Consider the following 56399-nt stretch of genomic DNA (forward strand, 5'->3'; position numbering starts at 1 on the left):
ATAGCCCGCGACCACGCGCGGCCCCGCGCTCGCGACCGCGAACTTGCCCGCGCATTTCTGCGTCGAGAATTTGGCGAGCGTCTCGACCGTGTCGGCCGACATGCCGATCACCGTCGCCCCGGCCGCGGTGAAATCGTCGACCCGCTCTGCAAAGGCATGTGCCTCCGCGTTGCAGCCCGACGTGAACGCAGCGGGAAAGAAATAGAGCACGACCGGCCCCTTCTTGAGCTGATCGGCAAGGTGAATCGTGACGACCTTGCCCGCGATCGCACCGCGCGTCGTGAAATCGGGCGCGTGTGCGCCCGTATCGAGCGCGGCATCCGCAGGAACGGCGAGCATGAAGGCGGCCAGCGCCGCAATGGCAATACGCATCGGTTCTCCTCCCCAGCGAGCCCCTGCTTCAGGTTACTCCGTGGCCGCGTCTTGTTCAATCACCTCCCGAAGCGATTGGATAAAAACGACGTCATGACGGCTGGCCCGTGCGCGGTGGATGGACAGGCGGCACCATTCGGCCACCGCCATTGCCGTTTGGAGGCGCGGACCTTAGGGCGATCCGATGCGTGTTGCCGACGACGATATCGCCTTCGCCCACCGCCTCGCCGACGCGGCGGGCCTGGCGATCCGCCCCTATTTCCGCGCGCCGCACGGGCTCGAGATCAAATCCGACGAATCGCCGGTGACGCTCGCCGATCGCGCCGCCGAGCAGGCGATGCGCGCGTTGATCGAGGCCGAGCGCCCCGAAGACGGCATCGTCGGCGAGGAATTCGGCGTGCGTGCGGGCACGAACGGGCGGCAATGGGTGCTCGATCCGATCGACGGCACCCGTGCCTTCATCTCGGGGCGGCCGATCTTCGGCACGCTGATCGCACTGGTCGTCGAGCGCTGGCCGATGATCGGGGTGATCGACCAGCCGATCGCGCGCGAGCGCTGGACCGGCGCCGTCGGGCGCGCGACCACCTTCAACGGCGCGCCGGCAACGACGCGAGCGTGCGCGACGCTTGGCGATGCGCTGCTCGCCACCACCTCACCGGCGTTGTTCGACGATGGCCAACTCCACGCTTTCGAGCATCTCGACGCGGCCGCCCGCAGCACCGTGCTGGGCGGCGATTGCTACAATTACGCCTGCGTCGCCAGCGGCTGGCTCGATGTCGTGGTCGAGGCCGGGCTCAAGCTCCACGATTTCGCGGCGCTGGCCCCGATCGTCGAGGGCGCGGGCGGGCGGATGTGCGACTGGCAGGGCGATCCGCTGACCGCCGACAGCCCGGGCGAGGTGATCGCCGCGGGCGATCCGGCGCGGGTCGACGAGATCATCGAGCTGCTCGCCTGTCGCGGCCACAGCCACGGCTGACGTCTCCATCCGCCCCGTCGCCTGCGAAAAGGCCCGCCACCGCTTTCGGGACGGGCCTTGCCGTTATCGTCGATAGCACGCGCGTCAGCTTACGCGCGTGCCCGTCATCGGAAAGCTGCCGAACGCGCCCGCGCCGACCGTGCCGGTGAGCGTGTCGCCGTCGATCGTCGCTTCGCAGTCGAGCGTCATCGGCATCGGCACCGTCATGTTCATTTTCCAGGCGAGCTTGTTGCCGTCGACCGTTCCGTCGGTGATATCGGCCGATCCGAGGCTGCCCGTATTGGTGCCGGTGAAGGTGGTGCCGTCGCTCTTGACGGTGAGCGTCGATTTCTGGTCGCCCAGCGGCGATTTGGTGACGCAATCCCAGGTGCCGTCGACTTCCGCCATTGAAGGTCTCTCCTGCTTTTACTGGCCGCCCGGCGCGACCGGTGCCTTGACGACCTCGACCGGCAGACCGAGGCTGTCAAGCTGGGGTTTCACCTTGGCGGCGTCGCCGACCACGACCCACACGAGCTTGTCGGGGTCGAGAACCTTGCGTGCCGCAGCGTCGAGCTGCCCGATCGTGAGCCCACGGAAGCGCCCGGCAAGCGTCGCATAATAATCGTCCGGACGGTCGTACAACTCGATATTCTGCATCGCGCCGAGCACGTCGCTCGAGGTTTCGAAGCTGCCGGCAAGCTCGCGAATCGTTCCCGTCACGGTGCGATCGAACTCGGTCTGTGTAATTCCCTGATCGGTGAGGAAGCTTTTCAGATCGTGCCGGAGCGCGGTGATCGCGGGGCCGGTCTTGTCCGCCTGGACGGGCGCGTTGATGATATAGGGCGCGGCGTATTCCAACGTCTGGAAGCGGCCGCTCGCGCCGTACGACCAGCCTTTCGCCTCACGCAGATCCATGTTGATCCGCGACAGGAAATTGCCGCCCAGCGTGTCGTTGGCGGCATTATAGGCGAGCATGTCGTCGGTGCCCTTGAGCCCCGTCAGCGCGCCGGCGCGGATCAGCGATTGCGGCGAATCAGGCCGGTCGATCAGCACGATCCTGGGTGCCGATTGCGTCGCGGGGGCCGCGAAATCCTTTTTACCGGGTGTGCCGGGCATCGTCCACGCGCCAAAACGCTGGTCGAGCGCGGCCTTGACCGTCGCCAGCGGTTCGGAGCTGACGACGAAGATCGTCGCCTTGTCGGGGCGCAGCCACGCCTGTTGGAACGCGATCAGATCATCGCGTGTCAGCTTGGCGACCGCCGCCGGATCGCCCGCGCCCTGCTGCTTGGCATACGGGCTCGTGGCGCCGAAGACGAGCGGCGGTAGCGCGCGCGCGGCCAACCCCTGCGGGCTGGTCATCTCCTGCGCGATGCCGGCGAGCTGCTGGCCCTTGACGCGCTCGACCTCGGCGGGGGCAAAGGCGGGGTTCTTGACCACGTCGGCGAGCAGATCGAGCGACGGCGCCAGATTCGCGCTTGGCGTATAGATGCCGACATAAGTGCGATCCGCATCCGCGCCGGTCGAAATGTCGGCACCGAGCCGCTCCTGCGCTTCGGCGAGCCGGGTGGCATCCAGCGCCTTGGTGCCCTCGTCCATCATGCCGAGCGTCAGCGCCTGCGTGCCGAGCGCGGTCGCGGGATCGGCCGCGGCGCCGGCGTCGAAGCTGATCGTCGCCAGCGTGATCGGCACCGCGTCGCGATGCGCGTAGACCAGGCCGATTCCGTTCGCGAGCCTGGCATGCTCGATCGTGGGGAAGACCAGATCGGCGACCTTGCCGACCGCCGGCAGCGGGCCGCGGTTGCCCTTGACGGTCTCCGTATCGGCATCGGCCTTCGCGGCGGTTTCGGCTGGGATCTTCGCGGTCGGCGTCGCCTCTTGATAGGCGTCGCGCGCGCCGGGCGCGATCGTCAGCGCATAGGTCGGGCGTGACAGCCATTTATCGGCGACCGCCTTCACATTGGCAGGCGTCTGCGCGGCGAGATTCTCCAGATCCTTCTTGTAGGCGCCGGGATCGTCCGAATAGAGTTCACCCTGCGCCAGCGCGACCGCCTTGCCGCCGAAGCCGCCGACCGATTCGAGCCCCGAGATCGTTTCCGACACCTGCTTGGTGACGACGCGCCTGACTTCATCCTCGGTCGGGCCGGTCTTCAGGAAATCGGCGATGATCTGATCGATGCGCTTGCCCACCACATCGGCATCGGCGCCGGGGCGCACGATCACCTGGATCACGAAGATGCCGAGCTGCGCGAGCGACTGGTTGTAGGCGCTGACCTGGACTGCGAGCTTTTCCTTGCGCACGAGCTGATCGGTGAGGCGCGACGAATCGAGCCCGCCGAGCACGCCGGCCGCGACATCGAGCGCCGCCATGTCCTTGCTGTTAACGCCGGGCACCGCCCACATGCGGGTGAGCATCGTCGCGGCGACGCGATCCTTCATCACCTCGTCCTTGCGCGCGGGCAGCGTCGGGATCGGGGCGTCGGGCAGCACGTTCTGCGGCCCGCGCGGAATATCGCCGAAATATTTCTGGACCTTGGCCTTGGCGGTCGCGAGATCGATATCGCCCGCAAGCACGAGCACCGCGTTGTTCGGCCCGTAATGATCGTGGAACCATTGCTTGACGTCGGCGAGGCTCGCCGCGTCGAGATCGGCCATCGAGCCGATCGTGGTGTGGCCGTAGGGATGCGTCGCGGGAAACAGCCCCTCGACCTGCTTGTAGCGGAACAGGCCGTAGGGCTGGTTGTCGCCCTGCCGCTTCTCGTTCTGGACGACGCCGCGCTGCTCGTCGAGCACTGCCTGGGTGATCGCGCCGGTGAGGTGGCCCATCCGGTCGCTTTCGAGGAACAGCGCGCGATCGAGCGCGGGGGTGGGCACCGTCTCGAAATAATTGGTGCGGTCGAAGCTGGTCGTGCCGTTGTAATCGGTCGCGCCGACTTCCTTCAAAGGCTTGAAGAAATCGCCCGGCGCATTCTCCGATCCGTTGAACATCAGATGCTCGAACAGGTGCGCGAAGCCGGTCTTGCCCTTGGGCTCCTCCTTCGAGCCGACATCGTACCACACCGACACCGCGACGATCGGCGCCTTGCGATCGGTGTGGACGATGACGCGCAGGCCGTTGGCGAGCGTGAACTGCTCGTAGGGAATATCGACTTCCGCAACGAGTTCGGAGACGGGGGCGGCGGCATCGGCGGTCGCGGCGGCCTGCGCGGCGGCGACCGGCGCGGCAACGGCGGGTAGCGAGAGCGCGCACAGCGCCGCGCCGCACAGGAAGAGCTTGGTTTTCATGAAAAGATATCCCCGGCGAACTGTGATGTAGTGAGGTGTAGCACCTGACCGACGCCGCGCAACCGCCCATCGCGACGGGGCCACGGCTCGACTGCCCTTGCGCTGTATGACGTGACCGTTACACCCGCTGGCAGCACCACAATATCGCCAAGGATCATCATGAAACGTCTCACCGCCCTGCTGCTCGCGTGCACCGCCGCGTCCGCGTTCGCGCAAACCCCGGACGCGCCCGCCTTCACCGCCGAGGGCGTGCGCGCGCATGTCGAATTCCTCGCCGACGACCTGCTCGAAGGCCGCGACATCGGCAGCCGCGGGCATGAGATCGCGGCACGCTATGTCGCCAGCGAGTTCGACGCGCTTGGGCTGAAGCCCGCGGGCGACGACGGCACCTGGTATCAGCGGATCACCTTCCAGAAGACCAGCCCGGGCGAGACGCCCGCCACGCTCACGGTCACCGGTCCCGGTGGGGCGCACGATTTCGCGCAAGGGGAGGATGTGATCATCAGCCCCAATGCGCTCGAGCGGGCGGTGGATCTGACGGCGCCGCTGGTCTTCGTCGGCTACGGCATCGACGACGACACCGTCGGGATCGACGATTACAAGGGCCTCGACGTCAGCGGGAAGATCGTCGTCGCGCTGGCGGGCTATCCCGACGGCATCGCCAGCGAGGTGGGCGCACACCTCAACTCGACCAAGACCGAGACCGCACAAGCGCACGGCGCGATCGGGTTCCTGACGCTGCCAACGATCGCGCGGATGAAGATCCGGCCGTGGGACATGATGCGCCATTATGCCGACGGCGCGCGCTACACCTGGGTCTCGCCCGACGGCACGCCCTTCGTCGAGGCGCCGAAGATCCGCGGCCAGGGCACGCTCAACACGCCCGCTGCGCAAGCGATCTTCGCCGGCGCGAAGCGCTCGCTCGACGCGGTGCTCGCCGAGGCGGACAAGAAGGGCGCCCGGCCCAAGGGCTTCGCGCTCAAGACCACGGCCCATATCCGATCGAGCAGTACCGCCGAGACGATCACCAGCCCCAATGTCGCGGCGATCCTGCCGGGCAGCGATCCCAGCCTGAAGAACCAGTATGTCGTGCTGTCCGCGCATCTCGACCATATCGGGATCGCCGACCCCAAGCCCGGCGATGCACCCGACAAGGACCGGATCAACAACGGCGCGCTCGATAATGCCGCGGGCATCTCGACGATGCTCGAGGTTGCGCGCGCCTTCGCCGAATCGAACGACAAACCGCGCCGCTCGATCGTCTTCCTCGCCTCGACCGGGGAGGAGAAGGGGCTGCTCGGCGCTGATTATTATGCCCAGAACCCGACAGTGCCGGCGGACGCGATCGTCGGCAATGTCGATCTCGACATGCCGCTGCTGCTCTACCCGTTCACCGACGTGATCGCGTTCGGCGCCGATCATTCGACGTTGGGGCCGCTGGTCGCCAAGGCGGTACAGCCGATGGGGGTGACGCTGATCCCCGATCCGATGCCCGAACAGGGGATTTTCGTCCGCTCGGATCACTATATGTTCGTCAAGCAGGGCGTGCCCGCGGTATTCCTCGCCACCGGCTACGGCAATGGCGGTGAAGAGGCGTGGAAGACTTTCCTATCGGGCAACTACCACCATCCCGGCGACGACATGCACCAGAAGATCGATTGGCAGGCCGGCGCGCGCTTTGCCGAGGCCAATTACCGCATCACCCGCGCGATGGCCGACGGCGACACCCCGCCGCTTTGGTACAAGGGCGATTATTTCGGGAACCTGTTCGCGCCGGATGCGATGAAGGCGGGGAAGTAGGCGGTCGATTACCCGAACCGTCACCCCGGACTTGTTCCGGGGTCCAACGCGCCTCAAGCGGGGACGCTCGTGGAGGGTTGGATGCCGGAATAAATCCGGCATGACGGAACGGGTTCGTGGCTTGTGTTGCATAATCGCAACACTATCTGAGCGGTGACAACCAACAGGGGACAGCATGAACCTCGAAAAATTCACCGATCGCGCCAAGGGCTTCCTGCAATCGGCGCAAACCGTCGCGATTCGGCTGAATCATCAGCAGATCGCGGCGGAACATCTGCTCAAGGCGTTGCTCGAGGATGAGCAGGGCATGGCCGCCGGGCTGATCAAGGCGGCGGGCGGCGACGCGCGCAAGGCGGCGAGCGAGACCGATCTCGCGCTCTCCAAAATCCCGGCGGTGTCGGGATCGGGGGCGCAGCAATCGCCGGGGCTCAACAACGATGCGGTGCGCGTGCTCGATTCCGCTGAGCAGATCGCGCAGAAAGCGGGCGACAGCTACGTCACCGTCGAGCGGCTGCTGGTCGCGCTGGCGCTGTCGCTCAACACCCCTGCGGGCAAGGCACTCAAGGCCGCGGGCGCGACCCCGGAGGCCCTCAACGCCGCGATCAACGACCTGCGCGGCGGCCGCACCGCCGACACCGCGTCGGCCGAGGATCGCTACGACGCGCTCAAGAAGTTCGCGCGCGATCTGACCGAGGATGCACGCAGCGGCAAGCTCGACCCCGTCATCGGCCGCGACGAAGAAATCCGCCGCACGATCCAGATCCTCGCGCGGCGCACCAAGAACAATCCCGTCCTGATCGGCGAGCCCGGCGTCGGCAAGACCGCGATCGCCGAGGGGCTGGCGCTGCGCATCGCCAATGGCGACGTGCCCGATACGCTGAAGGATCGCCAATTGATGGCGCTCGACATGGGATCGCTGATCGCGGGCGCCAAATACCGCGGCGAGTTCGAGGAGCGGCTCAAGGGCGTGCTCGACGAGGTCAAGGCCGGCGACGGCAGCATCATCCTGTTCATCGACGAGATGCACACGCTGATCGGCGCGGGCAAAGGCGAAGGCGCGATGGATGCGTCGAACCTCCTCAAGCCGGCGCTCGCGCGCGGCGAACTGCACTGCGTCGGCGCGACCACGCTCGACGAATATCGCAAGCATGTCGAGAAGGATCCGGCGTTGCAGCGGCGTTTCCAGCCGGTGTTCGTCGGTGAGCCGACGGTTGAGGATACGATCTCGATCCTGCGCGGGCTGAAGGAGAAATACGAGTTGCACCACGGCGTGCGGATCACCGACGGCGCGCTCGTCAGCGCGGCGACGCTCTCCAACCGCTACATCACCGATCGCTTCCTGCCCGACAAGGCGATCGACCTGATGGACGAGGCCGCGAGCCGCATCCGCATGGAGGTGGAGAGCAAGCCCGAGGAGATCGAAACCCTCGACCGCCGGATCATCCAATTGAAGATCGAGCGCGAGGCGTTGAAGCGCGAAAGCGATCAGGCGTCGCAAGACCGGCTCGAACGCCTCGAGGCCGACCTCGCCAATCTCGAACAGCAATCGACCGAACTGACGACGCGCTGGCAGGCCGAGAAGGACAAGATCGCGGGCGCGGCCAAGCTCAAGGAGCGGCTCGACGCGGCCCGGCTCGAACTCGATCAGGCGCAGCGCGGCGGCGATCTCGCACGCGCGGGCGAGCTTTCCTACGGCACCATCCCCCAGCTCCAGAAGCAGCTCGCCGAGGCCGAGGGCGCGACCAAGGGCGCAATGCTGCGCGAGGAAGTGACCGACGACGACATCGCCGCGGTGGTCAGCCGCTGGACGGGAATCCCCGTCGATCGGATGCTAAAGGGCGAGCGCGAGAAATTGCTCGCGATGGAGGAAGCACTCGGCAAGCGCGTGATCGGCCAGGCCGATGCGGTGCGCGCGGTCTCGACCGCGGTGCGGCGCGCACGCGCGGGGTTGCAAGATCCCAACCGGCCGCTGGGCTCGTTCCTGTTCCTCGGGCCGACCGGCGTCGGCAAGACCGAGCTGACCAAGGCGCTCGCGCGGTTCCTGTTCGACGACGACAACGCGATGGTCCGCATCGACATGAGCGAGTTCATGGAGAAGCACGCCGTCGCGCGGCTGATCGGCGCGCCGCCGGGCTATGTCGGCTATGAGGAAGGCGGCGTGCTGACCGAGGCGGTGCGCCGGCGGCCGTATCAGGTGGTGCTGTTCGACGAGGTCGAAAAGGCGCATGGCGACGTGTTCAACGTGCTCCTCCAGGTGCTCGATGACGGTCGGCTGACCGACGGCCAGGGCCGGACGGTCGATTTCTCGAACACGCTCATCATCCTGACCTCGAATCTCGGCAGCCAGTATCTGGCGACGATGAGTGACGACCAGCCGGTCGCGGATGTGGAACCGCAAGTGATGGAGGTGGTGCGCAGCCATTTCCGCCCCGAATTCCTCAACCGGCTCGACGAGATCATCCTGTTCCATCGGCTGGGGCAGGATCATATGGGGCCGATCGTCGACATCCAGGTGGGCCGCGTCGGCAAGCTGCTTGCCGACCGCAAGATCGCAATCGACCTGACCGACGCCGCGCGAGCGTGGCTGGGGCGGGTCGGCTATGATCCCGTCTATGGCGCGCGGCCGCTGAAACGCGCGGTCCAGCGCTACCTACAGGATCCGCTCGCCGACCTGATCCTGCGCGGCGAGGTCAAGGATGGCGCGACCGTCAAGGTCGACGAGGGCGATGGGAAGCTGGAGTTGAGCGTCGCTTAGAATACGATGACCTTTACGTTGATCCGTTCGCCCCTGGATCACGTCCGGGGATGAACGGGTTTGGCGAGTGGTTCGACGTAAAGTCATCAGACTCCAAGGTCGGGAGCGCTCAGGTTCGGGCGCAACCGCCGGTCTCGGCTCGTTGGCGGATCGGTCGCTGGCCGGCGGAACCGGTCGGCGCAATTCCGGCCGATCGAATTGATCGCTACGTGCGCTCACGCCGCGGGGGTAACAAAAAAGGGGCCGGCGATGCCGGCCCCTTTCCGTTGTGCGATGGTCGATCGGATGATCAGAAGCCAACCGCGAGTTCGATACGCACCGAACGCGGCGCCTGGAACCCTGTGACCCGGCCATAATCGGCACGCGGGGCGCCCGAAGAGGCCGTACCCACCTCGGCGAAGTCGAGCTTCGCATCCTGATTGAAGACGTTGAACACCGAGATGTTCAGCGTGCCGTCGAACGTGTCGGTCGGCAGGCGGAACCCGACGCTGAGATCGAGCTGGGTCAGCCAGTCGCTCTCGAACGCGGTACCGCGGCGAACGAGCGAACGGTCCCCGCCGACCGTCGGATCGGTCACGACACTGCCGTCGCTGTCGAGCACGCAGAAGTGCCCGGCCGCGCCATAGGCATAGCCGTAATCGAAGCTCGCGCCCGAACGGATGAGCGCCGGGCTCGACACCGACGAGGCAACCGTGCCGAGGCAGCCGAACTTGCGCGGCGCGATCGCGATGACCGTCGCGCCGAGCTGCATCCAGTCGAACACCTTGTACGATCCGAACGCCTTGAACTGATGGCGGCGATCGTTGGGCAGATAGCCGTAGCTGCCGAGCATCAGGCTGGGGAAGTCGAAATCGGTGCTCAGGCCCGAGTCGGTCTGGCCGTTGTCCGATTTCACGCCACCTTCGATGTTACCGAGGTTCTTGGAATAGGTGTACGACCCCTTGAGGCCCCACACGCCATCGAACTCACGCTCGAAGTCGATCGTCACCGCCTCGTATTTGCGCTTGGCGGACGGGTAGCCGAGCTGATCCGCGGTCAGCGAGATCGGATCGAAACTGCCGTCGAGGGCGAAGGTCGGCGTGATCGTGATGCCCTTGCCCGGATTGAGGAGCGCATATTGCGCGGCACCGAAATAATTGCCGCCACCGCAATCGACGACACCGTTCGCCGCGCAATAGGTCAGGATGCCCTGATCGATCGCGGCATCCTCCAGCGACGCATTGAGCTTGCGATAGGTGCCGTAGACGCCGATCTTCCAGTGATCGCCGAAGCGCTGCTCGGCACCAAGGATATATTCATCGACCGACTGGTTTTCGAGATTGGCGGCGACGACGCTGTCGAGCGGCGCGATCGAGCCGTCGTTGCGCAGCACGCAGTTGTTGCCCCCGCCTTCCGGGCAGGTCGCGTTCGCGATCGGCGCGCCGAGCATCGGCGTATTGTCCGAGTTGAGACCGTTCAGGACATAGAGCCGATCGTAATCCATCTCCGACCCGCCGAGGCGAATGTTGGTGTTGGTCGCGATCGGCAGGTAATAGCGGCCGAACGAGCCGTAGACCTTGGTGCGCCCGTCGCCGAACGGATCGAGCGTGACGCCGATGCGCGGCTGCCAATTGTCGCCCGAATCGTAATAGACCTGGCCCGCGACATTCTTGTTCTCGAACCGATCGTTGCGCGCCCCGATCTTGAGCGAGAGCCGATCGTTGAACAGCGACCAGCTATCCTCGATGTAATAGGCCTCGTTCTTGCTCTTGAAGATGCCGCCATTGCGATAGGTGCGGGCGCTCACATAATCGGTACCCGCCGGCACACCAAAAGTATCCGAATCGCTACCCGCGATATAGGTGTAGGCAACACCACCGGTATAGGTCACCGTGTTGTTGCTGATCAGATTCTCGCGATCGAAACCAGCCTTGACGTGGTGGCGGCCGAACAGATTGAAATACAGATCGACGTCAGCACGATAGAATTCGCGCTCATCTTCCTGGAACTGGATTGCATTGACCGGATTGCCGATCGAGCGAGACGTGCCGCTGCGCTGATCCAGAATGAGCGGATAGGAGTTATTCGACGAGACGGCGTTGTCGCGATTCTTGTTCTTGCCGTAGGCTGCCGAGATAGTCAGCCAGTCGGTGAACTGGCCGGTATAGCGGCCAACAAAGTTCTCGCCGCCATATTCGAACACCTGCGTGCTGGAATACGGTCCGGACATATTCGTATCCGGATTGTAGGCATTGTAGATGTTACGAGTCGTAGAACCCGACGTGTTGAAATAGGTGAACTCAAGACGCTGGCCGTCGACGATCACCGCATCGATCTTGCCCGCGTAGAAGGGCGACGACGTGCGATCGGCGTAGCTGAACGTCCCCCGGACATCCTGAAGCTCGCCCGTCGGGCCGAAGACCGGGCTCGTCGAGCCGAACTTCGAGGTGACGTTGCGGGTATTGTACAGGCCGTAGAAGAACAGGTGATCCTTGATGATCGGGCCCGACAATTGGGCGACCATCTCGCGACGCTCGTCCTGATCGTAATCATTGTCCGAGAACAGCGTGTTGGGCGCGTTCGAGTTGAGGTCGTCCGGCTCCCAGGTGAACTTGACGCTGCCGTGGAATTCGTTCGAGCCCGACTTGGTGGTCGCGTTGACGAACGCGCCGGTCGCGCGACCGAATTCGGCCGGGTAGCCGCCGTTCTTGATGTCGACCGTCTCATAGAAATCGAACGGCACCGTGACCGAGCCGAGGCCCTGGCGGAAATCGGTGATGTTGAGGCCGTTGATGTAGAAGACGTTCTCCGACACCGACGAACCGACCGCGGAAGCGAGATTGCCGAAAGCGCTGTCGCCCTGGGCGGTGCCCGGCGCAAGCAGGATCACCGAGGTGAGATTGCGGCCGATCGGAACGCGCTCCGAAAGCTCGGCGACGTTGATGACCGCGCCCGTCGTGGTCTGATCGAAGTCGGCGACCTCGATGCGGCCCGCGGTGACGACGATGTCGCCGCTCGATTCAGCCGCTTCGGACACCAGCGCGAACTGGTTCGCAGCGCCCGACTGGTTCAGCAGGACGCCGGCTTCGGTGTAGGTCTGGAAGCCGGGCGCGGACACCGCAAAGGTATACGAGCCGGGCGGGATCTGCGCGATACGATACGCACCCGAGCTGTTGGTCGTCACCGTGCGGGTGAAACCCTGATCGTCCGAGGTGACCGCGACCGTCGCACCAGCAACCGGACCGCCGTTGACCGACACGACGCGACCCGAGGCGGTAACGTTGGTATAATCCTGCGCGGAAGCCGGCGCGGCCAGGGCGGCGCTGATCGTGAAGCCGGCACCCAGCAGCGCGAGCGCATGCAGGGCCGAGCCGACGCGGAGCTTTTTCCGCGTGAAATGCGTGGTGGTGGTCACAGATAAATCCCTCGCTTGACCGGGATGCCCGCGCCAATCAGCGAAGAGCCCCCCGGTATGTGCCAAGCCCCCTTATCCGCATATTTGCGGTTCCCAGAGACATGGCTGCGATGGATGGAGTGGTTCCGCCTTGCTGTAAAGGCGGCATTCAGCTTTCCAGCCGGACTTTGCGCACTGCTGTAGCGAAAAAGTCACAGTCGTGTTAGGCGAGACCAGAAGCACCGGCCTCGTGCGCAATTTTATTACTTTGCCGGGGTCCGGGGGCGGCCTCGGCGGCGCCCCCGGGCAGCCGTTTCAGAAGCTGAACTTCGCGCCGGCCTTGATGTAGCGGCCGAGGATTCCGGTGCCTCCCTGAACCGGATTGTAGAGATGGGCGCCGTAGGTGACCGGATCGAGCGGCGGCAGATCATCGAACACGTTGAGCACCGTCGTGTAGAAGGTGAACTTGTCGGTGACCGGGATCTGCGCGGTGAGATCGAAGGTCACGTAATCGTCGACACGGCACGGCACGCTGCCGTCGCTGAGGCCGCAATCCTTGTACGCCCCGCCCTGATCCATCGCCGACAGATCATAGCCGCCCATGTAATTGACCGTGCCGCTGAGCCGGAAGTCGTCAAAATCGAGCGTCGTCAACCAGTAGCCGCGCCATTTGGGCGTGCCCGAGCCCGCGGTCAGGTTGAAGTTGCCGAGCGTCCCGTCATAGCGTTCGACCGTCCCGTCGGGGAAGGTGGTCGAAAGCTTGAGGATGTAGCTCGCCTCCGCCTGGCTGCTGATCCGGAAACCGTTGGTGATCGGCAGATCGACGCTGGCCGAGAAATCGAGGCCTTCGGACTTGATCGTATTGGCGTTGATGAAGGCCGCCTGCACGAACGCGATCCGCGGCAGCGCGCCCGGCGTGCCGGTATCCGCCGCGTCGGGGATCACCGTATAGCCGTCGGGGATCGGCTGGCCGGTGTAATAGGCCGCGATCGCCGGCGCGAAGTTCGGCGCGCTGATCGCGCCGGTCTTCTTGATGTTGTAATAATCCGCGGTGAACGACACGCCGGGGATCGGCTCGATCAAGGCGCCGACCGTCCAGCTCCGTGATTTCTCGGGCTTGAGGTCGGGATTGCCGAGCGTGGTCAGCCCGTAGCTCGCGTTGCGGATGTAGGTCGGGCAGTTGGTGTTGTAATCGTTGGGCTCGCTCGTGCAGCCATATTGCGCGAGATACGAATCGGGGTAGATGCCGCGCGACGCGGTGACATAGCCCGTTGTCGGGAAGGTCGCATCGGCCTCGCCGAAGCTCGGCACGCGGAAGCCGCGCGAATAGGTGCCACGCAGCACGACCTGCTGGATCGGCGTGAACTTGACGCCGACCTTCGGCGAGAAATTGTCGAGCCCGCCCGAATAGCGATCGTAGCGGCCCGAGAGGTTGACCGAGACTGGGTCGAGGATCGGTGCGTTCAGCTCGGCAAACGCCGAATAGACGGTGCGATGGCCCTTGGTGGCAAAGCCGTTGAGGCGGTAATAGCGCTCGGTGCCGCCGTTGATATCCGAATTGATGCTCGGCGAATCGACCGCCTCGTAGCGCACCGAAACGCCCGCGCCGAACTGAAGCGGGCCGCCCGGCAGCTCGAACAGGTCACCCGTCACCGTGCCTTCGGCCTGGACAAGATCCGACGTCGAGGTCGCCTGCGCGGTCGGCGCGAGATAATCGAGCACGTCCTGGCTGTTCGCGGAAGGATCGAGGAAATTGTAGCTGCCGTCGGCGACCACATCGAGCAGATGCTGGATGTAGACATAGCCGGTGTTCTTACGCCGCAAATCCATGTGCATCGCGGTGGCGTTGAAATTGTAGCTCCACCGATCCGACAGATCGCCCTTGATGCCCGCTGCAAAACGATAGGCCCGGGTGCGCGATTCGTTATGCTCGGTGAGGTTGGGCAAGCGGCCGATGACCGCCGCCGTTTGGCCTTGATCGGCATAAGGGTTGTTGGGATTGATCGTACCGTTGGCGGCGGTGCAGGCGCCTTGCGTCTCACGCGGGCAGACATAGACCGGAAGCTGCAGGATCGTGTTGTTGCCATAATAAGCGATGTTCGACGAGGTGCTGTAGCGCGGGAAGTAGAACGGCGCCGGCGCGTTGCCGCGGATCGTCGACGGCAGGCCGTCGTACGAAACCTCGGTCTGGAGGAAGTTCAACTCGCCATAGGCTTCGCTGCTGTCGCCGACCTTCGCGGTGACCCGGCCCGAAAAGCCGAACCGTTCGATCTCGGGGGTAATCACGCCGTAATTCTGGGTAAGGTCTTCCTGACAGACGGTGGTCGGTGCCAGCGGATTGTCGGCGAGATCGCCGGCCGACAGATCGTACGCTGTCCCACGCGGACACCCGACCCCCGGATTGAGCATCTGGTATCGGCCCGCCGCGACCCCTGCCGCCGAATCGAACGGCGCTACATAGAGCGTGCTGCCGAGATTGGTCGTGTTGGCGCTGAAGCCAGGATAATTGCCATCGCCATCGAGCCCGTCGATGACGTTGTTGGGGCCGCAGGTGCCGTCGTTACAGACGTTGCGCAGATCATCCGAATTGTACGGATACGGCCGCTGGCGATTGAACAGTTGCTCGCTGCGATAATAGAAGCCGCTGAGATAGGCGTTGTAGCCCTGCTCGTCGATGTCGCCGACGCCGCCGGTGAGGCTGAGGCGATACTGGCTGGCGTCGCCGCGCTCCGAAATGCCGCCCTCGACGCGGCCGGTGAGCCCCTTGAACTGGCGCTTGGTGATGATGTTGACCACGCCCGCGATCGCATCCGCACCGTAGGTCGACGAGGCGCCGTCGCGCACCACCTGAACCTGATCGATGATGTCGTCGGGGATCGTGTTGAGGTCGACGAAGTTGCGCGTGCCGTCATCGGCCAACGGATAATATGCCGCGCGCATGCCATCGAACAACACCAGCGTCGAGTTGGTGCTGAGGCCGCGCAGCGATACCGCCGAGGCACCGCCGGCGAACGCGCCGTTGGCCGAGAACGAATTGGTCAGCGCCGGGCCGTTGTTCGCCGACAGCGACTGGATCGCATCCTGCGTCGTGCTGATGCCACGCTGATCGAGATTCTCGACCGTGATGGTGGTGACGGGCGAGGGGGTCGCCGTATCGGTCTTGAGGATCGAGCCGGTGACAACGATGTCCTGGACCGGCGCTTCCTCGGTATCCTGCGCGCTCGTATCGGCAGCGGGCGGGGTAGCGGTTTGAGTGTCCTGGGCGGAAGCCGGGCTCGCGAGCGAAGCGAGCACCAGCCCGATCGGCGCGACGCCACAATAAAGGAACGACGCGCGATGGCGGGTAAAGCGAAGCACTGGGGGTCTCCCTGTCATCAAAGTGTTTTCGTGCACCCCCAGGTTGCCCCACCGTTGACCAGCGAGGCGGCACGTTGCGCGTGGACTGCGCTTGCCCGCCTCGCGTGTAAATACGGCGTCGCGACCCCGTTTTCAGTTCGCTTTACGAGTGTCACCGGTATGCAACACTAATACGGTTTCGGAAGCGTAATATCTTGTATTAAAACCGATTCGGCGCAGCGGTTGGAACTTAATCATCACCGGCAGCGCGCCGGGCGAGGCACGCCCGTCGGCCGCCGGTCAAATACGCTCAGCGCCCCGGCATCGGCCCCGCCATCAGCCGCGGATCGATCCGCGCGTCGCGCCATTTGAGACCCCAGTGGAGATGCGGCCCGGTTGCGCGACCGCTGGCGCCCGAGCGCGCGATCGCCTGGCCCTGGCGAACGCGATCGCCGACCTTCACGTCGATCTCGGACAGATGCAGGAACGCGCTGTTGAGGCCCATGCCGTGATCGATCATCAGCAGATTGCCTTCGAGCGTGAAGGGGTGGTCTGCCGCGAGGATGACGACGCCGTCGGCGGGCGCGACCACGAGCGTGCCAGTGGGCACCGCGACGTCGGTGCCCGAATGGTACGCGCCCTTCTCACCGCCCTTGTAGATGCGCTGCGACCCGAAATTGGTCGAAATGCGCCCCGTTGCCGGCCAGATGAAGCGCTGGCGCCAGCCGTCGCTGTCATGATCGGTCGCGCGCGCGGCCTTGATCTGCGCGAGTTCGGGCGGGCGCAGCCGCTGGAAGGTGGCGCTGGGCACGGGATATTTGGGCAGGCTGCCGAGCCGCGAAATGTCCCAGCCGCGCGGCGCGACGGCGAGGCTTCTGGTGACGCGGCGGCCGTCGGCAAGCGTCGCTTCGAGCAGAGCATTGGGGCCGTGATCGCGATCGAAGGCGATCAGGAACCGGCCGTCGGCTGCGATCGGGATCGCCGCGCCGTCGAAGCGGAGGCCGACGGTGCCGGCGGGTGCCGTGCCGATCACCGCCCCGCCCTGTTCGATCTCGCCGGCAAGATCGAAGGTCGCCGGCGGCAGCGGTGCGGGCGTCGGGCTGGGCACGGGTTGCGGCACGGGGGTCGGCATTGGTGCGGGCGGCCGATTGTCGGGCGGGCCGACGCAGCTCGCCAGCGTCGCGAGCGCGACCATCCCGACCAGCCCCGCTCCACCCCGCCAATACGCGCGGCTCATGCTGCGATGGCGGCCTGGGTGGCGATCTCGGCGCTGGCGTAGGGTTCCTGTTTGGCGACGCTCCAGTACCGCAGGTCGTCGAGCGGGATCGCCGCACCGGACACCGCACAGACGACATGATCGCCCGGGCTCAGCACACGGAAGCCGTTGGCCATATAGTGGAGCCGGGCGGCGCGGGCGGTGTTCGACATCAGCATAGACAATCCTTGGCTTGGAAGCGCCCGCAACGTCATAACAACGACGGTTGGTCGGGCTTTTTGCCAGCATAGGATTTGGCGCCGCCGCGCTCAACCCGAGCGTCGACCGTGCCGTCGGCGAAGTGCAACGTCACGGCGCCCGCCGTACGCGCCGCCGCGGCCGAGCCGACGACGGCATCGTTCAGGCGTGCCGACACGCGCGCATAGCCGCGCTTGAGCGGGGCATCGGGATCGAGCGATTCGAGCAACCGTCCCGTACGGTCGAGCCGGTCCCGCGCGCTCGCCAGCCGCTGGTCGAGCATCGCCGGCCGCAGCGCGCCGGTGGTGCGATCGAGCTGGCCGCGCGCGCGCGTCAGCCGGTGTTCGAGCCCGCGCGCCAGCCTGCCGGTCGCGTCGTCGAGCCGCTGACGCTGCGGCCCGAGCAACGCGTCGCGTTTGGGCAGCAGCCGCACCAGCGCGCCCAGCCGCTCGCGCCCGCGCTCGGCATAGCGACGCGCGCAGCGTTCGGCGCGCAGCCCCAAGGTGGTGAGCGTTGCCGCCAGATCGGCGCGTACCGGCACCGCAAGCTCCGCGGCCGCCGTCGGGGTGGGCGCGCGCAGGTCGGCGGCGTAATCCGACAGCCCGGTGTCGGTTTCGTGCCCCACCGCCGAGATGATCGGGATGCTGCACGCCGCAATCGCGCGCACCACGGCTTCCTCGTTGAACGCCCACAGATCCTCGATCGAGCCGCCGCCGCGCCCGACGATGAGCAGATCGGGGCGCGGCACCGCCCCGCCCGCCTCCAGCGCATCGAACCCGCGGATCGCGCCGGCAATCTGCGCCGCCGCGCCCGGCCCCTGCACCTGCACCGGCCACAGCACGACGTGGGTCGGACAGCGATCCTCGAGCCGGTGGAGGATGTCGCGGATCACCGCCCCGGTGGGTGAGGTGACGACGCCGATCACCCTGGGCAGGAAGGGCAACGGCCGGCGCGCGCGCGATTTGGCGAACAGTCCTTCGGCGTCGAGCTGCGCCTTCAGTTTCTCGAACAGCGCCATCAGCGCGCCTTCGCCCGCCAGCTCCATCGCCTCGATGACGATCTGGTATTTAGAGCGGCCGGGATAGGTGGTGACCCGGCCGGTCGCGATCACCTCGATGCCGTCCTGGGGCGCGAAGGCGAGCCGCGCGGCCTGCCCCTTCCACATCACCCCGTCGATCACCGCGCTCTCATCCTTGAGGCTGAGATAGGCATGACCCGAGGCCGCGCGCTTGTAGCCCGAAATCTCGCCGCGCAGGCGGACATGGCTGAATTCGCCCTCGACCAACCGTTTGAGCGCGCCCGACAGCGCGCCCACGCTCATCGGCGCGGCGTTGTCGCCGGGGCGCTCGTCGGCTACGAGCCGGGAAGAAGCTTCGTCTCGGGGAAAATCGCTCATGAATGTCCTGTTGCTCGGCGCCGGCGGCCGCGAACATGCGCTTGCCTGGCGGCTGGCGCAATCGCCGGGGCTCGACAAGCTCTATGCCGCACCCGGCAATCCGGGAATAGCACAGCACGCGGAACTGGCGCCGATCGATCCCGCGGATCATCGCGGGGTGATCGATTTCTGCCTGCGTCATTCGATTGGACTCGTCGTGATCGGCCCCGAGGCGCCGCTGGTCGACGGCCTTGCCGACAATATCCGCACGATGGGGATTCCGGTATTCGGCCCTGGGCGTGAGGCCGCGCGGCTCGAAGGATCGAAGGGCTTCACCAAGGAACTGTGCGCGCGTGAAGGCATCCCCACCGCGCGGTTCGAACGCGTCTATTCGCGTGACGGCGCGCGCGCCGCGCTCGACGATTTCGCGCTGCCGGTGGTGATCAAGGCCGATGGCCTCGCCGCGGGCAAGGGCGTGACGATCGCCGAGACGCGCGAGGAAGCCGAGGCCGCGATCGATGCGCTGATCGCCGCCGGCCGCGCGGGCGGCGAGGCTGTGATCGAGGAATTCCTCGAGGGCGAGGAAGCCAGCCTGTTCATCCTCACCGACGGCACCAGCGTGATGCCGTTCGGCTCGGCGCAGGACCATAAGCGCGTCGGCGAGGGCGATACCGGCCCCAATACCGGCGGCATGGGCGCGTACAGCCCCGCGCCGGTGCTCACCCCCGAGCTGGAGGCGCGCGCCATCGAGGAGATCGTGCGTCCGACGCTCGCCGGGATGGCACGCCAGGGCTGCCCGTTCACCGGCATGCTCTATGCCGGGCTGATGCTGACGGCGGACGGGCCCAAGCTGATCGAATACAATGTTCGCTTCGGTGATCCCGAATGCCAGGTGCTGATGATGCGGCTCGACGACGATCTGCTCGATCTGATGCTCGCGGCGGCCGAGGGCCGGCTAGCCGATCACGCCGCACCGCGCTTCTCAGGCAGGAATGCGATGACGGTGGTGATCGCCGCCGAAGGCTATCCCGGCACCCCGAAGAAGGGCGGCACGATCGCCGGAATTGACACCGCCGAGGCAAGTGGCGCGCGCGTCTTTCACGCGGGCACGGCGGAACAGGACGGCAAGCTCGTCGCCTCGGGCGGCCGCGTCCTCTCGGTCACCGCGACCGGCGGCACCTTGAAAGAAGCGCGCGACGCCGCTTATGCCGCGGTCGACAGGATCACCTTCCCCGACGGCTTCTGCCGCCGCGACATCGGCTGGCGCGAGTTCGACCGGAAGGGGTGACGGCGCTCGATCGCCATTGCGATGTTGCGCCTGCCTCACGCCGTTCGTGCTGAGCCTGTCGAAGCACCGCCCTTCTTGCGACGCCGTAAAAAAGAAAGAACGGCCCTTCGACAAGCTCAGGGCGAACGGAAGGCGGTTGCCTCGCTGTCCCCATTGCCGTGACGATCGAAGGTCAGCCGTTCACCCCGGCAGCCTGGCCTTCGGGAAATCGGCCCAGGCTGCATCGTAATCGGGCTGGGCGCGATCGAGCGCGTAGGCAGTCGGCGTGTAAGGCCAGCAGCTTTCGACCATGAACGCCATCGTGCCCTCGATCTTGTGGGGCGCAAGATCCGCCTCGCTCGCGGCCTTCCAGCTCGCGACATCGGGGCCGTGGCCCGACATCATATTGTGGAGCGACAGCCCGCCCGGCGCGAAGCCTTCGGCCTTGGCGTCATAGGCGCCGCGGATCAGCCCCATCGCCTCGGACATCACGTTGCGATGGAACCACGGCGGCCGGAAACTATGCTCGGCCACCATCCAGCGCGGCGGGAAAATCACGACATCGGCGTTGGCGCGCCCCGGCACGGTGCTCGGCGAGGTGAGAAGCGTGAAGATCGACGGATCGGGATGGTCGAAGCTCACCGTATTGATCGTGTTGAAGCGATCGAGATCGTAGCGCCACGGCGTCAGGTTGCCGTGCCAGGCAACGACATCGAGCGGCGAATGATCGAGCGTCGTCGTCCAAAGCGATCCGAGGAATTTCTGCACGACCTCGCAAGGGTCGTCGCGATCCTCGAACCACGCAACCGGCGTTTCGAAATCGCGCGGATTGGCAAGGCCATTGGCGCCGATCGGCCCCAGATCGGGGAGCCGGAACAGGCTGCCGTGATTCTCCGCGACATAGCCCCGCGCGCTTCCATCCGGCAGCAGCGCCCGGAAGCGCACGCCGCGCGGCACCAGCGCGATCTGGCCGGGCGACACCTCGATCCGGCCGAGTTCGGTGAAGAGTTCCAGCCGCCCCTGTTCGGGAATGAACAGCAATTCGCCGTCGGCATCGACGAAGACGCGACCATGCATATCCTTGGTGGCGGCATAGATGTGGAGCGCGACGCCTTCGAGGCTGGCGGGCTCGCGGTTCGCCATCATCGTCGTCATGCCGTCGATCAGATCGACCGGCGCTTGCGGCAGCGGCAACGGATCCCAGCGCAGCCGGTTCGGCGCGAGCGGCTGATCGACCGTGCCCGGGGCAAAACGCTTGGCCCACTCATAGCGCGTATAGGGTGGATGGTCGGCGGTCGGGCGCATCCGGTAAAGCCACGAACGCCGGTTCTCATGGCGCGGCGCGGTGAAGGCGGTGCCAGAAAGCTGCTCGGTATAGAGCCCGAACGCCGGCCGCTGCGGCGCGTTCTGCCCCACCGGCAACGCGCCCGCCATCGCCTCGGTTGAGACGTGGTTGCCGAAACCTGGGATATAGTCGCTCATCGTCTGCTCCCTAGGCGCAGGTGTCGTTTGCAATACCCACATCACCCCGGACTTGATCCGGGGTCCCGCTGCCTTCTCACGGCAATAGAAGAAAAAGCGGGATGTCGGATCAAGTCCGGCATGACGGAGGGAATGGTAATTTGTCCACGCGGTTACGCGTCCACCGCAACCACCCCGCGCCGGATCTGGTCCAGTTCGATCGATTCGAACAACGCCTGGAAATTGCCGTTGCCGAAACCTTCGTTCCCCTTGCGCTGGATGATCTCGAAGAAGATCGGTCCGATCATATTCTCGGTGAAAATCTGGAGCAAAATGCCCTCGTCGCCGACATTGCCGTCGATCAGGATACGGTTCTTGCGCAGCCGTTCGAGATCCTCGCCGTGCCCGGGCACGCGCTTGTCGACCAACTCGTAATAAGTCTCGATCGTGTCCTGCAGCTTCACGCCCCGCGCGCGCAGCTTTTCGACCGTCTCGTAGATGTTGGCGGTGGTGAGCGCGAGGTGCTGGATGCCCTCGCCCTTATAATCGCGGATGAATTCCTCGATCTGCGAATTCTCGTCCTGGCTTTCGTTCAGGGGAATGCGGATCGCGCCGTCGGGGGCGATCATCGCCTGGCTGAACAGCCCCGTCGCCTTGCCCTTGATGTCGAAATATTTCTGCTCCTCGAAGCCGAACAGCTTGGCGTAGAAGCTCGACCAGGTGCGCATTTCGCCGCGCCGAACGTTGTGCGTGAGATGATCGAGCAATTCGAGCCCGACATTGTTCTCGGCCTCCGCCTCCCGCCAGCCGGGAACTTCCTCCCAATCGGCATAAAGATCGGCACCCGCCTGCACGAGATAGAGGTACGAGCCGCCGATCCCCTCGATCGCGCACGCATCATCGCCGAGGATTCCGCGACCGGCGTCGACCGGCGTAGCGCCTTCCTTGATCGCGTGATCATAAGCCGCCCCAGGATTGGCGACGCGGAACGCCATGCTGCTCGCCGAGGGGCCGTGCAGGCTGCGGAAATCGGCGGCCTGCCCTGCTGTCTCACGGTTGAGCAACAGCGTGATGCGGCCCTGCTTGTAGCGCACCACATCCTTGGCGGGATGTTTGTGACTCACCACGAAGCCCAGCGCCTCGAACTGACGCGCAAGCGTATCGGGATCGGGCGAGGTGAATTCGCAGAATTCGAAGCCGTCGAGGCCCAACGGGTTGGCTTGATCGGTCATGAAACCTCTCTCGGACAATTTGGTATCGATTGATACTAATTGTCCCCGATTGCCAAAATGGTGTCAACCGTTACGAGTCGTCCCATGTCTCTAAAAGGCGGCAGCCGGGCGCTCGTCCTCGATCATTTCCTGCCCTATCGGATGTCGTTCACCTCGAATCTGGTGAGCGACCTGATCGCGCGCACCTATGGCGCGCTGTTCGGACTCACGATCCCCGAATGGCGGCTCGTCGCGGTGATCGCGGAAACCGGGGGGATCACGCAGGGCGAGATCGGCCAGCGCACGCGAATGGACAAGGTGACGGTAAGCCGCGCCGCGATCGCGCTCGTCAGCCGCGGGCTCCTCGAACGGCTTGCGCATCAGGAAGACCGCCGCTCGCACCATCTGGTGCTGACCGAGGCGGGCCGCACGCTCCACGCGACGACGGCGCCCAAGGCGCTCGACATCGAACGCCACATTTTCGCGCATTTTGAGCCCGAGGAGGTCGAGCGTTTCGAAGCGATGCTACGCCGGATCGATCGAATCGCGTTCGATCTCGCCGCGGAAGAGGAACAGAGGAAAGCGAGCGAGCGCGAGGACTGAGGCAGCCCGTGCTCCTGCGGAAGCACGAACCCAGAATCATGAGCGATACGACCCGTTGCCCCGGATTCCTGCTTTCGCAGGAATGCGACCTCAGCCGAGTTTGCCGAACGTCGCCTCGAACCCGGCGCGGTCGCCCGCCGCGAGCAGACGCGCCTGATCGAGCCAGCGGTCGCGCGCCATTCTCCCCGAAAAATTGCCCAGCTTCGCATCGAGCGCCGCCGCCTCGGCTTCTGACAGCGCGGCCAGTTGCTCCACTCGCGTGACGCCGTTTTCGGCAAGCCGCGCCGCGACCTTGGGGCCAAGCCCCTTGATGATCGTCACCGGCGCATCGGCGATGCCGTCGGCAGGCGGCGCCGGTTCGGCGGCAGGGGCAGGGGCGGGGGCAGGCGACGGCTCGGGAAGCGGCGCCGGCGCGATCTGCTCGTCGGCAGCCTGCGCGGCGGGATTGGCCTCCAGCGGGGCGCTGGCGGGGATCGGCTCGTCGTTGGCGAGCTGGCGCGGCGCGATGACCGGTTCCGGCGGCGCGACCTGTTCCTCCGCTGGCGATGACGATGCCGCCTCGCGGCGCTGGCGCGCTTCCGCTTCGACGCGCCGCCGCCTGGTGCCCCACCAGATGCCGAACGCGACCAGCAGCACGAGCACCACGATCAGCGTCAATTGCGCGCCCGTGATCACGCCGACCGCCTCGGGCGTGCCGATTCCGTTATCCATGACCGACCCCGTTCTTGTGTTCGAAGCACCGAGGCATACCGCCTCGACGCGCACACGCCAACCTCTGCGCTGGGTTCAGCGATCCCCCACCAGCGGGGCGAAGCGCGCGACCTGACGGCCGATCAGCGACAATTGCTCATGCACCGCCGGATCGCTGCACCCGCCATCGTCGTCGAAATTGGTCGATCGCACATTGATCGCGGCAGCGAACGGCGTCGGCCAGCCACGCAGCGCATGAACGATCGAGCGCAGCGCCGCGATCGTGCTGCCCGTCGCCTGCCAACCGTGCGCGGTGGTGATCAGCCCGACCGGCATGTCGGCGAGATAGGGACGCTCGTCACGCGCGGTTTCCTGGAGCAGATCGAGCGCATTCTTGACCACGCCCGAGATGCTGCCGTGATAGCCCGGGCTGGCGATGATCAGCGCCGAGGCGTCGCGAACCGCATCGACGAACGCGCGCTCGTCGTCGGTGCGCACCGTCGCACGCGGATTGTAGAGCGGCAGCCGCGCCATATCCTCGCCGCCGAACATCCGCGTGCGGAACCCCTCCTGCGCCGCCGCGTCGAGCGCGATCGCCAGCGCGCGCTCGGTCGAGGAATTGCCGCCGATCACCCCGCCGATGCCGACGACGAGCGGGCGGGCGGTGGCGGTCTGATCGGGCATCATGGTCCTTCGGGTGCGCAGCGACGGTCACCGCGATAGCCCGCCCGGCGCCGCGCCTCAATGGCTCCCGCCTGCCCCGGCCGGCGATTTTGATGGGCGCGCCGGCAAGGATGGTGTAAACGGCGCGCGTCCGGGCCGATGCCGTGCGTTGCAAACGCTGTTATATTAGAGTAACACAGCTATCCGCCTGATGGTGGGGACTTTCCGACCCGAAACGATGCGCGACGATCCCTATCCACCCTATTCCCGCCGCCCCGGCGACATGCTCGCGCTCGACGACGGGTTCGACACGCCCGATGCCGCCGATCCCGATTTCTGGCCGCTGGGCGACGACGGCATCCCGATCGGGGAGGTGCCCGATCGCCCGCGCGGGTTCCGCTGGGGGCGGTGGATCATGCACGGGCTGGGCGTGGGCATCATCCTGCTGGTGCTGATCATCGCGTGGCTCGCGATCACCGCGCCGCTTTCCAAGTCGCTCGAGTCGCCCACCCCGCCCTCGGTCACGCTGCTCGCCGAGGACGGCACCCCGATCGCGCGGCGCGGGGCGATCATCGGCGAGGCCGTCGATGCGGGAAAACTGCCGCCGCACGTCAGCGAGGCGTTTCTCGCGATCGAGGACCGGCGCTTCTACAGCCATTGGGGGATCGATCCGAAAGGCATCGCGCGCGCGGCGATCCACAACTTCATGGCCGGCAGCGTGGTCGAAGGCGGCAGCACGATCACCCAGCAGCTCGCCAAGAATGCTTTCCTCGATTCGGATCGCAACGCCGGCCGAAAGCTGCGCGAAGCGCTGATCTCGTTCTGGCTCGAGGCGTGGCTGACCAAGAACGAGATCCTGTCGCGCTATCTCTCCAACATCTATTTCGGCGATAATGTCTATGGGCTCGACGCCGCGGCGCATCATTATTTCAGCCGCGATCCCAAGGATCTGACGATCGCGCAGGCGGCGATGCTCGCCGGTCTCGTCAAGGCGCCTTCGCGGCTCGCCCCCACCGGCAACCTCAAAGGCGCGCGCGCCCGGCAGAAGCTGGTGGTCGGCGCGATGGAGGACGCGGGCTTCATCACCCATGCCGAGGCGCTCGCGGCCAAACCCGCGGTGCTCCATGTCGAGAAGGTGCGCGAACTCCCCAACGGCACCTATTTCGCCGATTGGGTGCTGCCCGCCGCGCGCGACAGTGCCGGCGAAGTACGCGACGAGATGACGGTCAAGACCACGCTCGACATGCGGCTGCAAAAGGCGGCCGAGCGTGCGGTGCGCCGCGCCGGGCTGCGGCGGGCGCAGGTCGCGCTGGTGGCGATGAAGCCCGACGGCAGCGTGGTCGCGATGGTGGGCGGCAAATCCTATGCCGACAGCCCGTTTAACCGCGCGACGCAGGCGCGCCGGCAGCCCGGGTCGACCTTCAAGCTGTTCGTCTATCTGGCGGCATTGCGCTACGGCATGACCCCCGACACGCTGGTAGCCGACGAACCGATCACGATCGCCGACTGGTCGCCCAAGAACGACAACGGCAAATATCGCGGCGACATTCCGCTGCGCACCGCGTTCGCGATCTCGTCCAACGTCGCCGCCGCGCGGTTGACGCAGGAAGTAGGCGTCAGGAACGTGATCCGCGCGGCGCGCGATCTGGGTATTTCGACCCCGATCCCCAACGAGGCCACGATCGCACTCGGCACCGCCAATGTCTCGGTGCTCGAACTCACCTCGGCGTTTGCCGCGATCGCCGCGGGCGCCTATCCGGTCGAGGCGCACGGCATCGCCGATACGCGGGCGAAAGGCTGGATCGAACGGCTCACCGGCGGCCAGAGCGCGTTGCCCGAAAAGACTCGGCGCCAAATGCTGACGCTGCTCCAAGCCTCGGTCGATCGCGGTACCAGCCGCAACGCGCAGCTCGCCGTCGACACGTTCGGCAAGACGGGCACCACGCAGGACAATCGCGACGCCTGGTTTGTGGGCTTCGCCAATGGGCTCGTCACCGGTGTGTGGGTGGGCAATGACGACAATTCGCCCAACCCCGGGCTGCACGGTGGCGGGGTGCCGGCAGGCATCTGGCGCGATTTCATGGGCGACGCGCTCGGTGTCGGCCGTCCCGCGCCACCGCCCGAACCGGTCCTCGCCGAGGAGGACGATCCGGTCGGCAATTTGATCGACGCGACGATCGATCTCGTGCCGCCCAGCGCCCAGATCCAGGGCCAGATCGGCGATGTCGGGCTTAATCTCTCGATCGGTGGCGACGGCCGGTTGGAGCTCGCGCCCGTGGAGCCGCCCGCATCGCCGGCGCGCGATCGCGCACGGCGGCCCGAGGAGGCGCCCGCGCCCGAGGATCGGCCGTAAATCGCCGTCACCCCAACCAAAGCTGGGGTCTCTTGCCGCGAGAGATGCCAGCTTTCGCTGGCATGACGACTGGCGAATAGTTGACGCCCGCGTGCGTCCGCCGCACATCCGCTCGCCATGCGCTTCTTCTCCGACAACGCCGCCGCCGTCTGTCCGCCGGTGCTCGCCGCGATGGCCGAAGCCAACACGCTCGACACCGCCTATGACGGCGACCGCTGGAGCGCGCAGCTCGACGATCGTTTTTCGGCGCTGTTCGAAACCGAGGTCCGCGCCCTGTGGGTGCCCAGCGGCACCGCGGCGAACTGCCTCGCGCTCGCCGCGCTCTGTCCACCGCACGGCAGCGTTATCTGCCACCGCGACGCGCATATCGAGAACGACGAATGCGGCGCGCCCGAATTCTACACCCACGGCGCCAAGCTGCGGCTCGCCGACGGCCCCGGCGCCAAGCTGACTCCCGAATCGATCGCCGCCGCGCTCGATGGCGTGCGCGACGACGTCCATCAGGTGCAGCCGCACGCGGTGTCGATCACCAACGCGACCGAATACGGCCTGGCCTATACCCCGGCCGAGGTCGCGGCGATCGGCACGCTGTGCAGCGAGCGCGGGCTCGGGCTGCACATGGACGGCGCGCGCTTCGCCAATGCGATCGCGCATCTCGGCTGTGCGCCCGCCGACGTCACCTGGCGCAGCGGCGTCGCCGCCTTGTCGTTCGGTTTCGTCAAGAACGGCGGCATGTCGGCCGAGGCGCTGATCTTCTTCGATACCGCGCTGGCCGAGGCGACGCTCTATCGCCGCAAGCGCGCGGGGCTGCTGCTGTCGAAGGGCCGCTATCTCGCCGCCCAAATCCTCGCGATGCTCGACGGCGACGTCTGGCGCGCCAACGCCGCCGCCGCCAATGCCGGGGCGGCGCTGCTCGCCGCCGCCGCGCCCGATCGCCTCGTCTATCCGGTCGAGGCCAACGAAGTGTTCCTGCGGATGAGCCCCGCCGAAGCCGCCGGCCTGCGCGCGCTAGGGTTCGATTTCTACGATTGGGCGCCAGGCGAGGTGCGGCTGGTGGTGTCGTGGGACCAGACGGAAGCCGCGATCCGCCCACTGGCGCAGGCGATCGCCGCGCTTGGTCCATCACCCCAGCTTGTGACCTCATAAGGAGAGGGGTGGTTCGCGAAAGCGTTGCGGCACCCTACATCCCATCCTCCCGACCGGTGCGCCGCGCTCCGTTTTGGGCCAAGCAAAGGAAAATCAGTGTTCCGCCTCGATCGAAGCGATCGCGACCCGGTGCCGCCCGCCCCCACCCCCGCCGCACCGGCGCGCCCGCAATCGACCCGGCTCGCGATCCTGATTCCGTTCGGCATCGTCACCCTGCTGTGGGGTGCGACGTGGATCGTGATCGCCGATCAGCTCGCGGTCGTCCCCGCAAGCTGGTCCGTCACCTATCGCTTCGTCGCCGCCGGGCTGACGATGCTGGTCTGGGCGCTGATCCGCGGCGAGCGGTTCGATTTCGACGCGCGCGGCTGGGGCTTCGCGATCGCGCTGGCGATCAGCCAGTTCTGCATCAACTATAATTTCGTCTACCGTGCCGAGGAACATATCACCTCCGGCCTGGTCGCGGTGCTGTTCGCGCTGCTGATCGTCCCCAACGCCATTCTGGGCCGGGCGTTTCTGGGCCAGCGGCTGGGGCGCCAGTTGCTGGCCGGATCGGGGATCGCGATCGCGGGCGTCGCGCTGCTGTTCGTCCACGAAGCCCGCATCGACCCAAGCGGCTTCAACGAGGCGCTGATCGGGATCGGCTGCACGATGGTGGCGCTGCTCGGCGCCTCGATCGCCAACATCCTGCAAGCGACCCAGACCGCGCGCGCCTATCCGATGGTGGCGATGCTTGCGGTGGCGATGCTGATCGGCGCGGCGATCGACGGCGCGCTGGCGTGGACCACGGCGGGGCCGCCGGTGGTCGAACTGCGGATCGGCTATATCGCGGGCATCCTCTATCTCGGCGTGCTTGCCACCGCGTTCGCGTTCAAGCTCTATTTCGGGATCATCCGGGTGATCGGCCCAGTCAAGGCCGCCTATTCGAGCGTCCTCATTCCGGTGATCGCGATGCTGTTCTCGACCGCGTTCGAGGGCTATCGCTGGACCCCACTCGCGCTCGGCGGCGGGCTGCTGACGCTGATCGGGCTAGTCGTCGCGTTGAGAGCGCGCAGGCCGGCGCGGTAATCGGCGAAGGTGGGCGCCCAGCCCAGCACGCGCTTGGCCTTGCCGGTCGCGACCCGGCGGTTCTCGGTATAGAAACCGCGCGCCGCCGGCGACAGCCGATCGAGCGGAATCGACTCGGGCGGTGCCATGTCGAGCAATCGCGCGGCGAACGCGACCACCTCGTTTTGCGGCGCGGGCGTGTCGTCGGCAAGATTGTACGCGCCCCCTGGGCCATCGAACGCTGCAATTACGCCGCTCGCGATATCATCGACATGGACGCGGCTGAACACCTGCCCCGGCGCTGCCACCCGATGCGCCGTGCCCGCGCGCACCCGATCGAGCGCCGACCGGCCGGGGCCGTAGATCCCCGGCAACCGGAACACGCGCGCACCCAGCGCCAGCCACGCCGCATCCGCCTCGGCCCGTGCACCGCGGCGGCCGGTGCCGACGGCCGCGCTCTCATCCACCCACGCCCCGCCGACATCGCCATACACCCCCGTCGACGACAGATAGCCGATCCAGCCACGATGCTCGCGCAACGTCGCGCCGTAGCGCGCGAGCACCGGATCGCCGCCGTCGGCGGGCGGCACCGACGAGAGCAGATGCGTCGCCGCCGCGATCTCGGCGCGTACCCGGGGCTCGTCGTCGAACGCGATCGTCTCGCCGCGACCGTCGCGCGTCGTCCCCACCACTTGCCAACCCTCGTCGCGCAGCCGGGCCGCGAGGTGCGTGGCAGTATAGCCGAGGCCGAAGATGAGAAGACGGGACATGTTCCAGGTCATTAATGCCGGTCGCTGCCAGTTTGAACCATGTTCCCCCGCGCAGACGGGGTCCAGAGCGTCAGGTGCCGCACCCGCGACCCCGGGTGTCCCGCCTGTGCGGGAGCACAACGCCCCACCAAAAGGGATGGCGCCCGGCGGCCGTCACCATGTAGGTAACCATGATGCTCGACGCCCAGAACACGCCCGCCTTGCCCGCCGTCACGCGTCGCGAGGCGTACCAGCCGCCCGATTGGCACGTCCCCGAACTCGCGCTCGATATCGATCTCGATCCGGCCGAAACGCGCGTCCGCGCCACGCTGTCGGTGATCCGCGCGGATGCGCACGATCGCCCGCTCCGGCTCGACGGCGCGGGGCAGGTGCCGTTATCAGTGACGGTCGACGGCGTCGCGATCAACGACTGGCGGCTCGAAGGCGAAACGCTCGTGGTCCCGCTCGATGGCAGCGCCCACACGATCGAAACCGAGGTCGTGATCGCCCCCGAGCGCAACACGCAGTTGATGGGGCTCTATGCGTCGGGCGGGCTGCTGTGCACGCAATGCGAGGCCGAGGGTTTCCGCCGTATCACCTATTTCCCCGATCGCCCCGACGTGCTCGCACGCTACACGGTGCGGATAACGGCGGACAAGGCGCGCTATCCGGTGCTGCTCGCCAACGGCGATCCTATTGCTTCGGGTGATCTGGAGGATGGCCGGCACTGGGCCGAATGGCACGATCCCTTCCCCAAGCCGTCGTATCTGTTCGCGCTGGTCGCGGGCGATCTCGCCGCCAACCGCGCCAGCTTCACCACCATCTCCGGCCGTGAGGTCGCGCTGGCGATCTGGGTGCGCGAACGCGATCTGCCCAAGACCGGCCACGCGCTCGACGCGCTCCAGGCCGCGATGGCGTGGGACGAGGCCGTCTATGGCCGCGAATACGATCTCGGCATGTTCAACATCGTCGCGGTCGACGATTTCAATTTCGGCGCGATGGAGAACAAGGGCCTCAACATCTTCAACTCGCGCTATATCCTGGCCGATCCCGACACCGCCACCGACCAGGATTACGACGCGATCGCGGGCGTCGTCGCGCACGAATATTTCCACAATTGGTCGGGCGATCGCGTCACCTGCCGCGACTGGTTCCAGCTTTCGTTGAAGGAAGGTTTCACCGTCTATCGCGACCAGAGCTTTTCGGCCGATCAGGGCTCGGCGGCGGTCAAACGGATCGAGGACGTCCGCGTGCTGCGCGCGGCACAATTCCCCGAGGATGCGGGGCCGCTCGCGCACCCGATCCGCCCCGATTCGTATCTTGAGATCGCCAATTTCTACACCGCGACGATCTACAATAAGGGCGCCGAAGTCATCCGCATGATGGCGACGATCCTCGGCCCCGAGGCGTTTCGCGCCGCGACCGACCTCTATTTCGACCGGTTCGACGGCACCGCGGCGACCTGCGACGATTTCGTCGATTGCATGGAGGAAGCCGGCGGCGTCGACCTAACGCAGTTCCGCCTCTGGTACAGCCAGGCGGGCACCCCGCGGGTCGTCGCCGGGCTTGCCGGTCAACCCGGCGGGCGCGCGATGCTCACGCTGGCGCAGCACGTCCCCGCGACCCCCGGCCAGCCGGCCAAGCAGGCGATGGTCCTGCCGTTGAAGCTGCGGTTGTTCGGCGCCGACACCGGGCGGCCGCTCACCGACGAACGGCTCGTGCTGCTCGATTCCCCCACGAAGGAGATCGCGTTCGACGGGCTCGCCGAACGCCCCGTCCTGTCGATTAATCGCAGCTTTTCGGCCCCCGTCATCGTCGAATCAGCGCGCGCCGCCGCCGATCTCGCCTTGCTGTCGGCGCACGACGACGATCCGTTCGCCCGCTACGAGGCGATGCAGCAGCTCATGCTCGACACGCTCGTCGCCGCGGTGACGCACGGTCGCGCCGATCATGCGGCGGCTGTCGAGGCCGTCCGCCATATTCTCGAAGACGCCACGCTCGAGCCCGCCTTTATCGGCGAGGCGGTGTTGCTGCCGTCGGAGAGTTTTATCGGCGATCAACTCGCGGTGGTGGACCCCGAGGCGATCTTCCGCGCGCGCGCCGCGCTCCGCCGCGATCTAGGCATCGCGCTCGAACCGCTCTGGCGCGCCGCTTATGCCGACAACGCCGCCGGGCACTACGAATACACCCCCGCCGCCAAGGGCTGTCGCCGGCTGCGCAACGTCGCGCTCGATTATATCGCCGCCGCCGATCCGCAGGGCGGCGCCGCGCTTGCCTTCGCGCAGTTCGAAGGCACCGACAACATGACCGATCGGCAAGCCGCGCTGACCACTCTCGCGGGCGGCACCTCTGATGCGCGCATCGCCGCGCTCGACATCTTCTACAACCGCTATTCGGACAACGCGCTGGTGCTCGACAAATGGTTCTCGACCCAGGCGCTCTCGACCCGCGACGATACCGCCCAGATGGTCGAGGAACTGGCGCATCACCCCGATTTCACGCTCGCCAACCCCAATCGCGCGCGCGCGCTGGTCGGGGCGTTCGCGGTCAACCAGCGCGCGTTCCACCATCCCTCGGGGCGCGGCTATCGCTTCCTCGCCGATCAGGTGATCGCGCTCGACAAATTGAACCCGCAGACCGCCGCCCGGCTGCTCCCCCCGCTCGGCCGCTGGCGCCGCGTCGACGAGCACCGCGCCCAATCGATGCGCGCCGAACTGGAGCGGATCGTCGCAACGCCGGGGCTATCGAAGGACGTATTGGAACAAGCGACGAGAAGCCTCGACGACTGACGCGCCGGGAAGCTGGATGCCCCGCGTGGATTCGAACCACGATTGACGGAGTCAGAGTCCGTAGTCTTGCCGTTAGACGACGGGGCAACAAGGCGCGCGATCTAAGGGGCGGTTTTCGCTCGGTCAAGCCCGCGGCGCTACATTTGCCGCGCTTGCTTGCCGGGCGGGCGCGGTTCCGCTACCGTTGCCGCCAAGCACCGAACGGCGCCTTCCCGCGTCGCGACGGAAGAACATAAGAAGTGAGTGACGGCATGGGTGATCGACCCGCCAGCGTGCCGTACCAGCAAGGCCCTGCGCCCTGCTCGTCCGGTAGACCGATGCGCGGCTATGGCGCGCGCCCACGGCATTATGCCGCGCTCGATCTCGGCACCAACAATTGTCGCCTGCTGATCGCGCGCGTGCAGGGCGACGGCTTCACCGTCATCGACGCCTTCTCACGAATCGTGCGGCTGGGCGAAGGGCTCGCGAGCACCGGCCGGATCAGCGAGGCGGCGATCGATCGCACGATCGCCGCGCTTGCGGTGTGTTCGGACAAATTGCGCCATCGCCGTGTCACGCTCGCGCGATCGGTGGCGACCGAGGCCTGCCGCCGCGCCGCGAACGGTGCCGAGTTCATCGCGCGCGTCGCCGCCGAAACCGGCATCATGCTCGACGTCATCACCCCCGAGGAGGAAGCACGGCTCGCGGTGCTCGGCTGTCATGTCCTGCTCGAACCGGGCGACGACGCCGCGCTCATCTTCGACATCGGCGGCGGATCGACCGAACTGGTGCTGATCGACACCAGTGAGCCGGTGCCACGCGTGCTCGACTGGCATTCGACGCCCTGGGGCGTCGTCTCGCTGACCGAACATATCGGCGAGGCCGACAGCGAGCGCGCCCGGCTCGCCGCTTATACGCGGATGCGCGAGATCGTCGCCGAATCGATGGCGCCGTTCGTCGCGCGGCTTCCCCGCGGGCTCGGCCATCCGCGCCTGCTCGGCACCAGCGGCACGGTGACGACGCTCGCAAGCGTCCACCTCAAGCTCGATCGCTACGACCGGTCGGCGGTCGACGGACTGATCGTGCCTGCGGCGGCGATGCGCCGGATCAGCGCCGATCTGTCGGGCATGTCGCTCGCCGAGCGCGCGCGCGTCGCCTGTATCGGCCACGATCGCGCCGATCTGGTGGTGGCGGGCTGCGCGATCCTGGAAGTGGTGCTCGATCTGTGGCCGGCCGAACGGCTCGGCGTCGCCGATCGCGGCATCCGCGAGGGCATATTGCGTCGGCTGATGCGCAACGAACGGCTGTGAAGGAACCACGATGAGTCGCGGCGGAACCGGTGGGCGCCAACGCGTGCGAACGGCACGCGGGCGCACCGCGCAGTCGACGCGCTGGCTCGAACGCCAGCTCAACGATCCCTATGTCCGGCGCGCCAAGGCCGAGGGTTATCGCAGCCGCGCGGCCTATAAATTACTCGAACTCGACGAGCGTTTCGGGATGCTCAAGGGCGTCCGGCGCGTGATCGATCTGGGCATCGCGCCGGGCGGCTGGAGCCAGGTCGTGCGGCGCAAGCGCCCCGACGCGATCGTGGTCGGGATCGATCTGCTGCCGGTCGATCCGATCGAGGGCGTGACGATCCTGCAAATGGATTTCATGGACGAGCGCGCGCCCGCCCTGCTCACCGAGGCGCTGGGCGGCGCGCCCGATCTGGTGTTGTCTGACATGGCGGCGAACACCGTCGGCCACCAGCAGACCGACCACCTGCGCACGATGGCGCTGGTCGAGGCGGGGGCATGGTTCGCCGCCGACGTGCTGCGTCCGGGCGGCGCGTTCGTCGCCAAGGTGCTGGCGGGCGGCGCCGACAGCGATCTGGTCGCCGAACTCAAGCGCAACTTCACCACGGTCAAACACGCCAAGCCGCCCGCGAGCCGCAAGGAATCGTCCGAATGGTATGTGATCGCGCAGGGGTTCAAGGGGCGGGCCGACGGCGGCGATTGACCGAGGCACCGGCGCTCTTTGAAACGCGCGGAAGGTTACAAAAGTTAGGCTACGTCCCCCTGTTTTGCCTTCTCCTGCGCGCCGTGCGCATCGGGCATGGCGGGTCGGCCGGCAAAGCGCCGACGCGGATAGATCGATCGAATCAAAGAGCGGCGCGGAACGTGGCATGATTTCGGGGTTGTAGGACAGCGAAAAGAACAAAGAGGGAATCGTGCGAAGGCGCGAAGAAGAAGAATTGGTTCACGCGGAGGCGCGGAGACGCGGAGAGAGGCGGCGTGTTTTGCGTCCGTCTCGGGTTAGCGAGACCGTGAAGCCCGGGGCTGCCGGGAAATGATTGGCCGCTGGCGCGGGCGGCGGCACCGACGAACGATACACCTCCGCGTCTCCGCGCCTCCGCGTGAATCAATCTTCTTTGAGCATGGCGGTCGCGGCCCTGGACTCCCGCTTTCGCGGGAGAACGATTGGGTGCGGGAGAAGGACGCCGCCGCCGGGGCAGCGCGTGATCTACGACGCCGGCGTCACCGCGCGCAGCGACGCGGCGCGCGCCTTGAACGCGCGTAGCGCCTTGCCACTCAATTGCGTCACCGATGCGATCGAGAACGAGCGCGGGTTGATCGGGCGGTTATTCTTGCGGACCTCGAAATGGAGGTGCGGCCCCGTCGACAGCCCGGTCGAGCCGACATAGCCGATCACCTGGCCGGCGTGGACATGCGCACCCGCGCGCACCGCGATCTTGCTCATATGGCCATAGCCCGTGGTGATCGCGCCCGAGTGCTTCAGCCGCACGAAATTGCCATAGCCGCCGTTGCGGCCCGCGAAGGCGACCGTGCCGTCGGCGGCGGCATGGATCGGCGAGCCGTAGCGCGCGCCGATATCGAGCCCGTCGTGCATCCGCACATAGCCCAGGATCGGGTGGCGCCGCTTGCCGAAGCTCGAGGTGATGTGTCCGCTGACGGGCATCCCGCCACTCCTGGTGGTGTGCGCGCCCTTGCCGTCGGCGTCGAGCCATTGGTCGCGGCCGTCGACCGCCCAGCGCACCAGCGCCACATCCTTGCCCTTGCGTTCGAGCCCGGCGAAGGCGAGCCCGCCTAGCCGCTCCTCGCCGGTCGCGGCGCGCTCGCGCTCGACGACCAGATCGAAGGTATCGTCGGCGCCGACGTCACGGCCGATCGAGACCTTGGTGGCGAGCGCCTTGATATACGCCTCGACGATCCGTGCGGGCACGCCGGCGGCACGCGCCGAGCGATAGAGGCTCGATCCCACCCGTCCCTGCACGCGCAGCGGGGTGTGATCGATCGCGATCGGCTGCCGGTCGAGCGTCAGCGCCCCATCGGTGCGGTTGATCGCGAGCGCGAGATCGAAGCGCGCGCGCAAGGCGAGCTTTTCGAGTGGGCGCGGCACCGATTTGGTCGACCGGCGGCCGAGCGTGAGATCGATCCGCGTGCCCGGCTTGAGATCGCCGAGATCGATCGCCTGCGCGATCAGATCGGCGGCGCGGCTGGCGTCGCCGCGCCCGACGCCCGCGCGCTGGAGCACGCCGCCGAAACTGTCGCCGCTGGCGAAGGTCGCGGTCAGATCGACGATCGGGCGTTCGGGGGTGGCGGCGAGCGGGGCGACCAGATCGGTCGCGGCCATCCGCCGCCCGGTGGCAGCGCCCCAGGCGAGCGGCGCGATCGATTGCGCGCGTGCCTCGTCCCATTGATGGCCTGACAGCGATGGCGGCGCCGCACCGATGATCGGCGCATGCAGGCTGGGGCCGAGCATCCACGAGACGGTGCAGAGCGCGAGGCAGGTGGCGGCGCCACGAAACCACTCGAGGCTGCCGATCCGCGCGCCGAGATCAGGGGTCCAGTCGACGTCGCGCAGACGATCGGCGAGCGTCGCGAAGCCGCCGCGCGCGGGCGCCGTATAGGCGAGCGCGGTGGCGCCGCCACCCCCTAGCAGATCTGAATCGCTGCGCAAAAACAAGGCGCGCTGCCCCTATGCGACATGCCGCGCGAAAACCCCCGGCACCCGGTTCGAGCGTTGTGGCGCCGACATCCTAAAGTCAAATTAACCCGAGCCGGGGCGAGTCGCTGCTGCGGCGAACCGTTGTCGTTCAAAGCTGGAGTGATTCCAGCACACTGCGCAAGCGCCGTGCCCGCGCATTACCGGTTGCGCTTTCGGGGCACCGGCCCGACATTGTCGTCATCATGGCGCGGACCCCTTCCGGCGCGATCACCGCGGTGCTCGGGCCGACCAATACCGGCAAGACCCATCTCGCGATCGAACGGATGTGCGCGCATTCGAGCGGCATGATCGGCTTCCCGCTGCGGCTGCTCGCGCGCGAGGTCTATGATCGCGTCGTCGCGATCAAGGGTGCCGCCCAGGTCGGGCTGATCACCGGCGAGGAGAAGATTCTGCCGCCGCAGGCGCGCTGGTTGCTGTGCACCGCCGAATCCATGCCCACCGATCGGGAAGTCGCGTTCGTCGCGCTCGACGAGGCGCAGCTCGCCGCCGATCCCGAGCGCGGGCACGTCTTCACCGACCGGCTACTCCACGCGCGCGGGCGCGATGAGACGATGATCCTGGGTTCGGAAGCGCTGCGCCCGATCGTGCGGTCGCTCGTTCCCGAGGCCGAGATCGTTAACCGGCCGCGCTTCTCGACGCTCTCTTATGCCGGCGCGACCAAGATCTCGCGGCTGCCCAAGCGCTCGGCGATCGTCGCCTTCTCGGCCGAAGAGGTGTACGCCGTCGCCGAGATGCTGCGCCGGCTGCGCGGCGGCGCGGCGGTGGTGATGGGGGCGTTGTCGCCGCGCACGCGCAACGCGCAGGTCGCGATGTTCCAGGCCGGCGAGGTCGATTATCTGGTCGCCACCGACGCGATTGGCATGGGGCTCAACATGGATGTGGCGCATGTCGCCTTCGCGAGCCTGCGCAAGTTCGACGGGCACCGCCAGCGCCGGCTGACGGTGCCCGAAATGGCGCAGATCGCGGGGCGCGCGGGGCGGCATCAGCGCGACGGCAGCTTCGGAAGCGTGATCGCCGAAGGGCCGGGCGCGTTCACCCCCGAGGAAATCGCCGCTATCGAGGGGCATCATTTCCCCAAGCTCGAAGCCGTCTATTGGCGCGAGGGGTCGCCCGATGTCGCAAGTGTGGCCGCGCTGATCGACAGTCTCGAAGCCAGACCCGATCACGCGCGGCTGCGCGCCGCGCCCGAAGCGCTCGACTTGACCGTGCTCAAGCGGCTCGCCGAGGAGGATTGGGTGCGCGATCGGGCGCGGTCGCCGGCGATGGTCGCGCGGCTGTGGGCGGCGTGCGGCGTGCCCGATTTCAGGAAGGTGGGCATCGAACCCCACGCGCGCTTCGTCGCACGGCTGTTCGCGCACCTTTCCGAAGGCACGGGCCATATCCCGCACGACTGGTTCGCGGCCGAGATCGCGCGGCTCGACAACGTTCAAGGCGATGTCGAGCCGCTGGCGGGCAGGATCGCGTCGGCGCGGACCTGGGCCTATATCGCGCACCGCGCCGACTGGCTCGCCGATCCGGCACATTGGGCCGAGCGCACGCGCAGCATCGAGGAACGCCTGTCCGACGCGCTCCACACCTCGCTCACCCAGCGCTTCGTCGACAAGCGCACGACGATCCTGATGCGTCAGATCGGCGCCGATGTTTCTGCGCTGCCGGTGGTGGTCGATGCGACCGGCGAGGTACTGGTCGAGGACCATCCGATCGGGCGACTCGATGGCTTCCGTTTCGTCGTCGCGCCCGATGCGCGCCATGCCGACAAGAAGCTGTTGCTCGCCGCGGCCGAGAAACGGCTGACGGGCGAGCGAGCGCGCCGCGGGCAAGCGCTGGCCGACGTGCCCGATACCGCGCTGGCGCTGATCGCCGATCCCCCGGCGATCGATTGGAATGGGATCACGGTCGCGACGCTGGCGCCCGGCACCGCGCTGGCGCGGCCGCGCGTCATGCTCGATCGCGCGCTCGATTGCCTCGACCGGCCGTTGGCGGACGCGGTGCGCGCGCGGCTCGAAGCGTGGGTCAATGTGCAGATCGCCCGCCGCGCGGGCGTGCTGCCCCGGCTCGAAGCGCTGGCAAGCGATGCCGCGGCCTCGCCGGGGTTGCGCGTCGTTGCAGCGGCGCTCACCGACGCAGGCGGGATCGCCCCCCGGATGCCGATCGCCGACGCGATCGAGGCGCTGGCCCCACCCGAACGCAAGCGGCTGCGCAGCGCCGGTATCACGCTCGGCACGCTCGACCTGTTCGACGCGCGGTTGCTCAAGCCGGCAGGTGCGCGCTGGCGGCAGGCGTTGCTTGCGGCGCGCGACGGCACGCTATCGGCAGCGCTGCCGCCCGCCGGCGCGACGGTGCTGCCGCGTGCCGAAATCGCCGGGTTCCGCACGATCGGCGCGCAGGCGGTGCGCGTCGACCTGGCCGAGCGTATCGCGCGCGCGGCGCACGATGCCCGCACCGGTCGCACACCCTTTGCACCCGATCCGGCGCTGGCGACCTCGATGGGGGTAACGGCGGCGACCTTTGCCAAGCTGATGGCGCAGCTCGGTTTTCGCACCGCGCCCGCTAAGGACGGCACGGCGCGCTGGGCATGGCACGGGCGGCCGCGCGTCGCCCCGCGCCCACGCGTCCAGCCGCGCCCCGACAACGCCTTCGCCGCGCTCGCCGACTGGGGCAGGCGCGGTGGCTGACGCGGCGCTGGCAATGCGGCTCGATCGCTTCTTGTGGTTCGTGCGCATCGCCAGGACCCGCTCGGTCGCTGGTGCGATCGCCGCGAGTGGGCATCTGCGGCTCGACGGGCGGCCGGTCGTGCGCGCCGCGGCGCCCGTGCGCATCGGCAATATCCTGACCTTCCCGACTCCGCGTGGGGAAATTCGCGTGGTCCGCGTGGTGGCGCTGCCCGCGCGACGCGGGCCTGCATCCGAAGCCCGGACGTGCTACGAAGACCTCACGCTTGCGAACGTCTCGCAGCAAGCGCCGGGTCATTGACGCGCGCAGGCCGGCGGCATAGCAGCAGGGCAAAATGGAGCCTTCCAGAGGAGTATTCCGGCAATGACCTATGTCGTCACCGACGCCTGCATCCGCTGCAAGTACATGGATTGCGTCGAGGTGTGCCCGGTCGATTGTTTCTACGAAGGCGAGAACATGCTGGTGATCAATCCCAGCGAGTGCATCGATTGCGGCGTGTGCGAGCCCGAATGCCCGGCCGAAGCGATCCTGCCCGATACTGAAAGCGGGCTTGAAAAGTGGCTCGAACTCAACAACACTTTCTCCGCGCAATGGCCCAACGTGTCGCGCAAGAACGACCAGACACCGGCCGACGCCGACGAGCACAAGGGCGAAGAGGGCAAGTTCGAGAAGTATTTCTCGCCCGAGCCCGGCGCCGGCGACTGATCGGCGAGGGACAGGCCCTCGCCCGAATGGGGAGGGAATCATGTCGACATCGACGTTGCCCACGCGCTGGGAACCCATCGCACACGCGCTCCTGCGGATCGTCGCCGGGCTGATCTTCCTCGAACACGGCACGCAGAAATTTCTTGGCTTTCCAGCCGGGGACATGGCCGGCATGGGCCGCGCGTTCAACAATATGGGCGCCTATGCCGGCGTCGTCGAAATCGCCGCCGGCCTGCTGATCGCGCTCGGCCTGTTCACGCGCCCGGCAGCGTTCATCGCCTCGGGCACGATGGCGGTCGCGTACTGGCTCGCGCACGCGCCGCAGAATTTCTTCCCGGTCAACAATGGCGGCGACGCCGCGATCCTCTATTGCTTCGTCTTCCTCTATCTCGTTGCCGCGGGAGCTGGGCCGTGGAGCCTCGACTCGCGGCGCCGGGCGGATGATGCCGCGGCGCCGATCGCCCGCGATTGACGCACGGCGCGGACAAGCCGCCCGTGTTCGTATATATGTTCCGCTGGCAATTATGTTGCGAGTGTGTTAAATAGTGAGTCACCGGAGGCGGTGTGTACCGCGCTCCGCCTGGAGACGCTCATACCCTCCCCCGCCCGCGCCGACCGGCTTCGTCGCCGATGGGCTGCCCTCGTGCGGGGACGAATCCACGGAAAGGCTTGCACAATATGGTCGCCAAGGCGCTGTCCTTCGATGTCGGAGATTATGTCGTTTACCCCAAGCACGGCGTGGGCCGTGTCGTCGAACTCCAAAGCCAGGAGATCGCCGGGATGCAGCTCGAACTCTACGTGCTGCGCTTCGAAAAGGAGAAGATGACGCTCCGGGTGCCGACCAACAAGGCCGAGAGCATCGGCATGCGCAAGCTTTCCAGCGACAAGACGCTCAAGGAAGCGCTCGATACGCTGAAGGGCAAGCCCCGCGTCAAGCGCACGATGTGGTCGCGCCGCGCGCAGGAATATGAAGCGAAGATCAATTCGGGCGACCTCGTGTCGATCGCCGAAGTCGTCCGCGACCTGTTCCGTGCCGAAGACCAGCCCGAGCAGAGCTATTCGGAACGCCAGATTTTCGAAGGCGCCACCAGCCGCCTCGCGCGCGAACTCGCCGCGATGGAAGAGGTCGACGAACCGACCGCACAGGAGAAGATCCTCGATATCCTGCGCAAGGCCGCCGCGATCCACAACAAGGCCAAGGAACAGGAAGCCGCCGACGCCTGAGGCGCTCGACCATAGCCACGCTAAACGGGGCGGCCCCTTCTGGGGTCGCCCTTTTTTGTTTGCGCGCGCTTTTCGAGTGTATTAATTATACAATACACAATCTCCGGAGAGTTCCCATGCGCCTGCTTCCGCTTCTCGCCATGCTGCCGCTGGTCGCGTGCTCGGGCCAATCGGACGCGACCGACGCCACCTCGACTACCGCGGCCGGAGGCGACCCCGTCACCGCGCAGGGCACGGGCACCTCGCGCAACTACGACGTCACCGGCTTCGACCAGATCGATCTGCGCGGACCGGACGATGTCGACGTCCGCGTGGGCGCCGCGTTCGCGATCCAGGCGACCGGGCCGGCCGACCTGCTCGACAAGCTCGAGATCGTCCGCGACGGCGACACGCTCAAGGTCGGCCGGCGCGGCAACAGCTTCTCCTGGGGAGGTGAGGGCCGCGCGATCAAGATCATGGTGACGATGCCCGCCATCCGCGGCGCCTCGGTCGCCGGATCGGGGAACCTGTCGGTCGATCGCGTCGAGGGCGACGATTTCGCCGCCTCGGCCTCGGGCTCGGGGGACATGACGATCGGCGCGATCAAGACGCGGTCGGCGAGCTTCTCGGTCGCGGGGTCGGGCGACATCAACGCCGCGGGCACGACCGGCGCCGTTAAGATGAACATCACCGGCTCGGGCGATATCGACGCCGAGCGCCTGGCCGCCACGACCGGCAATATCGCCGTGCAGGGCTCGGGCGAGGTCGAGGCGACCGTCACGGGCAACGCCAAGGTATCGGTGACGGGCTCGGGCGATGTCGAGGTTCACGGCGGCGCCAAATGCGACGTCTCGAAAATGGGTTCGGGCGACGTGCGCTGCGGCTAGTGTCAGGAACCAGAGCCTGATGACTTTACGTCGAGCCGCATCCTAAAACCCGTTCGTGCTGAGCCTGTCGAAGCACCGTTCTGTGCTTTGACCTGTCGAAAGAAGAGCGGCCCTTCGACAAGCTCAGAGCCTGCCCCGGACATGACCCTGGGGCGAACGGTTCGATGCAAAATCATCGTACTCCAAGGACCGCCGGCGTTAAAACGGGCACACCTGTCGCCCGTTCGTCCTCGGACTTGCCCCGCCCGGCCCGAAAATGCGATGCCGTTGCCATGCGCCGCGCCTTCCTTGCCCTGATCCTTCTCGCCGCTGCCGCGCCCGGCGCGGCGGCCGAACGCAGCTATACGATCGGAAGCTTCGATCGCGTGCGCGTCAGCGGCCCGTTCGAGGTCCGGCTGACGGTCGGCGGATCGCCGCGCGCGCGCGCCGAGGGCGAGCGCGACCTGATCGATCAGGTCCAGGTTCGCGTCGACGGCAACACGCTGGTGGTGGCGATGGGCACCAACGGTTGGGGCGAGCGCGGCGCCACCAGCGGGTCGGTGCCGGTCGTCACCTTGTCGACCCCGCGCCTCAGGAGCGCGTTCCTGAACGGCGGCGGGCGGCTGACGATCGCCAATATGGAGGGCCAGGCGCTCGACCTGGCGGTCACCGGTTCGGGCACGATCGCCACCACCGGGCTCGACGCGCGCCAACTCGATGCACAGGTGATCGGCACCGGCGCGCTCCGGCTCGCGGGCACGGCCGCCAAGGCGCGGCTCTCCAGCAACGGCCCCGCCACGATCGACGCCGCCGCGCTTGCGGTCGACGACCTGGTGGTCCGCACCGACGGCGCGGGCGATGCCCACGTCGCCGCCCGCTACACCGCCGAGGTGACGGCGACCGGGGTCGGCCGCGTCGTCGTCGACGGCAAGCCCGCCTGCACGATCCGCCCTGCCCGAGGCCATGCGCCAGTGGTGTGCGGGGCTGGGAATAGTCAGGTGAACTAAGGGTGCCGACGACGGCAAAGCCGCCGTCGGACGGGATCGGCGCTGCCGACCCGCCGGCCGGTCGGGCTGCTGCGCTTCGCGCATCGCCGCGGGCGCGGGCGCGGCCACGGCTGCGGCCCGACGAACAAGGGGCCGGCTTCCTTTCGGAAACCGGCCCCCGCCCTCGCTACGCTACAGGAGGGAACGCAACTGCCTGATACCGCTTAGCGGCGGCAGTATCGGGGATTGTCGGCACGATCGATCGCGCGGCCGGCGAGCGCACCCGCGCCTGCGCCGAGCACGGTGCCGAGCGTCTTGTCGCCGCGGCGGCCGACGACCTCGTGGCCGAGCAGGCCACCGGCGATCGCACCGATGATGGTGCCGCCGTCGCCCTTGTCGCAGCGCTGGTACGCACGGCGATTGTAATGGCGGCGGTAATCGCGACGGTCGTAATTGCGATAATTATGGCCGCGATCGTAATCGTGGCCGCGATAGTGGTGGTGGCGCGACTGCGCGGCCGCCGGGGTCGCGGGCACCATTGCCGCCGCCCCCATCGCGATGGCGGCACCGGCAAGCGACATGATCTTGAGCTTCTTCAGCATTGTTGGTCTCCTTGCTTCCCGTTTTTCCCCGACGATGAAACGCGCCGCCGATTTGGCCGCTCGCCCATCGATGGAGCGGTTATGGCGACTCGGCATTGAGCGGCTCCTGAATGCCCGCGTTATCGCCCGTTCAGTTATCTGCGGTTCAGAAGGATTAACGGTGGCCCCGCGGGGGATCGCCGCTAATGAGGTCGGCGATGCGCATCCTGTTCGCCGTTCTGCTCGCGCTCGTCTGCGTACCGATGTGGAATGGCGTGCCGCGGCTGCCGCTGCTCGGCGATCGCGCGGTGGTCCACGCCGAGCGCGTCGCGCTGCGGGAGGGGCATCCCGAGGTGACGCGGATCGGGCAGCTCGAATGGCTCGGCGGCGTCGCGCTGACCAGCCCCGATCCGGCCTTCGGCGGCTTCTCCGCGATGCACGTCGCAGGTGACCGCTTCACCTTGCTCAGCGACGGCGGCAATGTCGTGCGCTTTCGGATGGGGCGCGACTGGCGGATCACCGAGCCGCATTTCACCAACCTGCCCGACGGCCCCGGCGCGGGCTGGGAGAAGCTCGATCGCGACAGCGAATCCTTGGCGGTCGATCCCGCCACCGGCGATCATTGGGTGGGCTTCGAGAACAGCAACGAGATCTGGCGCTACGACGCGGAGTTCACCCGCGCGCTCGGCCATGTCGCGCCGCCGGCGATGCACGACTGGCCCGACAATGGCGGCGCCGAATCGCTGGTGCGGCTGCCCTCAGGCGGCATCATCGCGATCAGCGAAACCGCGCGCTGGCCCAAGACGCGCAACCGGGTCGCGATCCGGTTCGACGGCGATCCGATCGCCGCGCCGCGCCGGGGCTTCCGGTTCGGCCTCGTCGTGCCCCCCGGCTTCAGCCCGAGCGACGCAACGCTGCTGCCCGACGGCCGGCTGCTGGTGCTGCTGCGCCGCTTCGCGCTGCCCTACACCTTCACGGTCAAGCTGCTGCTGGTCGATTCGCGACGAATCGCGCCGGGCGCGATCGTGGGCGGGACCGAGATCGCCACCTTCGCGCCGCCCTATATCCACGACAATTTCGAGGCGGTGGCGGCGACGCGCGAGGGCAGCGACACGATCATCTGGATCGCATCGGACGACAATCAGTCGATCCTGCAACGTTCGCTGCTCTTGAAATTCCGGCTGATCGAGCCGGCGCCGCCCGGCGGCACCGGCAATCGCAGGATTACGCCGACGCGGTAAGCTTCTTGGCGATGTCGCGCTTGAGGCGGCGCGCCTTGAGCGACAATTTGTCGTCGCTGGTCTTGACCAGCCAGTTGTCGAGCCCGCCGACATGCTCGACCGAGCGCAGCCCGTGCGTCGAGACGCGCAGCTTGACGCTGGTTTCCAGCGCTTCGGACATCAGCGTCACGTTCTGCAAATTGGGCAGGAAGGTACGCTTGGTCTTGTTGTTGGCGTGGGACACGTTGTTGCCCACCTGACGGCCCTTGCCGGTCAGTTCGCAAATGCGCGACATCGGTTGAAATCCTGTGTTCTCGGGTTCCCGGAAAGGACGGGCCGATAGCTGTATTGTGCCGCGCGGTCAACCGGGTCGCGCAACCCTTCGCGCGGCGCCGGCGTTATTACGGGATCGATTCGACATACCGGGAGAAGATTGATGCGTGCCCTACTCGTGCTGCTCGGCCTCGCCGTCGTCGTCGTCGCGTTGCTGATGGCGTTCGGGATGATCGATATCGATCAAACCAAAACCGCGCAATTGCCCAAGGTGACGATCGAAGGCGGCCAGGCGCCCCGTTTCCAGGCCGATGTCGGGCGCATCGACGTCGGCACCGAGAACCGCACCGTCGCCGTGCCAACGATCGACGTCCGCAAGGCCGACAACAGCGTCGCCCCCGCGCCATAAGGCCGTCGGCAAGACTGCCCCGCGCGCCGCGATTCTGCTATCCCGCCGGCGATGATGGCGACCATGACCAGCCCGATGCGCGCCGCGCTCGATGCAGCCGAAGCGGCGGCGCGCGCGGGTGAAGTCCCGGTCGGCGCGGCGGTGGTGCGCGACGGCGCCGTCATCGCGGTCGCCGCCAACGCCCCGCGCACGCTCGGCGATCCCACCGCGCACGCCGAGATCCGCGCGATTCGCGCTGCCGCACAAGCGCTCGGCACCGATCGGCTCGACGGCTGCGACCTGTGGGTGACGCTCGAGCCGTGCGCGATGTGCGCGGGCGCGATCGCCCATGCCCGGATCGCGCGGCTCTATTACGGCGCGAGCGACCCCAAGGGCGGCGCGGTCGAACACGGCCCGCGCTTCTTCGCGCAGCCGACCTGCCACCACCGGCCCGACATCTATGGCGGCATCGGCGACCGCGAGGCCGCGGCGCTGCTCCGCGCCTTCTTCGCCGCCCGGCGCGAGGATTAGGATCTCGGTGCGGTTATGAAGCAGGCGGCGCCGGCCCGCTCCCCCACCCCGCCTCCCATTCAGTATGATTACTTGGGAGGCGGGGTGGGGGAGCGGGCCGGCGCCGCGATCAAAGGAGCCGCAGCGCGTCCAGCCCGATCAACAATCCGGCGACGGTGAGCACGGCGCAGCACGCGATCCGGATCGTCCCCAGCGGGAGCCGGCACCACGCGGCCTCCTCCATCAGCGCGGCGGGGATCGTCACTGCGAGCGACCCCAGCGTCGCGCCCACGAAAGCCAGCGCCGGGATCGGGGTGCGCGCGGCAAGCGCGAAGGTGACGAATTGCGTGCGATCGCCGATCCCGAGCGCGAGCAAGGCGAGCAGGCCCGTGGCGAGCGGCCCGAGCCGCGAATCGGGCAAGGCATCGGGTGCTTTCATTTTGAACAACGCCGCGGCGCCCGCCGAGACCAGCGCGAGCGCGAGCAGCAGCGCGCGCGCCTCCGGTGTCAGCATCGACCCGATCAGCGCGCCCGCAACCGCCCCCAAGCCGTTGATCACGACGATCGCGATCACCAAAGCGGCGATAACGGGTACGGGCCGCGCGAACCGGCTGCCGAGCAGCGCCGCGCACCACGGCGTGCGATCGCTGGCCTGGGCGAAAAGCGCCGCGACCAGCGCCGCCATCAGCACGTCCATCGCCGCACCCGATCAGTTGGCGAGGCGGACCGAGCAGGCCGCAGCATAAACATCGCACGCCGGCCGATCGAAACGGTCGCAGCGAATCGCATCGTGGAGGATCGACAGCCAGCCGTGGATCAGCGCGCCGCGCTCGCCCTCGGCCAGCGCCGATTCGAGCACCTGCGCGACGGTGACAGCGGGCAGCAGCCCGTTCGTCTGCGCGATCCGGCGCACCTCGTCGAGTTCGCTCGCGAGCGCACCGGCGGTCAGCCGATCGGCCTTGAGGTCGATCGCGGCGATTCGCGCTGTGAGTTCCGCCCTGATATGGTCGATCCCGAAATCCCGCTGCATCGTCCGGCTCCCGCCTTTGGCCCGCCTTGGGAAAGAACGATGCGCCCATTATGGTAAATCCGTGGTAAACGGACGAAAGGTCGCCGCCCGATGAATCGCCTCGCTTTCTGGATGGCTCTCGGCATCGCGATCGGCGCGGGCGTCGCCCAGGCGCTCGACGATCCGGCCTGGATCGCGGCGGGCGCGGGGCTCGGCACGGCGGCCGGGCTGGCGGTGCGGCACCTGCGGCGACGGAGCAAATCCCCGCCCGAGGCTTGACAACCGCCCCCCATCTGGCGCATCCGCGCGGCCGTTGAGGAGCGGCGGACGCACGTTCGCCGCTTTTGCTATTTCACGCACACAGCCTATTTCACGTATACAGGAAGCAGGTCATGGCCAAGCCGACCACCGTCAAGATCAAGCTCGTCAGCTCCGCGGACACGGGCTTCTATTACGTCACCAAGAAGAATCCGCGCAACCAGACCGAGAAGCTGAGCTTCCGCAAATACGATCCCGTCGCGCGCAAGCACGTCGAGTTCAAGGAAGCCAAGATCAAGTAAGCCGCGCATAGCGGGTTATCTTGATCCCGGCGCACGGCCGGGGCCGGAATCGAACAAAGCCGCGAGCGCCCCCGCGCTACGCGGCTTCGTTATGCTTCCTGGCCGACGAGCGCGTTAACCTCGTCGACGAAGCGCATCAGCGAGATCGGCTTCGAGACATAGGCATCGGCGCCCGCCGCGCGGATGCGTTCCTCGTCCTCGCGGCCCGCATAGGCCGTCACCGCCATGATCGGCACCTGGCGCAACGCTTCGTCGAGCTTGAGTTGGCCGATCAACTCATAGCCGCTGACGTGCGGCATCTGGATATCCATCACGATCAGATCGGGCGCGAACGCACGCGCGCGCTCCACGGCGTCGCGGCCGTCGCGCACCGGCTCGGCGGCGAACTCATGCGCCCGCAGCAGATCACAGAACAGCTTGAGATTGAGTTCGTTGTCCTCGACAACGAGCACCCTTTTTGCCACGTCCCGCCTATCCCCGGTCTGACGTCGAGATGTAGGCGATGCCACTGCGCGAAACAATCGAACAAGACGCGAACACGCTGGCGCTTCGGGCTCTCGCCTGGACGCTTGCCGAGCCCGATCGCGCGGCCCGCCTGCTGGCGCTGACCGGGCTCGACCCGCACGCGCTGCGCGCCCGCGCGGACGATCCCGACATGCTCGCCGCGACCCTGGGATTCCTTGAATCGCACGAGCCCGACCTCATCGGCTGCGCTGCCGCGCTCGACGTGCCGCCGGGCGCGCTCATCGCCGCCCGTGCCGCGCTGGAGACGAGATGAAACCGCTGCTGATCTGCGATTGTGACGAAGTGCTGCTCCACATGGTGTCCCATTTTGGGGCATGGTTACGCGAAACGCACGACATTTGTTTCGCCCCCGACGGCGGCGACTTTGCCAGATCGATGACCCGGCGAGACGGCACCCGCCCCACGCCCGAGGAGATGTGGGGCCTGCTCGGCGGATTCTTCCCGGCGGAGATGCACCGGCAGACGCTGGTGCCCCACGCGCGCGAGGCGCTGGCGGCGCTCGCCGGCACCGCCGACATCGTCATCCTCACCAATCTGACCGACGCGTGCCGTACCGCGCGGATCGATCAGCTCGCCGCGTTCGGCATCGCCCACCGCGTCGAATGCAACCAGGGCGGCAAGGGCCGCCCGGTCGCGCGGCTGATCGCCGAGCACGGCAACCCCGTTACCGTGTTCGTCGACGATCTCGCGGTGCATCACGAATCGGTCGCGCGCCATGCGCCGCAGGTCCACCGGCTGCACATGGTCTCCGAACCCGATCTCGCCCCGAGCGTTGCGCCCGCACCGCACGCGCATGCCCGCATCGACGACTGGCGGGCGGCGCAGGCGTGGATCAGCAATCGCTTCGCCGCCGGTGCCCACGCCGAGGCTTGACCCACGCGCCATGCGGGTGTTCATCCACGGCCATGACCGATCGAATCGACCGCAAGCTGCTTGAACTCAAGCTCACGCTTCCCGAAGCCGCCGCCCCTGTCGCGGCCTATGTGCCCACCGTCGAGGCGGGCGGGCTGCTCCATATCTCAGGGCAGCTTCCCTTCGACGAAGGCGCGCTGATGACCGGCCGGCTCGGCGCCGATCGCGATATCGATTACGGCTATCGCGCGGCGCAGCGCTGCGCGCTGATGCTGGTCGCGCAGATGAAGGCCGCGCTGGGCGGGCTCCACCGCGTCGAACGGATCGTCAAGCTGGGCGTGTTCGTCAATTCTGCCGCCGATTTCACCGACCAGCCCAAAGTCGCCAACGGCGCCTCGGAACTGATGGTCGAACTGTTCGGCGACGCCGGGCGGCATGCGCGAAGCGCAGTGGGTGTGCCGGTGCTGCCGTTGGGCGCCGCGGTCGAGATCGACGCGATCGTCCAGATCGCCGCAGGCGAAGGCGCGGTCTGATCCGGCACCGCCACCCGCGGCGGTGACGGCCTCCGATCAGGACGCGAAACCGCGCCAGGGCTGGCATAACGGCCCCTCAGACCCCATATAGGGGCCATCGCGCCGTCCGTTTCCGAGCATGGTCGCGACTGAGAGAGCACCACGCTACCGCTTTGCAGCGGAAGCGCCTGCCTTCGCGGCGACTTTGCCCCGCGCGCACCGTAGACTTCCGGCCTCGATGCCGGACCGGCAGCGCGACGCGCGCTCGATCGAGCGGCACGCGACGAAGATGGCCGCCCTATGGCGGCGGCCTCTCGCTCATCCTCTAACGGGAGATGCCCATGTCACGCGCCGTCAACATCGATGCAACCGAAGCCAGAGTCGTGAAGATGGCGGCACGCCACAATGCGACCATCAGCGCGATCGAGCCGCTGCTGCCGCGCGGCACACGCGCGGTCTTCACCAATATCGACGATGCGCGCGTGATCGCCGAGGCATTCGGCCGCAAGGTGCTGACAGGCCCCGTCACGCGGATGCCGACGCGGCCGCACCACAGCTACTGACGCAGTAGCGCAGCGCGGCGTGATCATCGACAGGGTCTGTCGGGAGCCCGGCGCGTAGCGTACGCGTTGGTTCCGCCATGCATGCCTTCGCCGCGCTTCTCGATTCGCTCGTCTATACGCGCTCGCGCAATGCCAAGCTCAAGCTGATCGGCGACTACCTCGTCGCCACGCCCGATCCCGATCGCGGCTGGGCGATGGCGGCGCTGACCGGCGATCTCGACCTCAAGGCGGTCAAGCCTGCGCTGATCCGCGGCCTGATCGAAGACCGCGTCGATCCCATCCTCTTTCGCATGAGCCGCGACTATGTCGGCGACACTGCCGAGACGGTCGCGCTGCTCTGGCCCGGCGCGATCGAGGGCGATGGCGAGGAACTGCGCCTGTCGACAGTGATCGACCGGCTTTCCGCGCTCTCTCGCTCCGACGCGCCCGCCGCGATGGCGGGCCTGCTCGACCGGCTCGACGCAGAGGAGCGATTCGCGCTGCTCAAGCTCGCGACCGGCGGGTTGCGGATCGGCGTCTCGGCGCGCCTCGCCAAGACCGCGCTGGCACAGGCGTTCGCTCTCGATGTCGATGCGGTCGAGGAAATATGGCACGGCATTGATCCGCCCTACGCGCGGCTGTTCGACTGGGCCGAAGGGCGCGGTGATCGGCCGACCGCGGCCGACGTGCCCGTGTTCCGCCCGTTCATGCTCGCGCATCCGCTGGGCGGGGCCCGCATCGACCTCACCGATTACGCCGCCGAGTGGAAATGGGACGGCATCCGCGTCCAGCTTGTCCATGTCGCGGGCGAGACGCGGCTCTACAGCCGCGCGGGCGACGACATCACCGCGAGCTTTCCCGAGGTTGCCGCCGATTTCCGACTGCCCGGCGCGCTCGACGGTGAACTGCTCGTCAAGGGTACGACGCAGGGCGGCGGGCTTGGCGAGGGGGCTGGCGCGGCGAGCTTCAATGCACTCCAGCAGCGCCTCGGGCGCAAGCAGGTATCGGCGAAGACGCTCGCCGCGTTTCCCGCCTTCGTGCGGCTTTACGACGTGCTGTTCGACGGCGGCGAGGATCTGCGCGGCCTGCCCTGGGCCGAGCGCCGCCGCCGGCTCGACGCGATCGTCGCACAACTCGATGCCGGGCGGTTCGACATCTCGCCGGTGATCGAGGCGGCGGATGTCGCCGCGCTCGAAGCCTTGCGCGAGGGCGCACGCGACGCCGCGATCGAGGGCATCATGCTCAAACGCCGCGATTCGCCCTATGTCGCGGGCCGCCGCACCGGCTTGTGGTATAAATGGAAACGCGATCCGCTCGTCGCCGATTGCGTACTGATGTACGCGCAGCGCGGCAGCGGCCGCCGCTCGTCCTTCTATTCGGACTATACCTTCGGGTGCTGGAGCGACGACGGCACGCTGCTGCCGGTCGGCAAGGCCTATTCGGGGATCACCGACGACGAAATCAAATTTCTCGATCGCTTCGTGCGCACGCACACCGTAAACCGCTTCGGCCCGGTGCGCGAGGTCGAAAAGACGCTGGTGCTCGAAGTCGCGTTCGATTCGGTCCACGCCTCGTCGCGGCACAAATCGGGGGTGGCCATGCGCTTTCCCCGCATCAGCCGCATCCGCACCGACAAGCCCGCGGCCGAAGCCGATCGGCTGGCGACGCTGGTGGCGATGACGACTTGAGCCATGATCACGGCGGGCCGTATCCGGCGGACGCAACCAAATCGCCGCCCCGATGGTTGACGGCGCGTAACAATCAAGGGGATTTGTAATGCGTAAATCCATTCTCGCGACGGCGCTTCTGGTCGCGACCGCAGCGCCGCTCGGCGCGTGCGCAGGCGACAATGGCGGGCTCTTCAGCTCCGGTGATCGCGTCTACAACCCGGATACCGTCGATCGCGGCGCGCGCGACGGCGATCGCATCTATCGCGACCGCGACGGCCGCTATTACTGCAAGCGCGAGGACGGCACGACCGGCACGCTGGTCGGCGCGGGCGTCGGCGCGCTGCTCGGCAACCTGATCGCGCCGGGCGGCTCCAAGACGATCGGCACGATCCTCGGCGGCGCGGCGGGCGCGGTCGGCGGACGCGCGATCGACCGGTCGGATCTCGCCTGCAAGTAACCGGTCTCGAATCCAAATCGTGCGGCGCGCGTCGGCAACGGCGGGCGCCGCCGTCATGATGGTGCGCTGGCAATGATCGCGGCGCCCGAGTAGCGAGCGGCGATGCCGCCGCTCGCCATCGCCTCGATCCTGATGATCGCCTCGGGATCGATCCACGCGATCGTCAACGCGATCGTCAAGGGCGGGCGCGACAAGATGGCTGGCCGCGCGCTCACCGACGGCTCGAGCGCGATCATCCTGTTGCCGGCAACGCTGTTCGTGCCCTGGCCGACCGGCGCCTGGGGGTGGCTCGCGACGAGCGCACTATTGCACGCCTTCTATCTGTTCTCCCTGATCCGCGCCTACCAAGTGGGCGATCTCTCCGCGGTTTATCCGGTGCTGCGCGGCACCGCGCCGCTGCTCACCGCGTTGGTCACGCTCGGGGTGCTCGGCGAGCCCGCGACAACACAGGAAATCGCAGGTATCGCGCTGGTCGGCGCGGCGATGTTCGTGATGATCGCGGGCCGGCACGTCGCCTCCGATGCACTCGGCTGGGCGCTGCTCACCGGCGTCTTCATCGCGGGCTATACGGTGATCGACGCGCACGGCGTCCGCGCCGCGCCGAGCCCGGCGAGCTACATCGTCTGGGTGTTCGTGACGATGGGCGGGGTCGTCGTGACGATGTTCGGCATCGCCTCGCGCGGCGCGATCTTCGCGAGCGCCGCGCGACAGTGGAAGCCCGGCGTGATCGCCGGCGCATTGTCGATCGTGACCTACGGCATGGCGCTATGGGCATTCTCGCTCGGCCCCACCGCGCCGCTCGCGGCGCTGCGCGAGACCGGGATGGTGACTGCGCTCGCGATCGCGGTGCTGTTCCTGGGCGAGCGGGTGACCCCCGGCCGGATCGCGGGCGTGCTCGGCATCCTCGCCGGCGCGGCGCTGATCCTGAGCGGATGAAAGAAAGAGCCCGGCGCGTACATGCGCGCCGGGCTTCCTCTCCCTAACCCCGCTGGATCAGATCGACTGGAGGTTCACCGCCGCATATTTGCCGCGACGATCGACCTCGAGTTCGAATTCGAGCCGGTCGCCCTCGTTGAGCGTCGGCAGACCGGCACGCTCGACCGCCGAGATGTGCACGAAGGCATCGGGCTGGCCGTCATCGCGCTGGATGAAGCCGAAGCCCTTCATCGCGTTGAAGAACTTGACCGTGCCGCTCGCCTTCTCGCCGGTAAGCTGTCGCTGCGGGCCACCACGGTCGCCGTCGCGATCCCGCGGCGGGCCGCGGTCCTCGACCGGCATCGGCTCGCCGTCGATCTTGAGATCGGTTGCCGAAATGCGGCCGCCGCGATCGACCAGCGTAAAGTTGAGCGGCTGGCCTTCGGCGAGCCCGGTCAGCCCCGCCTGCTCGACTGCCGAGATGTGAACGAACACATCCTCGCCGCCATCATCGCGGACGATGAAGCCGAAACCCTTCTGGCCGTTGAAGAACTTGACGGTGCCCGAACCCTCGCCGACGACCTGCGGGGGCATGCCCCCACCGCCGCCGCCGCGACCGCCGCCGAAGCCGCCGCCGCGGAAACCACCGCCACCGCCGCCGAATCGGTCACCGCCGCCACCGAATCGGTCGCCACCGCCGAATCGGTCGCCGCCACCGAAGCCGCGATCCTGAAAGCCACCGCCGAAATCGTCGCCACCGCCGAAACTGTCGCGCTTGTCCCTGCCGCGCCCGCCGCGATCACCGCGGCGTCCTTTGTCGAAACTCATGCCCTGCTCGTCTTCCCGACTTCGCCCAAATTCACCATCAAGAACCCAAGCGCCGGACGACAAACGCAGGTCTTCGGGCGCTCTCGTCCCGCGCCACATTTCCCGGCATATCCGAAAAGAGGGACAACCGCGAACAAATTCGTCCAAAATCATGCCCGCTTCACACCAATACTTGCGCAAGCGTTGCGCGAACGGCACAGGTTGTCGTTATGCCGCTTGCAACCCTGCTCGCCGATCCCGCCGCCTGGGCCGCGCTGATTACGCTGATCGTGATGGAGGTGGTGCTCGGCATCGACAACCTCATCTTCATCTCGATCCTGTCGAACAAGCTCCCTGAGGGGCAGCGCAGCAAGGTGCGCCGCATCGGCATCAGTCTGGCGCTGATCATGCGGCTGGCGCTGCTGTCGGTGATCGCGTGGATCGTCGGCATGACCGCACCGATCGTCGATCTCGGCATCGCGGGCGCGCCGGGCAGCCACGGCGAGCCCACGTTCGAGACCGCGTTCTCGATCCGCGACCTGATCCTGATCGCGGGCGGGCTGTTCCTGCTCTACAAGGCGACCACCGAAATCCACGGCACGATGCAGGGCGAGGATCATTCGGGCACCGACAAAGGGCCGGCCGTCGGCAAGGCCGCGATGGGTTTCGGCGCAGCGATCGTCCAAATCCTGTTGCTCGACATGGTGTTCTCGATCGATTCGATCCTGACCGCAGTGGGCATGACCGACCATCTGCCGGTGATGATCGTCGCGGTGATATTCGCGGTGGGCGTGATGATGTTCGCCGCCGATCCGCTCGGCAATTTCATCGCGCGCAACCCGACGGTGGTGATGCTCGCGCTCGGCTTCCTGCTGATGATCGGCGCGGTGCTGATCGCCGACGGCTTCGGCGCGCATGTTCCCAAGGGCTATATCTACACCGCGATGGCCTTTTCCGCCGGGGTCGAGGCGCTCAACATCGCCGCGCGGCGGCGCCGGGAGGCCAAGGCGGCCGACGGCGGCCATTGAGCGGACGGCCGAACGGCGCTAGGCGGCTGGCATGACCGTCCATTTCCACGAAGAAGACCTGCCCGCCGGCGCGCTCGGCCCGGGCGCGATCGCGATCGACACCGAGACGATGGGGCTGATCACCCCGCGCGACCGATTGTGCGTCGTCCAGATCTCCGATGGCCGCGGCGACGAGCATCTGGTGCGCTTCAATCCCGGCAGCGATTATGCCGCCCCCCATCTCAAAGCGGTGCTGGCCGATCCCGAACGGCTCAAGCTCTATCATTTCGCGCGCTTCGATCTTGCCGCGATCCGCCATTATCTCGGCGTCGTCGCCGCGCCGGTCTATTGCACCAAGATCGCGTCGCGGCTGGTGCGCACCTATACCGACCGGCACGGGCTCAAGGAGTTGGTGCGCGAACTACTCGGCCAGGACATCTCCAAGCAGCAGCAATCGTCGGACTGGGGCGGGCCGGTGCTGTCCGAGGCGCAGCGCGACTATGCCGCCTCCGACGTGCGTTTCCTGCACGCGCTGCGCGAGGAACTCGACCGGCGGCTGACGCGCGAAGGCCGCCAGCATCTCGCCCAGGCCTGTTTCGATTTCCTGCCCACGCGCGCCGAACTCGATCTCGCCGGCTGGCCCGAGATCGACATTTTCGCGCATGTTTGAGATCTGCCGATCTGCGCGGTTCCAGCCCGCTCCCCCACCCGGCCACCCACAGTGTACAATCAATGGGTGGCCGGGTGGAGGAGCGGGCTGGAACCGCTTCGCCGAAGGCAGCAAAAATGTCTGAAATCGCCCGCCGGCAGAAAACCGCCCGGCAGGTGTGGGCGGCGCCGGGCGGCAGCCACGATCGCGTGATCCAGGTGCTGCGCGTGGTGCTGCCGATCGCGATCGGCGTGCTCGCGGCGTTCCTGGTGATGGCACCGCTCTACATGCGCGGCGACGTGTCGTTCATCCTCGACAAGAACAAGGTCGATGTCGCCAAACAGCGGATGAAGCTGCAATCGGCGGTCTATCGCGGCGAGGACAGCAAGGGCCGGCCGTTCGTGCTCGCCGCGGGCTCCGCAGTGCAGCGCAGCTCTGCCGAACCCATCGTCCAGCTCGACGATCTCGCCGCCGGCATCCAGCTTTCGGACGGCCCCGCGAAAATCGCCGCGCCCGGCGGCCGCTACGACATGGATTCGGAAAAGGTGGCGCTCGACGGGCCGATCACGGTGCGGACCGCGAGCGGCTACGCGCTCGATACTCACGACGCGACCGTCGACCTCAAGACGCGGACGATGAACAGCGACGGCGGTGTTACAGGATCGACCCCCCAGGGACAGTTCCGCGCCGACCGCCTGAGCGCCGATCTCGAGAACCGCACGGTGTCGCTCGATGGGAACGCCCACTTGCGCATCGTGCCATAAGGCAACAGATAGCACGCCCATGTCGCGTTTGCGCTTCCTGCCCGTCCTCGTGGCGCTCCTC

Annotated in this window: 54 protein-coding genes and 1 tRNA gene (2 of these 55 cut by a window edge); 34 read left to right on the forward strand and 21 right to left on the reverse strand. The window is 67.2% G+C overall.

Annotated features, from left to right (window positions below; translation table 11 throughout):
- Positions 1–372: the 5' portion of a peroxiredoxin gene (locus DFR49_RS10845; RefSeq protein WP_119035753.1), read on the reverse strand. It extends 186 nt beyond the left edge of the window; 372 of the gene's 558 nt are visible here — the first part of the coding sequence; its start codon is at positions 370–372; its stop codon lies beyond the left edge, outside the window.
- A 184-nt stretch (positions 373–556) separates the two neighbouring features.
- On the opposite strand from DFR49_RS10845, the gene hisN reads away from it, so the two are divergent.
- Positions 557–1348: a histidinol-phosphatase gene (gene hisN / locus DFR49_RS10850; protein ID WP_119035754.1), complete on the forward strand. Its 792-nt coding sequence runs from the start codon at positions 557–559 to the stop codon at positions 1346–1348.
- Between the two features lie 84 nt (positions 1349–1432).
- On the opposite strand, the gene DFR49_RS10855 is transcribed toward hisN, so the two are convergent.
- Positions 1433–1735 (reverse strand): hypothetical protein, encoded by a 303-nt coding sequence (locus DFR49_RS10855; protein ID WP_119035755.1) that lies wholly within the window; start codon positions 1733–1735, stop codon positions 1433–1435.
- Positions 1736–1753: 18 nt separating this feature from the next.
- Positions 1754–4609, reverse strand: coding sequence for a M16 family metallopeptidase (locus DFR49_RS10860; RefSeq protein WP_119035756.1), 2856 nt, complete (start codon positions 4607–4609; stop codon positions 1754–1756).
- Between the two features lie 159 nt (positions 4610–4768).
- Here DFR49_RS10860 and DFR49_RS10865 point away from each other — a divergent pair, with 159 nt between their 5' ends.
- The gene (locus DFR49_RS10865; protein WP_119035757.1) at positions 4769–6409 is read left to right on the forward strand and encodes a M28 family metallopeptidase; all 1641 of its coding nucleotides are present in this window, start codon (positions 4769–4771) and stop codon (positions 6407–6409) included.
- 175 nt (positions 6410–6584) lie between these two features.
- On the forward strand, positions 6585–9164 hold the full coding sequence (gene clpB, locus DFR49_RS10870; RefSeq protein WP_119035758.1) for an ATP-dependent chaperone ClpB: 2580 nt from the start codon (positions 6585–6587) through the stop codon (positions 9162–9164).
- Between the two features lie 289 nt (positions 9165–9453).
- Here the strand turns inward: clpB and DFR49_RS10875 are convergent, their stop codons facing one another.
- The 5 genes from DFR49_RS10875 to xseA all read right to left on the reverse strand — a co-directional run bounded on the left by DFR49_RS10875 (position 9454) and on the right by xseA (position 18722).
- On the reverse strand, positions 9454–12558 hold the full coding sequence (locus tag DFR49_RS10875) for a TonB-dependent receptor (RefSeq protein ID WP_170151001.1): 3105 nt from the start codon (positions 12556–12558) through the stop codon (positions 9454–9456).
- Positions 12559–12852: 294 nt separating this feature from the next.
- Complete coding sequence (locus tag DFR49_RS10880) at positions 12853–15912, reverse strand: TonB-dependent receptor domain-containing protein (protein WP_119036378.1); 3060 nt, start codon at positions 15910–15912, stop codon at positions 12853–12855.
- A 271-nt stretch (positions 15913–16183) separates the two neighbouring features.
- Positions 16184–17110, reverse strand: coding sequence for a M23 family metallopeptidase (locus DFR49_RS10885; protein ID WP_119035760.1), 927 nt, complete (start codon positions 17108–17110; stop codon positions 16184–16186).
- Positions 17107–17307, reverse strand: coding sequence for a DUF2093 domain-containing protein (locus tag DFR49_RS10890; protein WP_119035761.1), 201 nt, complete (start codon positions 17305–17307; stop codon positions 17107–17109). Before DFR49_RS10890 ends, DFR49_RS10885 begins: the two co-directional genes overlap by 4 nt.
- Before the next feature lie 32 nt (positions 17308–17339).
- Positions 17340–18722, reverse strand: a complete 1383-nt coding sequence (xseA, locus tag DFR49_RS10895; RefSeq protein WP_119035762.1) for an exodeoxyribonuclease VII large subunit — start codon at positions 18720–18722, stop codon at positions 17340–17342.
- Between xseA and purD the strand changes: the two genes are divergently transcribed.
- Positions 18721–19989, forward strand: coding sequence for a phosphoribosylamine--glycine ligase (purD, locus tag DFR49_RS10900; RefSeq protein ID WP_119035763.1), 1269 nt, complete (start codon positions 18721–18723; stop codon positions 19987–19989). The genes xseA and purD overlap by 2 nt on opposite strands.
- Positions 19990–20169: 180 nt before the next feature.
- Here purD and hmgA read toward each other — a convergent pair whose 3' ends face one another.
- Entirely contained in the window at positions 20170–21450 is a 1281-nt protein-coding gene (hmgA, locus tag DFR49_RS10905; protein WP_119035764.1) for a homogentisate 1,2-dioxygenase, read from the reverse strand.
- A 152-nt stretch (positions 21451–21602) separates the two neighbouring features.
- Positions 21603–22661, reverse strand: coding sequence for a 4-hydroxyphenylpyruvate dioxygenase (hppD, locus tag DFR49_RS10910; RefSeq protein ID WP_119035765.1), 1059 nt, complete (start codon positions 22659–22661; stop codon positions 21603–21605).
- 84 nt (positions 22662–22745) lie between these two features.
- Here hppD and DFR49_RS10915 point away from each other — a divergent pair, with 84 nt between their 5' ends.
- Positions 22746–23243, forward strand: a complete 498-nt coding sequence (locus tag DFR49_RS10915) for a MarR family winged helix-turn-helix transcriptional regulator (RefSeq protein ID WP_119035766.1) — start codon at positions 22746–22748, stop codon at positions 23241–23243.
- 90 nt (positions 23244–23333) lie between these two features.
- Here the strand turns inward: DFR49_RS10915 and DFR49_RS10920 are convergent, their stop codons facing one another.
- Both DFR49_RS10920 and DFR49_RS10925 read right to left on the reverse strand, forming a co-directional pair.
- The gene (locus DFR49_RS10920) at positions 23334–23954 is read right to left on the reverse strand and encodes an NADH-quinone oxidoreductase subunit E (protein ID WP_119035767.1); all 621 of its coding nucleotides are present in this window, start codon (positions 23952–23954) and stop codon (positions 23334–23336) included.
- A gap of 75 nt (positions 23955–24029) precedes the next feature.
- Positions 24030–24617 (reverse strand): NADPH-dependent FMN reductase, encoded by a 588-nt coding sequence (locus DFR49_RS10925; RefSeq protein ID WP_119036379.1) that lies wholly within the window; start codon positions 24615–24617, stop codon positions 24030–24032.
- Positions 24618–24834: 217 nt separating this feature from the next.
- On the opposite strand from DFR49_RS10925, the gene DFR49_RS10930 reads away from it, so the two are divergent.
- From DFR49_RS10930 to DFR49_RS10940, 3 genes are all read left to right on the forward strand, one after another.
- The gene (locus tag DFR49_RS10930) at positions 24835–26949 is read left to right on the forward strand and encodes a transglycosylase domain-containing protein (RefSeq protein WP_119036380.1); all 2115 of its coding nucleotides are present in this window, start codon (positions 24835–24837) and stop codon (positions 26947–26949) included.
- A gap of 117 nt (positions 26950–27066) precedes the next feature.
- Positions 27067–28095 (forward strand): threonine aldolase family protein, encoded by a 1029-nt coding sequence (locus DFR49_RS10935; RefSeq protein WP_119035768.1) that lies wholly within the window; start codon positions 27067–27069, stop codon positions 28093–28095.
- A 129-nt stretch (positions 28096–28224) separates the two neighbouring features.
- Positions 28225–29160, forward strand: a complete 936-nt coding sequence (locus tag DFR49_RS10940) for a DMT family transporter (RefSeq protein ID WP_119036381.1) — start codon at positions 28225–28227, stop codon at positions 29158–29160.
- Here the strand turns inward: DFR49_RS10940 and DFR49_RS10945 are convergent.
- A complete protein-coding gene (locus DFR49_RS10945) occupies positions 29070–29909 on the reverse strand; it encodes a Rossmann-fold NAD(P)-binding domain-containing protein (RefSeq protein WP_119036382.1) in 840 nt (279 codons plus the stop codon). The two genes, DFR49_RS10940 and DFR49_RS10945, sit on opposite strands and share 91 nt — an antisense overlap.
- Before the next feature lie 173 nt (positions 29910–30082).
- Here DFR49_RS10945 and pepN point away from each other — a divergent pair, with 173 nt between their 5' ends.
- Positions 30083–32677: an aminopeptidase N gene (gene pepN / locus DFR49_RS10950; protein WP_119036383.1), complete on the forward strand. Its 2595-nt coding sequence runs from the start codon at positions 30083–30085 to the stop codon at positions 32675–32677.
- Between the two features lie 13 nt (positions 32678–32690).
- On the opposite strand, the gene DFR49_RS10955 is transcribed toward pepN, so the two are convergent.
- A tRNA-Gln gene (locus tag DFR49_RS10955) sits at positions 32691–32764 on the reverse strand.
- Positions 32765–32928: 164 nt separating this feature from the next.
- Here DFR49_RS10955 and DFR49_RS10960 point away from each other — a divergent pair.
- Entirely contained in the window at positions 32929–33966 is a 1038-nt protein-coding gene (locus DFR49_RS10960) for a Ppx/GppA phosphatase family protein (RefSeq protein ID WP_119035769.1), read from the forward strand.
- A gap of 10 nt (positions 33967–33976) precedes the next feature.
- Complete coding sequence (locus tag DFR49_RS10965) at positions 33977–34654, forward strand: RlmE family RNA methyltransferase (protein WP_119035770.1); 678 nt, start codon at positions 33977–33979, stop codon at positions 34652–34654.
- A 504-nt stretch (positions 34655–35158) separates the two neighbouring features.
- Here DFR49_RS10965 and DFR49_RS10970 read toward each other — a convergent pair.
- Positions 35159–36616 carry a M23 family metallopeptidase gene (locus tag DFR49_RS10970; protein WP_245968379.1) on the reverse strand — a complete coding sequence of 486 codons (1458 nt, stop codon included), beginning with the start codon at positions 36614–36616 and terminating at the stop codon, positions 35159–35161.
- A gap of 230 nt (positions 36617–36846) precedes the next feature.
- Between DFR49_RS10970 and DFR49_RS10975 the strand changes: the two genes are divergently transcribed.
- The 7 genes from DFR49_RS10975 (at position 36847) to DFR49_RS11005 (ending at position 43118) form a co-directional block, all read left to right on the forward strand.
- Entirely contained in the window at positions 36847–39339 is a 2493-nt protein-coding gene (locus DFR49_RS10975; RefSeq protein ID WP_119035772.1) for a helicase-related protein, read from the forward strand.
- Entirely contained in the window at positions 39332–39637 is a 306-nt protein-coding gene (locus tag DFR49_RS10980; protein ID WP_425454934.1) for an RNA-binding S4 domain-containing protein, read from the forward strand. Before DFR49_RS10975 ends, DFR49_RS10980 begins: the two co-directional genes overlap by 8 nt.
- A 63-nt stretch (positions 39638–39700) precedes the next feature.
- Positions 39701–40042 carry a ferredoxin FdxA gene (fdxA, locus tag DFR49_RS10985; RefSeq protein WP_119035773.1) on the forward strand — a complete coding sequence of 114 codons (342 nt, stop codon included), beginning with the start codon at positions 39701–39703 and terminating at the stop codon, positions 40040–40042.
- A gap of 40 nt (positions 40043–40082) precedes the next feature.
- On the forward strand, positions 40083–40514 hold the full coding sequence (locus tag DFR49_RS10990) for a DoxX family protein (protein WP_119035774.1): 432 nt from the start codon (positions 40083–40085) through the stop codon (positions 40512–40514).
- A gap of 206 nt (positions 40515–40720) precedes the next feature.
- Positions 40721–41266, forward strand: a complete 546-nt coding sequence (locus tag DFR49_RS10995) for a CarD family transcriptional regulator (protein WP_119035775.1) — start codon at positions 40721–40723, stop codon at positions 41264–41266.
- Between the two features lie 116 nt (positions 41267–41382).
- Positions 41383–42132: a head GIN domain-containing protein gene (locus DFR49_RS11000; protein ID WP_119035776.1), complete on the forward strand. Its 750-nt coding sequence runs from the start codon at positions 41383–41385 to the stop codon at positions 42130–42132.
- 272 nt (positions 42133–42404) lie between these two features.
- On the forward strand, positions 42405–43118 hold the full coding sequence (locus DFR49_RS11005) for a head GIN domain-containing protein (protein WP_170151002.1): 714 nt from the start codon (positions 42405–42407) through the stop codon (positions 43116–43118).
- A 203-nt stretch (positions 43119–43321) separates the two neighbouring features.
- Here the strand turns inward: DFR49_RS11005 and DFR49_RS11010 are convergent, their stop codons facing one another.
- Positions 43322–43699: a glycine zipper 2TM domain-containing protein gene (locus tag DFR49_RS11010; RefSeq protein ID WP_119035778.1), complete on the reverse strand. Its 378-nt coding sequence runs from the start codon at positions 43697–43699 to the stop codon at positions 43322–43324.
- A 197-nt stretch (positions 43700–43896) separates the two neighbouring features.
- Here DFR49_RS11010 and DFR49_RS11015 point away from each other — a divergent pair, with 197 nt between their 5' ends.
- Entirely contained in the window at positions 43897–44919 is a 1023-nt protein-coding gene (locus tag DFR49_RS11015; RefSeq protein ID WP_119035779.1) for an esterase-like activity of phytase family protein, read from the forward strand.
- Here DFR49_RS11015 and rpmB read toward each other — a convergent pair.
- Positions 44903–45193, reverse strand: coding sequence for a 50S ribosomal protein L28 (rpmB, locus tag DFR49_RS11020; protein WP_119035780.1), 291 nt, complete (start codon positions 45191–45193; stop codon positions 44903–44905). The genes DFR49_RS11015 and rpmB overlap by 17 nt on opposite strands.
- A gap of 141 nt (positions 45194–45334) precedes the next feature.
- Between rpmB and DFR49_RS11025 the strand changes: the two genes are divergently transcribed.
- The gene (locus DFR49_RS11025) at positions 45335–45580 is read left to right on the forward strand and encodes a hypothetical protein (protein ID WP_119035781.1); all 246 of its coding nucleotides are present in this window, start codon (positions 45335–45337) and stop codon (positions 45578–45580) included.
- Positions 45581–45643: 63 nt separating this feature from the next.
- Positions 45644–46090, forward strand: coding sequence for a nucleoside deaminase (locus DFR49_RS11030; protein WP_245968384.1), 447 nt, complete (start codon positions 45644–45646; stop codon positions 46088–46090).
- 109 nt (positions 46091–46199) lie between these two features.
- Here the strand turns inward: DFR49_RS11030 and DFR49_RS11035 are convergent, their stop codons facing one another.
- Positions 46200–46766, reverse strand: a complete 567-nt coding sequence (locus DFR49_RS11035) for a TMEM165/GDT1 family protein (RefSeq protein ID WP_119035782.1) — start codon at positions 46764–46766, stop codon at positions 46200–46202.
- A 12-nt stretch (positions 46767–46778) separates the two neighbouring features.
- Positions 46779–47099, reverse strand: a complete 321-nt coding sequence (locus DFR49_RS11040) for a hypothetical protein (RefSeq protein WP_119035783.1) — start codon at positions 47097–47099, stop codon at positions 46779–46781.
- 90 nt (positions 47100–47189) lie between these two features.
- Here DFR49_RS11040 and DFR49_RS21990 point away from each other — a divergent pair, with 90 nt between their 5' ends.
- Together DFR49_RS21990 and rpmG are read left to right on the forward strand one after the other, a co-directional pair.
- Complete coding sequence (locus tag DFR49_RS21990) at positions 47190–47357, forward strand: hypothetical protein (RefSeq protein WP_170151003.1); 168 nt, start codon at positions 47190–47192, stop codon at positions 47355–47357.
- A gap of 113 nt (positions 47358–47470) precedes the next feature.
- Positions 47471–47638, forward strand: coding sequence for a 50S ribosomal protein L33 (gene rpmG, locus DFR49_RS11045; protein WP_119035784.1), 168 nt, complete (start codon positions 47471–47473; stop codon positions 47636–47638).
- 89 nt (positions 47639–47727) lie between these two features.
- Here the strand turns inward: rpmG and DFR49_RS11050 are convergent, their stop codons facing one another.
- Positions 47728–48102, reverse strand: a complete 375-nt coding sequence (locus DFR49_RS11050; RefSeq protein WP_119035785.1) for a response regulator — start codon at positions 48100–48102, stop codon at positions 47728–47730.
- A 38-nt stretch (positions 48103–48140) separates the two neighbouring features.
- Here DFR49_RS11050 and DFR49_RS11055 point away from each other — a divergent pair, with 38 nt between their 5' ends.
- The 7 genes from DFR49_RS11055 to DFR49_RS11085 all read left to right on the forward strand — a co-directional run bounded on the left by DFR49_RS11055 (position 48141) and on the right by DFR49_RS11085 (position 53132).
- Positions 48141–48416, forward strand: a complete 276-nt coding sequence (locus DFR49_RS11055) for a DUF3572 domain-containing protein (RefSeq protein WP_119035786.1) — start codon at positions 48141–48143, stop codon at positions 48414–48416.
- On the forward strand, positions 48413–49036 hold the full coding sequence (locus DFR49_RS11060) for an HAD family hydrolase (RefSeq protein WP_119035787.1): 624 nt from the start codon (positions 48413–48415) through the stop codon (positions 49034–49036). The genes DFR49_RS11055 and DFR49_RS11060 overlap by 4 nt, the downstream gene beginning before the upstream one ends.
- 32 nt (positions 49037–49068) lie before the next feature.
- Positions 49069–49548, forward strand: a complete 480-nt coding sequence (locus DFR49_RS11065) for a RidA family protein (RefSeq protein WP_119035788.1) — start codon at positions 49069–49071, stop codon at positions 49546–49548.
- A gap of 320 nt (positions 49549–49868) precedes the next feature.
- Positions 49869–50090 (forward strand): hypothetical protein, encoded by a 222-nt coding sequence (locus DFR49_RS11070; protein ID WP_119035789.1) that lies wholly within the window; start codon positions 49869–49871, stop codon positions 50088–50090.
- Positions 50091–50167: 77 nt separating this feature from the next.
- Positions 50168–51757 (forward strand): cisplatin damage response ATP-dependent DNA ligase, encoded by a 1590-nt coding sequence (locus DFR49_RS11075; RefSeq protein WP_119035790.1) that lies wholly within the window; start codon positions 50168–50170, stop codon positions 51755–51757.
- 88 nt (positions 51758–51845) lie between these two features.
- Positions 51846–52196: a glycine zipper 2TM domain-containing protein gene (locus tag DFR49_RS11080; RefSeq protein ID WP_119035791.1), complete on the forward strand. Its 351-nt coding sequence runs from the start codon at positions 51846–51848 to the stop codon at positions 52194–52196.
- Positions 52197–52298: 102 nt separating this feature from the next.
- Positions 52299–53132 (forward strand): DMT family transporter, encoded by an 834-nt coding sequence (locus DFR49_RS11085; protein ID WP_119035792.1) that lies wholly within the window; start codon positions 52299–52301, stop codon positions 53130–53132.
- A 57-nt stretch (positions 53133–53189) separates the two neighbouring features.
- Here the strand turns inward: DFR49_RS11085 and DFR49_RS22375 are convergent, their stop codons facing one another.
- Positions 53190–53939, reverse strand: coding sequence for a cold-shock protein (locus DFR49_RS22375; protein WP_119035793.1), 750 nt, complete (start codon positions 53937–53939; stop codon positions 53190–53192).
- A gap of 209 nt (positions 53940–54148) precedes the next feature.
- Between DFR49_RS22375 and DFR49_RS11095 the strand changes: the two genes are divergently transcribed.
- From DFR49_RS11095 to DFR49_RS11110, 4 genes are all read left to right on the forward strand, one after another.
- Positions 54149–54946, forward strand: coding sequence for a TerC family protein (locus DFR49_RS11095; protein ID WP_119035794.1), 798 nt, complete (start codon positions 54149–54151; stop codon positions 54944–54946).
- A gap of 31 nt (positions 54947–54977) precedes the next feature.
- Complete coding sequence (locus DFR49_RS11100; RefSeq protein ID WP_119035795.1) at positions 54978–55595, forward strand: ribonuclease D; 618 nt, start codon at positions 54978–54980, stop codon at positions 55593–55595.
- Between the two features lie 116 nt (positions 55596–55711).
- Positions 55712–56338 (forward strand): LPS export ABC transporter periplasmic protein LptC, encoded by a 627-nt coding sequence (lptC, locus tag DFR49_RS11105; protein ID WP_119035796.1) that lies wholly within the window; start codon positions 55712–55714, stop codon positions 56336–56338.
- Between the two features lie 19 nt (positions 56339–56357).
- Positions 56358–56399, forward strand: partial view of an LptA/OstA family protein gene (locus tag DFR49_RS11110; RefSeq protein WP_170151004.1) — the start only. 507 nt of this gene lie beyond the right edge of the window; only the first 42 of its 549 coding nucleotides appear in the window; the start codon lies at positions 56358–56360; its stop codon lies beyond the right edge, outside the window.

It is taken from the genome of Hephaestia caeni, assembly GCF_003550065.1.
GTDB lineage: Bacteria > Pseudomonadota > Alphaproteobacteria > Sphingomonadales > Sphingomonadaceae > Sphingomonas > Sphingomonas caeni_A.

Excerpts from the sequence above, each read along its gene's own strand:
- hisN (WP_119035754.1), top strand. The coding sequence starts at position 557 with ATGCGTGTTGCCGACGACGATATCGCCTTCGCCCACCGCCTCGCCGAC.
- DFR49_RS10855 (WP_119035755.1), bottom strand. The coding sequence starts at position 1,735 with ATGGCGGAAGTCGACGGCACCTGGGATTGCGTCACCAAATCGCCGCTG.
- DFR49_RS10860 (WP_119035756.1), bottom strand. The coding sequence starts at position 4,609 with ATGAAAACCAAGCTCTTCCTGTGCGGCGCGGCGCTGTGCGCGCTCTCG.
- DFR49_RS10865 (WP_119035757.1), top strand. The coding sequence starts at position 4,769 with ATGAAACGTCTCACCGCCCTGCTGCTCGCGTGCACCGCCGCGTCCGCG.
- clpB (WP_119035758.1), top strand. The coding sequence starts at position 6,585 with ATGAACCTCGAAAAATTCACCGATCGCGCCAAGGGCTTCCTGCAATCG.
- DFR49_RS10880 (WP_119036378.1), bottom strand. The coding sequence starts at position 15,912 with ATGACAGGGAGACCCCCAGTGCTTCGCTTTACCCGCCATCGCGCGTCG.
- DFR49_RS10885 (WP_119035760.1), bottom strand. The coding sequence starts at position 17,110 with ATGAGCCGCGCGTATTGGCGGGGTGGAGCGGGGCTGGTCGGGATGGTC.
- DFR49_RS10890 (WP_119035761.1), bottom strand. The coding sequence starts at position 17,307 with ATGCTGATGTCGAACACCGCCCGCGCCGCCCGGCTCCACTATATGGCC.
- purD (WP_119035763.1), top strand. The coding sequence starts at position 18,721 with ATGAATGTCCTGTTGCTCGGCGCCGGCGGCCGCGAACATGCGCTTGCC.
- xseA (WP_119035762.1), bottom strand. The coding sequence starts at position 18,722 with ATGAGCGATTTTCCCCGAGACGAAGCTTCTTCCCGGCTCGTAGCCGAC.
- hmgA (WP_119035764.1), bottom strand. The coding sequence starts at position 21,450 with ATGAGCGACTATATCCCAGGTTTCGGCAACCACGTCTCAACCGAGGCG.
- hppD (WP_119035765.1), bottom strand. The coding sequence starts at position 22,661 with ATGACCGATCAAGCCAACCCGTTGGGCCTCGACGGCTTCGAATTCTGC.
- DFR49_RS10915 (WP_119035766.1), top strand. The coding sequence starts at position 22,746 with ATGTCTCTAAAAGGCGGCAGCCGGGCGCTCGTCCTCGATCATTTCCTG.
- DFR49_RS10920 (WP_119035767.1), bottom strand. The coding sequence starts at position 23,954 with ATGGATAACGGAATCGGCACGCCCGAGGCGGTCGGCGTGATCACGGGC.
- DFR49_RS10925 (WP_119036379.1), bottom strand. The coding sequence starts at position 24,617 with ATGCCCGATCAGACCGCCACCGCCCGCCCGCTCGTCGTCGGCATCGGC.
- DFR49_RS10930 (WP_119036380.1), top strand. The coding sequence starts at position 24,835 with ATGCGCGACGATCCCTATCCACCCTATTCCCGCCGCCCCGGCGACATG.
- DFR49_RS10935 (WP_119035768.1), top strand. The coding sequence starts at position 27,067 with ATGCGCTTCTTCTCCGACAACGCCGCCGCCGTCTGTCCGCCGGTGCTC.
- DFR49_RS10945 (WP_119036382.1), bottom strand. The coding sequence starts at position 29,909 with ATGTCCCGTCTTCTCATCTTCGGCCTCGGCTATACTGCCACGCACCTC.
- pepN (WP_119036383.1), top strand. The coding sequence starts at position 30,083 with ATGCTCGACGCCCAGAACACGCCCGCCTTGCCCGCCGTCACGCGTCGC.
- DFR49_RS10960 (WP_119035769.1), top strand. The coding sequence starts at position 32,929 with ATGGGTGATCGACCCGCCAGCGTGCCGTACCAGCAAGGCCCTGCGCCC.
- DFR49_RS10965 (WP_119035770.1), top strand. The coding sequence starts at position 33,977 with ATGAGTCGCGGCGGAACCGGTGGGCGCCAACGCGTGCGAACGGCACGC.
- DFR49_RS10975 (WP_119035772.1), top strand. The coding sequence starts at position 36,847 with ATGGCGCGGACCCCTTCCGGCGCGATCACCGCGGTGCTCGGGCCGACC.
- fdxA (WP_119035773.1), top strand. The coding sequence starts at position 39,701 with ATGACCTATGTCGTCACCGACGCCTGCATCCGCTGCAAGTACATGGAT.
- DFR49_RS10990 (WP_119035774.1), top strand. The coding sequence starts at position 40,083 with ATGTCGACATCGACGTTGCCCACGCGCTGGGAACCCATCGCACACGCG.
- DFR49_RS10995 (WP_119035775.1), top strand. The coding sequence starts at position 40,721 with ATGGTCGCCAAGGCGCTGTCCTTCGATGTCGGAGATTATGTCGTTTAC.
- DFR49_RS11000 (WP_119035776.1), top strand. The coding sequence starts at position 41,383 with ATGCGCCTGCTTCCGCTTCTCGCCATGCTGCCGCTGGTCGCGTGCTCG.
- DFR49_RS11005 (WP_170151002.1), top strand. The coding sequence starts at position 42,405 with ATGCGCCGCGCCTTCCTTGCCCTGATCCTTCTCGCCGCTGCCGCGCCC.
- DFR49_RS11010 (WP_119035778.1), bottom strand. The coding sequence starts at position 43,699 with ATGCTGAAGAAGCTCAAGATCATGTCGCTTGCCGGTGCCGCCATCGCG.
- DFR49_RS11015 (WP_119035779.1), top strand. The coding sequence starts at position 43,897 with ATGCGCATCCTGTTCGCCGTTCTGCTCGCGCTCGTCTGCGTACCGATG.
- rpmB (WP_119035780.1), bottom strand. The coding sequence starts at position 45,193 with ATGTCGCGCATTTGCGAACTGACCGGCAAGGGCCGTCAGGTGGGCAAC.
- DFR49_RS11025 (WP_119035781.1), top strand. The coding sequence starts at position 45,335 with ATGCGTGCCCTACTCGTGCTGCTCGGCCTCGCCGTCGTCGTCGTCGCG.
- DFR49_RS11030 (WP_245968384.1), top strand. The coding sequence starts at position 45,644 with ATGACCAGCCCGATGCGCGCCGCGCTCGATGCAGCCGAAGCGGCGGCG.
- DFR49_RS11035 (WP_119035782.1), bottom strand. The coding sequence starts at position 46,766 with ATGGACGTGCTGATGGCGGCGCTGGTCGCGGCGCTTTTCGCCCAGGCC.
- DFR49_RS11040 (WP_119035783.1), bottom strand. The coding sequence starts at position 47,099 with ATGCAGCGGGATTTCGGGATCGACCATATCAGGGCGGAACTCACAGCG.
- DFR49_RS21990 (WP_170151003.1), top strand. The coding sequence starts at position 47,190 with ATGAATCGCCTCGCTTTCTGGATGGCTCTCGGCATCGCGATCGGCGCG.
- rpmG (WP_119035784.1), top strand. The coding sequence starts at position 47,471 with ATGGCCAAGCCGACCACCGTCAAGATCAAGCTCGTCAGCTCCGCGGAC.
- DFR49_RS11055 (WP_119035786.1), top strand. The coding sequence starts at position 48,141 with ATGCCACTGCGCGAAACAATCGAACAAGACGCGAACACGCTGGCGCTT.
- DFR49_RS11060 (WP_119035787.1), top strand. The coding sequence starts at position 48,413 with ATGAAACCGCTGCTGATCTGCGATTGTGACGAAGTGCTGCTCCACATG.
- DFR49_RS11065 (WP_119035788.1), top strand. The coding sequence starts at position 49,069 with ATGACCGATCGAATCGACCGCAAGCTGCTTGAACTCAAGCTCACGCTT.
- DFR49_RS11070 (WP_119035789.1), top strand. The coding sequence starts at position 49,869 with ATGTCACGCGCCGTCAACATCGATGCAACCGAAGCCAGAGTCGTGAAG.
- DFR49_RS11075 (WP_119035790.1), top strand. The coding sequence starts at position 50,168 with ATGCATGCCTTCGCCGCGCTTCTCGATTCGCTCGTCTATACGCGCTCG.
- DFR49_RS11080 (WP_119035791.1), top strand. The coding sequence starts at position 51,846 with ATGCGTAAATCCATTCTCGCGACGGCGCTTCTGGTCGCGACCGCAGCG.
- DFR49_RS11085 (WP_119035792.1), top strand. The coding sequence starts at position 52,299 with ATGCCGCCGCTCGCCATCGCCTCGATCCTGATGATCGCCTCGGGATCG.
- DFR49_RS22375 (WP_119035793.1), bottom strand. The coding sequence starts at position 53,939 with ATGAGTTTCGACAAAGGACGCCGCGGTGATCGCGGCGGGCGCGGCAGG.
- DFR49_RS11095 (WP_119035794.1), top strand. The coding sequence starts at position 54,149 with ATGCCGCTTGCAACCCTGCTCGCCGATCCCGCCGCCTGGGCCGCGCTG.
- DFR49_RS11100 (WP_119035795.1), top strand. The coding sequence starts at position 54,978 with ATGACCGTCCATTTCCACGAAGAAGACCTGCCCGCCGGCGCGCTCGGC.
- lptC (WP_119035796.1), top strand. The coding sequence starts at position 55,712 with ATGTCTGAAATCGCCCGCCGGCAGAAAACCGCCCGGCAGGTGTGGGCG.